Annotated in this window: 45 protein-coding genes and 3 pseudogenes; 34 read left to right on the top strand and 14 right to left on the bottom strand. The window is 64.2% G+C overall.

Annotated features, from left to right (window positions below):
• From C265_RS06220 to map, 3 genes and pseudogenes are all read right to left on the bottom strand, one after another.
• Positions 1–512: pseudogene (locus C265_RS06220) on the bottom strand (16S rRNA pseudouridylate synthase); the annotation flags it as partial.
• Between the two features lie 22 nt (positions 513–534).
• Positions 535–3117: a [protein-PII] uridylyltransferase gene (locus tag C265_RS06215; protein WP_011615472.1), complete on the bottom strand. Its 2583-nt coding sequence runs from the start codon at positions 3115–3117 to the stop codon at positions 535–537.
• An 87-nt stretch (positions 3118–3204) separates the two neighbouring features.
• Complete coding sequence (gene map, locus C265_RS06210; protein WP_010809602.1) at positions 3205–4023, bottom strand: type I methionyl aminopeptidase; 819 nt, start codon at positions 4021–4023, stop codon at positions 3205–3207.
• A 336-nt stretch (positions 4024–4359) separates the two neighbouring features.
• Between map and rpsB the strand changes: the two genes are divergently transcribed.
• The 16 genes from rpsB to C265_RS06130 all read left to right on the top strand — a co-directional run bounded on the left by rpsB (position 4360) and on the right by C265_RS06130 (position 20583).
• Positions 4360–5106 carry a 30S ribosomal protein S2 gene (gene rpsB, locus C265_RS06205; protein ID WP_010809601.1) on the top strand — a complete coding sequence of 249 codons (747 nt, stop codon included), beginning with the start codon at positions 4360–4362 and terminating at the stop codon, positions 5104–5106.
• Between the two features lie 296 nt (positions 5107–5402).
• The gene (gene tsf, locus C265_RS06200) at positions 5403–6281 is read left to right on the top strand and encodes a translation elongation factor Ts (protein WP_010809600.1); all 879 of its coding nucleotides are present in this window, start codon (positions 5403–5405) and stop codon (positions 6279–6281) included.
• A 271-nt stretch (positions 6282–6552) separates the two neighbouring features.
• Positions 6553–7263 (top strand): UMP kinase, encoded by a 711-nt coding sequence (pyrH, locus tag C265_RS06195; RefSeq protein ID WP_010809599.1) that lies wholly within the window; start codon positions 6553–6555, stop codon positions 7261–7263.
• Between the two features lie 110 nt (positions 7264–7373).
• Complete coding sequence (gene frr, locus C265_RS06190; RefSeq protein ID WP_010809598.1) at positions 7374–7934, top strand: ribosome recycling factor; 561 nt, start codon at positions 7374–7376, stop codon at positions 7932–7934.
• Positions 7935–7978: 44 nt separating this feature from the next.
• The gene (uppS, locus tag C265_RS06185; RefSeq protein ID WP_011615471.1) at positions 7979–8749 is read left to right on the top strand and encodes a polyprenyl diphosphate synthase; all 771 of its coding nucleotides are present in this window, start codon (positions 7979–7981) and stop codon (positions 8747–8749) included.
• A gap of 36 nt (positions 8750–8785) precedes the next feature.
• Entirely contained in the window at positions 8786–9607 is an 822-nt protein-coding gene (locus tag C265_RS06180; protein WP_010809596.1) for a phosphatidate cytidylyltransferase, read from the top strand.
• Positions 9608–9618: 11 nt separating this feature from the next.
• Positions 9619–10800 (top strand): 1-deoxy-D-xylulose-5-phosphate reductoisomerase, encoded by a 1182-nt coding sequence (ispC, locus tag C265_RS06175; protein ID WP_010809595.1) that lies wholly within the window; start codon positions 9619–9621, stop codon positions 10798–10800.
• 106 nt (positions 10801–10906) lie between these two features.
• Entirely contained in the window at positions 10907–12310 is a 1404-nt protein-coding gene (rseP, locus tag C265_RS06170; RefSeq protein WP_010809594.1) for an RIP metalloprotease RseP, read from the top strand.
• Positions 12311–12408: 98 nt separating this feature from the next.
• Positions 12409–14742, top strand: coding sequence for an outer membrane protein assembly factor BamA (gene bamA, locus C265_RS06165; protein WP_210401217.1), 2334 nt, complete (start codon positions 12409–12411; stop codon positions 14740–14742).
• 23 nt (positions 14743–14765) lie between these two features.
• Positions 14766–15293, top strand: a complete 528-nt coding sequence (locus tag C265_RS06160; RefSeq protein WP_010809592.1) for an OmpH family outer membrane protein — start codon at positions 14766–14768, stop codon at positions 15291–15293.
• A gap of 53 nt (positions 15294–15346) precedes the next feature.
• Positions 15347–16438 (top strand): UDP-3-O-(3-hydroxymyristoyl)glucosamine N-acyltransferase, encoded by a 1092-nt coding sequence (gene lpxD / locus C265_RS06155; protein WP_010809591.1) that lies wholly within the window; start codon positions 15347–15349, stop codon positions 16436–16438.
• 12 nt (positions 16439–16450) lie between these two features.
• On the top strand, positions 16451–16900 hold the full coding sequence (gene fabZ / locus C265_RS06150) for a 3-hydroxyacyl-ACP dehydratase FabZ (protein WP_010809590.1): 450 nt from the start codon (positions 16451–16453) through the stop codon (positions 16898–16900).
• A gap of 134 nt (positions 16901–17034) precedes the next feature.
• Positions 17035–17838 carry an acyl-ACP--UDP-N-acetylglucosamine O-acyltransferase gene (gene lpxA / locus C265_RS06145; protein ID WP_010809589.1) on the top strand — a complete coding sequence of 268 codons (804 nt, stop codon included), beginning with the start codon at positions 17035–17037 and terminating at the stop codon, positions 17836–17838.
• Between the two features lie 87 nt (positions 17839–17925).
• Positions 17926–19059: a lipid-A-disaccharide synthase gene (lpxB, locus tag C265_RS06140; protein WP_371258342.1), complete on the top strand. Its 1134-nt coding sequence runs from the start codon at positions 17926–17928 to the stop codon at positions 19057–19059.
• A gap of 29 nt (positions 19060–19088) precedes the next feature.
• Positions 19089–19775 carry a ribonuclease HII gene (gene rnhB, locus C265_RS06135; protein ID WP_246840179.1) on the top strand — a complete coding sequence of 229 codons (687 nt, stop codon included), beginning with the start codon at positions 19089–19091 and terminating at the stop codon, positions 19773–19775.
• Between the two features lie 25 nt (positions 19776–19800).
• Positions 19801–20583, top strand: coding sequence for an RNA methyltransferase (locus C265_RS06130; RefSeq protein WP_010809586.1), 783 nt, complete (start codon positions 19801–19803; stop codon positions 20581–20583).
• A 52-nt stretch (positions 20584–20635) separates the two neighbouring features.
• Here the strand turns inward: C265_RS06130 and C265_RS06125 are convergent, their stop codons facing one another.
• Complete coding sequence (locus tag C265_RS06125; RefSeq protein WP_010809585.1) at positions 20636–21439, bottom strand: pyruvate, water dikinase regulatory protein; 804 nt, start codon at positions 21437–21439, stop codon at positions 20636–20638.
• A 383-nt stretch (positions 21440–21822) separates the two neighbouring features.
• Between C265_RS06125 and ppsA the strand changes: the two genes are divergently transcribed.
• The 3 genes from ppsA (at position 21823) to C265_RS06110 (ending at position 25815) form a co-directional block, all read left to right on the top strand.
• Complete coding sequence (gene ppsA / locus C265_RS06120; protein ID WP_010809584.1) at positions 21823–24207, top strand: phosphoenolpyruvate synthase; 2385 nt, start codon at positions 21823–21825, stop codon at positions 24205–24207.
• 152 nt (positions 24208–24359) lie between these two features.
• Positions 24360–24782, top strand: a complete 423-nt coding sequence (locus tag C265_RS06115; RefSeq protein WP_010809583.1) for an NfeD family protein — start codon at positions 24360–24362, stop codon at positions 24780–24782.
• A gap of 100 nt (positions 24783–24882) precedes the next feature.
• Entirely contained in the window at positions 24883–25815 is a 933-nt protein-coding gene (locus C265_RS06110; RefSeq protein WP_010809582.1) for an SPFH domain-containing protein, read from the top strand.
• A gap of 40 nt (positions 25816–25855) precedes the next feature.
• Here C265_RS06110 and smpB read toward each other — a convergent pair whose 3' ends face one another.
• Positions 25856–26308, bottom strand: coding sequence for an SsrA-binding protein SmpB (smpB, locus tag C265_RS06105; RefSeq protein WP_010809581.1), 453 nt, complete (start codon positions 26306–26308; stop codon positions 25856–25858).
• A gap of 178 nt (positions 26309–26486) precedes the next feature.
• Between smpB and C265_RS06100 the strand changes: the two genes are divergently transcribed.
• Together C265_RS06100 and C265_RS06095 are read left to right on the top strand one after the other, a co-directional pair.
• Complete coding sequence (locus C265_RS06100; protein ID WP_010809580.1) at positions 26487–26924, top strand: type II toxin-antitoxin system RatA family toxin; 438 nt, start codon at positions 26487–26489, stop codon at positions 26922–26924.
• On the top strand, positions 26911–27258 hold the full coding sequence (locus C265_RS06095; RefSeq protein WP_010809579.1) for an RnfH family protein: 348 nt from the start codon (positions 26911–26913) through the stop codon (positions 27256–27258). Before C265_RS06100 ends, C265_RS06095 begins: the two co-directional genes overlap by 14 nt.
• Positions 27259–27312: 54 nt before the next feature.
• On the opposite strand, the gene C265_RS06090 is transcribed toward C265_RS06095, so the two are convergent.
• Together C265_RS06090 and C265_RS06085 are read right to left on the bottom strand one after the other, a co-directional pair.
• A complete protein-coding gene (locus C265_RS06090) occupies positions 27313–27834 on the bottom strand; it encodes a DUF4124 domain-containing protein (protein ID WP_010809578.1) in 522 nt (173 codons plus the stop codon).
• A 203-nt stretch (positions 27835–28037) separates the two neighbouring features.
• Positions 28038–28997 (bottom strand): DMT family transporter, encoded by a 960-nt coding sequence (locus tag C265_RS06085; RefSeq protein WP_010809577.1) that lies wholly within the window; start codon positions 28995–28997, stop codon positions 28038–28040.
• Positions 28998–29121: 124 nt separating this feature from the next.
• Between C265_RS06085 and guaB the strand changes: the two genes are divergently transcribed.
• The 4 genes from guaB to C265_RS06065 all read left to right on the top strand — a co-directional run bounded on the left by guaB (position 29122) and on the right by C265_RS06065 (position 34556).
• Positions 29122–30585 carry an IMP dehydrogenase gene (guaB, locus tag C265_RS06080; RefSeq protein ID WP_010809576.1) on the top strand — a complete coding sequence of 488 codons (1464 nt, stop codon included), beginning with the start codon at positions 29122–29124 and terminating at the stop codon, positions 30583–30585.
• A 195-nt stretch (positions 30586–30780) separates the two neighbouring features.
• Positions 30781–31404 (top strand): membrane protein, encoded by a 624-nt coding sequence (locus tag C265_RS06075; protein ID WP_010809575.1) that lies wholly within the window; start codon positions 30781–30783, stop codon positions 31402–31404.
• Complete coding sequence (gene guaA / locus C265_RS06070; protein ID WP_010809574.1) at positions 31379–32998, top strand: glutamine-hydrolyzing GMP synthase; 1620 nt, start codon at positions 31379–31381, stop codon at positions 32996–32998. The genes C265_RS06075 and guaA overlap by 26 nt, the downstream gene beginning before the upstream one ends.
• 301 nt (positions 32999–33299) lie before the next feature.
• Entirely contained in the window at positions 33300–34556 is a 1257-nt protein-coding gene (locus C265_RS06065; protein WP_010809573.1) for a site-specific integrase, read from the top strand.
• A 308-nt stretch (positions 34557–34864) separates the two neighbouring features.
• Here C265_RS06065 and C265_RS06060 read toward each other — a convergent pair whose 3' ends face one another.
• The 4 genes and pseudogenes from C265_RS06060 to C265_RS31245 all read right to left on the bottom strand — a co-directional run.
• Positions 34865–35884 (bottom strand): tripartite tricarboxylate transporter substrate binding protein, encoded by a 1020-nt coding sequence (locus tag C265_RS06060; protein ID WP_010809572.1) that lies wholly within the window; start codon positions 35882–35884, stop codon positions 34865–34867.
• 48 nt (positions 35885–35932) lie between these two features.
• Entirely contained in the window at positions 35933–36973 is a 1041-nt protein-coding gene (gene uxuA / locus C265_RS06055) for a mannonate dehydratase (protein ID WP_010809571.1), read from the bottom strand.
• A gap of 135 nt (positions 36974–37108) precedes the next feature.
• Positions 37109–37615: a gluconokinase gene (locus C265_RS06050; RefSeq protein ID WP_010809570.1), complete on the bottom strand. Its 507-nt coding sequence runs from the start codon at positions 37613–37615 to the stop codon at positions 37109–37111.
• A 132-nt stretch (positions 37616–37747) separates the two neighbouring features.
• Positions 37748–38088 (bottom strand): annotated as a pseudogene (locus C265_RS31245) (dihydroxy-acid dehydratase); the annotation flags it as partial.
• A 315-nt stretch (positions 38089–38403) separates the two neighbouring features.
• Here C265_RS31245 and C265_RS06040 point away from each other — a divergent pair.
• The 8 genes and pseudogenes from C265_RS06040 to C265_RS06010 all read left to right on the top strand — a co-directional run.
• Positions 38404–38760 (top strand): annotated as a pseudogene (locus C265_RS06040) (MurR/RpiR family transcriptional regulator); the annotation flags it as partial.
• A 349-nt stretch (positions 38761–39109) separates the two neighbouring features.
• Complete coding sequence (locus C265_RS06035; RefSeq protein WP_037023734.1) at positions 39110–40558, top strand: glucose/sorbosone family PQQ-dependent dehydrogenase; 1449 nt, start codon at positions 39110–39112, stop codon at positions 40556–40558.
• Positions 40559–40630: 72 nt separating this feature from the next.
• Positions 40631–40711, top strand: coding sequence for a pyrroloquinoline quinone precursor peptide PqqA (pqqA, locus tag C265_RS33145; protein ID WP_081050279.1), 81 nt, complete (start codon positions 40631–40633; stop codon positions 40709–40711).
• A gap of 11 nt (positions 40712–40722) precedes the next feature.
• Positions 40723–41652, top strand: coding sequence for a pyrroloquinoline quinone biosynthesis protein PqqB (pqqB, locus tag C265_RS06030; protein WP_037023733.1), 930 nt, complete (start codon positions 40723–40725; stop codon positions 41650–41652).
• Positions 41645–42397 (top strand): pyrroloquinoline-quinone synthase PqqC, encoded by a 753-nt coding sequence (pqqC, locus tag C265_RS06025; RefSeq protein ID WP_010809565.1) that lies wholly within the window; start codon positions 41645–41647, stop codon positions 42395–42397. Before pqqB ends, pqqC begins: the two co-directional genes overlap by 8 nt.
• A complete protein-coding gene (gene pqqD / locus C265_RS06020; protein WP_010809564.1) occupies positions 42391–42666 on the top strand; it encodes a pyrroloquinoline quinone biosynthesis peptide chaperone PqqD in 276 nt (91 codons plus the stop codon). Before pqqC ends, pqqD begins: the two co-directional genes overlap by 7 nt.
• The gene (gene pqqE, locus C265_RS06015) at positions 42659–43765 is read left to right on the top strand and encodes a pyrroloquinoline quinone biosynthesis protein PqqE (RefSeq protein ID WP_037023732.1); all 1107 of its coding nucleotides are present in this window, start codon (positions 42659–42661) and stop codon (positions 43763–43765) included. The genes pqqD and pqqE overlap by 8 nt, the downstream gene beginning before the upstream one ends.
• A 7-nt stretch (positions 43766–43772) precedes the next feature.
• The gene (locus tag C265_RS06010; protein WP_010809562.1) at positions 43773–45101 is read left to right on the top strand and encodes a carbohydrate porin; all 1329 of its coding nucleotides are present in this window, start codon (positions 43773–43775) and stop codon (positions 45099–45101) included.
• Between the two features lie 14 nt (positions 45102–45115).
• Here C265_RS06010 and C265_RS06005 read toward each other — a convergent pair whose 3' ends face one another.
• On the bottom strand, positions 45116–45994 hold the full coding sequence (locus C265_RS06005; RefSeq protein ID WP_010809561.1) for an AraC family transcriptional regulator: 879 nt from the start codon (positions 45992–45994) through the stop codon (positions 45116–45118).
• Between the two features lie 230 nt (positions 45995–46224).
• Positions 46225–46848 carry an isochorismate family cysteine hydrolase YcaC gene (ycaC, locus tag C265_RS06000; RefSeq protein WP_010809560.1) on the bottom strand — a complete coding sequence of 208 codons (624 nt, stop codon included), beginning with the start codon at positions 46846–46848 and terminating at the stop codon, positions 46225–46227.
• Positions 46849–47236: 388 nt separating this feature from the next.
• On the opposite strand from ycaC, the gene C265_RS05995 reads away from it, so the two are divergent.
• Entirely contained in the window at positions 47237–48133 is an 897-nt protein-coding gene (locus C265_RS05995) for a LysR substrate-binding domain-containing protein (protein ID WP_037023741.1), read from the top strand.
• 184 nt (positions 48134–48317) lie between these two features.
• Here the strand turns inward: C265_RS05995 and C265_RS05990 are convergent.
• Positions 48318–48548, bottom strand: a 231-nt coding sequence (locus C265_RS05990; protein ID WP_010809558.1) for an IS256 family transposase, incomplete at its 5' end; no start/stop codon positions are given.

The raw sequence follows: 48548 nt of genomic DNA, 5'->3' as shown, positions 1-48548 counted from the left end.
GCCTCGCCGCGATCGTCGCCAGTGCGGCGCGGGCGGTTGTCGTCGTCGCCAAAGCGGCGCGGCGGACGCGAATCGCCGCCCTCGAAACGGCGCGGACGTGCCTCGCCCCGGTCATCGCCAGTGCGGCGCGGGCGGTTGTCGTCGTCGCCGAAGCGGCGCGGCGGGCGCGCCTCGCCGCCTTCGAAGCGGCGCGGACGTGCCTCGCCCCGGTCATCGCCGAAGCGGCGCGGACGCGCCTCGCCGCCTTCCGGGCGGCGCGGGCGTGCCTGGCGTTCGCCGTCAGCGGGACGCGGCGCGCGGGCCTGCGCTTCGCCCTGGGCCGGACGGCCGCCGGTCTTGCCGCCGGCGCGCTCCTGGGCGCGCTTGATGCCTTCGGAGACGGCTTGCACGCGCTTGCGGTTCAGGTCGGACACGCGCACGGGGCGGGTACCGGTCTTGCGCGCGGCCGTGCCGGTGTCGCTGGCGGCCTTGATACCTAGCGTCTTGCGCTTCGGCGAATTGCTGTCGGTCATATGTTGATGCTGCCCGCCCGCCTCAGATGGCGAGGGCGGCGAGCAAGTCCTGTTCAAGCTGAATCTGCAATCGGTTGTCGGCAGCCAGGCGGCTGCCGTCGACCAGGAACACGTCTTCGACGCGTTCGCCCAGGGTGTTGATGCGTGCCGTGTGGACGGATACGCGATGCCGTGCCAGTACGCGGGCGATGGCGTACAGCAGGCCGGTGCGGTCGTTGGCGGACAGCGACAGCAGGTAATACTGGCCGCGCTCGTCGGGGCGCAGGTCCACGCGCGGCTTGATCGGGAAGCTGCGCGACTGGCGCGACAGCCGCCCCTGCGTGGGTTCGGGCAGTGCGCCTTGCAGGCGCAGCCGCTCGCACAGTTCGTGCTCGACCAGCGCGATGATGTCGCGGTAGCTGCCGCCGTCGCCGGCCATGCCGGGGTCGGTGACCTGGAACGTGTCCAGCGCGTAGCCGTGGCGCGTGGTGTGGATCTTGGCGTCCTGGATCGAGAATGCCTTGCGCTCGAAGTAGCCGCAGATGCGCGCGAACAGGTCGGGCTGGTCCTTGACGTAGACCGCCACCTGCAGGCCTTCGCCGGCGGGGGAGACGCGTGCCTTGACCACCGGCGTGGGGCTGTCCACCTTGTTGTACAGGTGGCGCGTGAGCCAGGCGATATCGTGCGAATCGTGGCGCAGGAAGAAAGCCACGTCGAGCTGCGCCCACAGGGACTTGCCCAGCGCCGGGTCGAAGGCCTTCAGGCGCAGCTCGGAGATGGTGTCTTCCTTGCGCTGCGACCACAGCGAATGCGAATCCACGCGCGCGCCGCCGAGCACGCGCAGCGTGATGTGGTACAGGTCTTCCAGCAGCTTGCCCTTCCACGCGTTCCATACCTTGGGGCTGGTGCCGCGGATGTCGGCCACGGTCAGCAGGTAGAGCGCGGTCAGGTAGCGTTCGCTGCCGACCACGCGGGCAAAGGCGTGGATCACATCGGGATCGGTCAGGTCCTGCTTCTGCGCCACGTGGCTCATGGTCAGGTGGTGCTCGACCAGCCAGCAGACCAGGTCGGCGTCTTCGCGCGCAATGCCGTGCTGCTTGCAGAAGCGGCGCGCATCCACGGTGCCAAGCTTCGAGTGGTCGCCGCCGCGGCCCTTGGCGATGTCGTGGAACAGCGCTGCCACCCACAGCACCCACGGCTTGTCGAAGCTGGCCATCAGCTGGCTGCAGAACGGGAACTCGTGGGTGTGCTCGACGATGGCGAAGCGGCGCATGTTGCGCACCACCATCAGGATGTGCTGGTCCACGGTGTAGACGTGGAACAGGTCGTGCTGCATCTGGCCGACGATGCGCCGGAAGTTGATCAGGTAGCGGCCCAGCACGCTGGTCTGGTTCATCAGGCGCAGCGCGTGGGTGATGCCCTGCGGCTCCTGCATGATGGCCAGGAACAGGCGGCGGTTTTCCGGATCGTTGCGCCAGCCCGCATTCATCACGGTGCGCGCGTTGTACAGCCCGCGCAGCGTGCGCGGCGACAGGCCTTTCACGCCGGGCGTGCGCTGGTACAGCAGGAAGGTTTCCAGGATCGCGTGCGGGTCGCGTTCATAGATGTCGTCGCTGGTGATTTCCAGCATGCCCTGGCGCTCGACAAAGCGCTCGTTGAGCACGCGCGTCACCTGAGACTCGCTCGGGAACAGCATCGCCTCGATGTTCAGCAGCAGCACGCTGTTGAGCTGCGTGACTGCCTTGGCCGCCCAGTAGTAGCGGCGCATCAGTTGTTCGCTGGCGCGCTTGCTGGTGGTCTGGCGATAGCCGAAGGACTCCGCCAGCGCGGTCTGCAGGTCGAATACCAGCACGTCCTGGCGCCGGCCGGCCACCAGGTGCAGGCGCGCGCGGATGGTCTTGAGCAGGCGCTCGTTGCGCGCGAGCTCCTGCGCTTCGCGCTGCGTCAGCAGGCCGCGCTCGAAAAGTTCTTTCCAGCTGTCGCCCAGGCCCGCCGCCTTGGTCATCCACAGGATCACCTGCAGATCGCGCAGGCCGCCGGGGCTTTCCTTGCAGTTGGGCTCGAGCGAGTAGGGCGTGTCCTGGTACTTGGCGTGGCGCTGGCGCATTTCCAGCAGCTTGGCCTGGAAGAACGCGGCCGGGTCCAGGTCGGCGAGGTAGCGCGTACGCATCGACTCGAACAGCTTGCGGCTGCCGGTCAGCAGCCGCGCTTCCAGCAGCGAGGTCTGGATGGTGACGTCCTGGCGCGACTCGCGGATGCAATCGTCCACGGTGCGCACCGAAGAGCCGATCTCCAGCCCGAGGTCCCAGCACAGGCCGATAAAGCGCTCCAGGCGCCCGGTGGTGTCCTGGTCTGGCTCGGCGGGCAGCAACAGCAGCACGTCGACGTCGGAGTAAGGCAGCAGCTCGCCGCGGCCATAGCCGCCCACCGCCACCAGCGCCGCGCCCGCGGGCATCCCCAGGCCGCGCCAGGCTTCCACCAGCCCGGCGTCGACGGCGCGGCGCAGCCGCGTGATCAGCGTGCCGACATTGGCGCTGATGTTGAAGTCGGCAAACAGTGCCTGCTTGTCGGCTTTGAGCTGGTCGCGCACGCGCGCGGCAAGCAGCAGTTCCGGCGTGGTGTCCATGGTGGTGGCGGGCTCGGCGAGCGAATTGGTGGGCACGGCTGGAAAAAGAAAGGCGCCCGGTCAGGCGCCCCTGGCTTCAGTGCGACCTCAGGCCGCGACGGAATCGGTGATAAAGGCCGGCGGCGCCGGGCTCCCGGCCGATACCGTGAGGACCTCGTAGCCGGTCTCCGTGACCAGCACGGTGTGCTCCCACTGCGCCGACAGGCTGCGGTCGCGGGTCTTGACCGTCCACTGGTCGGGCATGGTGCGGATATCGCGCTTGCCGGCGTTGATCATCGGCTCAATGGTGAAGATCATGCCGGCCTTGATCTCGGCGCCGGTGCCCGGGCGGCCGTAGTGCAGGATCTGCGGGTCTTCGTGGAAGTTCTTGCCGATGCCGTGGCCGCAGTACTCGCGCACCACGCTGTAGCCGGCGGCTTCGGCGTGTATCTGGATGGCGTGGCCGATGTCGCCCAGACGGGCGCCGTGGCGAACCTGCGCGATACCCTTCCACATGCATTCATAGGTCACCTGCGACAGGCGCTTGGCCAGGATCGAGCCCTCGCCGACGATGAACATGCGGCTGTTGTCGCCGTAGTAGCCTTCCTTGGTGATGACCGTGATGTCCAGGTTGATCGCGTCACCGTTCTTCAGCACGCGGTCGCCCGGAATGCCATGGCAGATCACGTCGTTGACCGAGGTGCAGATCGCGCCGGGGAAGGGCGGATAGCCGGGGGGGGCATAGTTCAGGCACGCCGACACAGTGCCTTGCACTTCACGCATGTAGGCGTGGCACAGGCGGTCGATCTCGCCGGTGGTGATACCTGGCTGAACGAAGGGCGTGATGTAGTCGAGGACCTCGGACCCAAGGCGGCAAGCCACGCGCATCTGGGCGATGTCTTCGGCGGTGTTCAGGTGAATGCTCATGCTGCGTCGCCAAAAAAGTGATGGCGAGGCCACTGGCCGCGCCGAAATCGAAAGGTCAATGTAGGATTATCGCACCATCGGGGCCAGATCGCAGCCTGTGCGCGCCGGTGCTGGGCGGAGTCCGCAGGGCGCCAGGAAGCCGGGCGGCTTGAGTGGGCCGCACTTTTGTTGCTACAATAGCGGGCTGACTTGGTTGCGGCGCAGCATTGCGTGCGCCAGGCCGGTATTTTGCAGGATTATTCCTGCTGTCGTTTGAAATCGCTGGCCCGCCTATCCGGGGTGTTCCTTTTCAGGAATGTCGGGGCGGGCTTCAGACCTAACCCTCTGGAGTTTTACATGTCCGTTACCATGCGCGAAATGCTGGAAGCCGGTTGCCACTTCGGCCACCAGACCCGCTTCTGGAACCCGAAGATGGCCCCCTTCATCTTCGGTCATCGCAACAAGATCCACATCATCAACCTCGAAAAGACGTTGCCGATGTTCCAGGACGCAATGAAGTATGTGCGTCAGCTGGCAGCCAATCGCGGCACCATCCTTTTCGTGGGCACCAAGCGCCAGTCGCGCGAAATCCTGGCTGAAGAAGCTGGCCGTGCCGGCATGCCCTACGTCGACGCCCGCTGGCTCGGCGGCATGCTGACCAACTTCAAGACGGTCAAGACCTCGATCAAGCGCCTGAAGGACATGGAAGCCGCCAAGGAAGCCGGCGCGCTGGAAACCATGAGCAAGAAGGAAGCGCTGATGTTCGAGCGCGAGATGCTCAAGCTGGAAAAGTCGATCGGCGGCATCAAGGACATGGGCGGCGTTCCGGACGCGATCTTCGTGGTCGACGTCGGCTACCACAAGATTGCCGTGACCGAAGCCAACAAGCTGGGCGTGCCGGTGATCGGCGTGGTTGATACCAACCACTCGCCGGAAGGCATCGACTACGTGATCCCGGGCAACGACGACTCGAGCAAGGCCGTGGCCCTGTACGTGCGCGGCGTGGCCGACGCGATCCTGGAAGGCCGTGCCAACGCGGTGCAGGAAGTGGTTGAAGCCGCTCGCGGCGGCGACGACGAATTCGTCGAAGTGCAGGAAGGCTGATTGCCCGCCGCCTGATTGCCGGAAAGGAACCCGCTAGCGCGCATCGTCACCGCACGACAGACAAGCAACGCTTGCCGCCCGTCATCACGGGCTGCGCGCAAGGCGAAAGCCGGGGTACGCCGGCAGCCGGGCAAGAAGGGCAATTAAAAGGGGGCACATCTGGCGCCCCCTTTTTTTGAATTTGAATTGTTGTCATCCGCCGCAGGCAGTATCTGCCGCGGGTGTGCTGTAGACCCACCGACCGGGTGCCGCAGGCGACTGCCGGCAGCCGGCGTGAACCATTCAAGGAGTGACAAATGGCGGCAATTACCGCAAGCATGGTTGCAGAACTGCGCGCGAAGACCGACGCGCCGATGATGGAGTGCAAGAAGGCCCTGACCGAGGCCGACGGCGACCTGGACAAGGCCGAAGAGCTGCTGCGCGTCAAGCTGGGCAACAAGGCCAGCAAGGCCGCCTCGCGCGTGACTGCCGAAGGCGTGGTCGCATCGTTCATCGACGGCACCACCGGCGTGCTGGTCGAACTGAACTGCGAGACCGATTTCGTCTCCAAGAATGACGACTTCCTCGCGTTCTCGGCCAAGGTCGCCGAACTGATCGCCAAGCAGAACCCGGCCGACGTGGCCGCCCTGTCGGCGCTGGAAATCGACGGCGTGAGCGTTGAAGCCACCCGCACGGCCCTGATCGGCAAGATCGGCGAGAACCTGACGATCCGCCGCTTTGCCCGCTACGCCAACGGCGGCAAGCTGGTTTCGTACCTGCACGGCACCCGCATCGGCGTGATGGTCGAGTTCGATGGCGACGAAGCCGCCGCCAAGGACGTGGCCATGCACGTGGCCGCCATGAAGCCGGTGTCGCTGTCGGCCGAGCAGGTCCCCGCCGACCTGATCGCCAAGGAGCGCAGCATTGCCGAGCAAAAGGCTGCCGAGTCGGGCAAGCCCGCCGAGATCGTCGCCAAGATGGTCGAGGGTTCGGTGCAGAAGTACCTGAAGGAAGTCTCGCTGTTCAACCAGCCGTTCGTGAAGAACGACAAGCAGACGGTTGAGCAGATGCTGAAGGCCGCCAACACGACCGTGAAGGGCTTCACCCTGTTCGTGGTGGGCGAAGGCATCGAGAAGAAGCAGGACGACTTCGCCGCTGAAGTGGCCGCCCAGGTGGCCGCTGCCCAGAAGGGCTGATGTCCGGGGCGCCGCGGACTGCCCGTTCGGGCTGGTCCGGGCGCCTATAATGCCGCAGGGGCGCCGTAAGGTGCCCCTCTGCATAAGTAGTGCGGCGCGGCGCAGGCCGCGTTGCACCGCAGCAGCCAGTTTCCGTGGTGGTCCGGCAGTCCGGGGCACCCCGAAAACCGGCTTTCTTCCGCCGGCGCCACGAGGATCCGTGCCGCCTGTGCCAAAACATACGTCTCAAGATCGTCTCAACCGAGCGATTTGCTCCTGTCCGAGGGTGAACATGCCAGCCTACAAGCGCGTCCTTCTGAAACTGTCCGGTGAAGCCCTGATGGGCGACGATGCCTTCGGCATCAACCGCTCCACCATCGAGGCGATGGTGAACGACATTGCCGAGATCGTGAAGCTCGGTGTGCAGGTCGCGGTGGTCATCGGCGGCGGCAACATCTTCCGCGGCGTCGCCGGCGGCGCCGCCGGCATGGACCGCGCCACCGCGGACTACATGGGCATGCTGGCCACCATGATGAACGCACTGGCGCTGCAGGACGCGATGCGCCACGCCAATATCGAGGGCCGCGTGCAGTCCGCGCTGCGCATGGACCAGGTGGTCGAGCCCTATATCCGCCCGCGCGCGATCCGCCAGCTGGAAGAGGGCAAGGTGGTGATCTTCGCCGCCGGCACCGGCAACCCGTTCTTCACCACCGACACCGCCGCCGCGCTGCGCGGCTCGGAAATCGGTGCCGAGGTCGTGCTCAAGGCGACCAAGGTGGACGGCGTGTACACCGCCGATCCCAAGAAGGACCCGAGCGCGACGCGCTACACCACCATCAGCTTCGACGAGGCCATCTCGCGCAATCTGCAAGTGATGGACGCCACCGCCTTCGCCCTGTGCCGCGACCAGAAGCTGCCGATCAGGGTGTTCTCGATCGTCAAGCCGGGCGCGCTCAAGCGCATCATCCTGGGCGAGGACGAAGGTACGCTGGTGCACGTCTGAGGCAGGGCGCCAGACGCCGGGCTGCTGGCATCCGGCCGGGCAAAGGGTAGAATGATTCATTTTCGATCCCCGCCAGGGGGATCATGGTTGGCTGATTTCCGGAGGTAAAAATGAGCGTCGCCGACACAAAGAAGAGCGTCGAGCAGAAAATGCAGAAGTCGATCGAAGCCTTCAAGGCCGATCTGGCGAAGATCCGCACTGGCCGTGCCCACACCGGCCTGCTTGACCACGTTCAGGTGGACTACTACGGCTCGATGGTTCCCATCAGCCAGGTCGCGGCAGTCGGCCTGGCCGATGCGCGTACCATCACGGTGCAGCCCTGGGAAAAGAAGATGGTGGGCGCGGTCGAGAAGGCCATCCGCGACTGCGACCTGGGCCTGAACCCGGCCACCATGGGTGAAGTGATCCGCGTGCCGATGCCCGCACTGACCGAAGAGCGCCGCAAGGAGCTGACCAAGGTCGTCAAGGGCGAGGCCGAGGGCGCCAAGGTTGCCGTGCGCAACCTGCGCCGCGATGCCAACGAGCAGTTCAAGAAGCTGGTCAAGGACAAGACCATCTCCGAGGACGACGAGCGCCGTGGCCAGGACGAAGTGCAGAAGCTGACCGACAAGTACGTGGCCGAGATCGACAAGATGGTCGCCGAGAAAGAGAAGGAGATCATGACGGTCTGACCCCGTCCCGGCATGGCCGGGGCAGTCAACGACCGTCTGCCATCATGCAGCACATCAGTTCAACGCTCGACGTACCCGATACCTCCTACGTCCCCCGTCACGTTGCCATCATCATGGACGGCAACGGCCGCTGGGCGACCCAGCGGCACCTGCCGCGCGTTGCCGGGCACACCCGGGGGCTGGACGCGGTGCGCGCGGTGGTGGAAGCCAGCGCCGCCCGCGGCGTGCAGTTCCTGACGCTGTTCGCCTTCAGTTCCGAGAACTGGCGGCGCCCGGCGGACGAGGTCTCGTTCCTGATGCGGCTGTTCATGATGGCCCTGCGGCGCGAAGTGGTGAAGATGCACGCCAACAACATCCGGCTGCGGGTGGTGGGCGACCTGGCCCGCTTCAGCCCCCGCATCCAGCAGCTGATCCGCGATGCCGAGGCGCGCACGGCCGGCAACACCGGCCTGACCGTGACCATCGCCGCCAACTACGGCGGCCGCTGGGACCTGCTGCAGGCCATGCGCAAGATGCTGGCGCGCTCGCCCATGCTCGACCCGGCCTCGATCGACGAATCGGTGCTGGCGCCGCACCTGGCGATGGCCTATGCGCCGGAGCCGGATCTGTTCATCCGCACCGGCGGCGAACAGCGCATCAGCAACTTCCTGCTGTGGCAGCTGGCGTATTCCGAGTTGTATTTCACGGACGTTTTCTGGCCGGATTTCGACGCCGCGGAACTGGACAAGGCCTTCGCCTCGTACCGCCAGCGCGAACGCCGTTTCGGCCGCACCAGCGCACAGCTGGTTGCCCCGGGACTATCGGGTACGGCCTGAGCCTGGCTACTCCAACCTCTCACGGGACTGCAGCGCATGCTCCTCACCCGCGTCATCACCGCCCTGTGCCTGTTGCTGCTGATCCTGCCAATCCTGTTCCTGGCACCGCCCGCGGCTCTGGCCGGGCTGGTGGCCGTGATCGTGCTGCTGGCCGGCTGGGAATTCGGCCGCCTGATCGGGCTGCGCGGGCCGTGGCCCTATGTCTATGCGCTGGCATGCCTGATCGCGGCCATTGCCTGGCATGACCTGCCGCTGCGCCACGCCACCACCTGGCTGCTCGAAGCCGCGGTAGTGTGCTGGGGCATCGCAGTGGTGCTGCTGGCGCGCGGCGTGCGGTCCGCGACGCCGTCGTTCACCGCCCTGGGCGCGGTGCTGGGGCTGGTGATGCTGCCCGCCTTCGCCCATGCCACCATGATCCTGCGCGGCGCCGGCATCGGCGTGCTGCTGACCGCGGCCGTGCTGGTGTGGGCGGCCGATATCGGCGCGTATTTCACCGGCAAGGCCATCGGCCGGCGCAAGCTTGCGCCTGGCATCAGCCCGGGCAAGTCCTGGGAAGGCGCCATCGGCGGCTGGCTGCTGGCGCTGGTGATCGGCCTGGCGCTCGCCGCCAGCCATGCCTTTGCACCGACCTGGTTCTCCGCGATGGGCGACCGCGGCGGGCTGGCCTACGTGGCGGTGCTGACCACGCTGCTGGTCGCCGCGAGCGTGGTCGGCGACCTGTTCGAATCGCTGCTCAAGCGCCAGGTCGGCAAGAAGGACAGCAGCCGGCTGCTGCCCGGCCATGGCGGCGTGCTGGACCGCATCGACGCCTTGCTGCCAGTGTTCCCGCTGGCGGCCCTGATGCTGATTTTTCTCTGAAGCCGTCTGCTATGCATCGCATTACCATCCTGGGCGCCACCGGCTCCATTGGCGAAAGCACGCTCGACGTCGTCAGGCGCCATGCCGACCGCTATGTGGTGCATGCGCTGACCGCCCACCGGCAGGTGCGCAAGCTGGCTGACCAGTGCGTTGAATTCCGCCCGGCCCGCGCCGTGGTGGGGACCGCCGAGGCAGCGCTCGAACTGGAAACCCTGCTGCGCGATGCCGGCGTGAAGACCGAGGTCAGCCACGGCGAAGCCGCGCTGGAATCCGTGGCCGCCGATGCGCAGACCGATTCGGTGATGGCCGCCATCGTCGGCGCCGCCGGCCTGCGCCCGACGCTGGCGGCAGCACGTGCCGGCAAGCGCGTGCTGCTGGCCAACAAGGAAGCGCTGGTGATGTCCGGGCGCATCTTCATGGATGCGGTGCGCGAGCACGGCGCCACCTTGCTGCCGATCGACAGCGAGCACAACGCCATCTTCCAGTGCCTGCCGGCCGACGATCCGCGCTACGGCCGGGGCGTTGCCAGGGTGCTGCTGACCGCGTCGGGCGGGCCGTTCCGCACGCGCGACCCGGCCACGCTGCACGATATCTCCCCCGACCAGGCCTGCGCCCATCCCAACTGGGTCATGGGCCGCAAGATCTCGGTCGATTCCGCCACCATGATGAACAAGGGCCTCGAAGTCATCGAGGCGCACTGGCTGTTCGGCGCCCCCGCCGAGCGCATCGAGGTACTGATCCATCCGCAGAGCATCGTGCATTCGATGGTGGCCTACACCGACGGCTCGGTGCTGGCGCAACTGGGCAACCCGGACATGCGCACGCCGATCGCCTATGGCCTGGCGTATCCGGAGCGGATCGATGCGGGGGTCACGCCGCTGGACCTGACCGTGGCTGGGGGCTTGCATTTCGAGAAGCCGGACCTGGTGCGCTTCCCGTGCCTGGGCCTGGCCTTCGATGCACTGCGCGCCGGCGGTGTGGCGCCGGCGGCCCTCAATGCAGCCAACGAGGTGGCGGTCGAGGCATTCCTGGGCGGTACAGTGCGCTTCACGGACATTGCCGGTATCGTCCGGCAGGTGCTTGAGGCGACACCCCAGGGGCCTGCCGATACGCTCGAAGCGGTGCTGTCAGCCGACGCGCTGGCGCGCGAGGCGGCACGCGAGGGCGTGGCCGCCCTGGCTGCAAAGCGCTGATCCGGCGGGGCGGCTTGCCGCATCTGCGACAATAGCGGCTGCGGCGGCCCCGGATCCCCGGGGCCCGGCGCGCCAGTCCTGCCATCGTTACCGACGTCCCGACTCCATGCAAACCGTACTCGCTTTCATCGTTGCCCTGTGCGTGCTGATCTATGTGCACGAAATGGGGCACTACCTCGCCGCGCGCGCCTGCGGCGTGAAGGTGCTGCGTTTCTCGATCGGCTTCGGGCGGCCCTTGCTGCGCTGGATCTCGAAAAGCCGCGACCGGACCGAATGGACGGTGGCGGCGATCCCGCTGGGCGGTTATGTCAAGATGCTGGACGAGCGCGAGGTCGACCCCGAGCGCGACACGCCGATCGACCCGGCCGACCTGCCGCGGGCTTTCAACCGCCAGCCGGTCGGCAAGCGCTTCGTGATCGTGGCGGCCGGCCCGCTGGCCAATTTTGCACTGGCAATCGTGCTGTATTTCGCGCTCTTTGCCGGCGGCATGCGCGAACCCGTGCCGGTGGTGGCGGCGCCCGCGGCCGGCACCATGGCGGCGCAGGCCGGCGTGCGCGAAGGCGACCGGGTGCTGTCGCTGACCGCCAATGACCATACCGAAGCAGTGCGATCCTGGAATGACCTGCGCATGGCCGTATTCGCCGAGGGCTTTGGCGATGCGCGCGCCGTGCTGCGCGTGCGCGGCGCCGACGGGGCCGAGCGCGACGTAACGCTGCCGCGCCTGCCCAATACCGGCGGCAATCCCGAGCAGGATCCGCTGGCCACGCTGGGCCTGAACCTGAAGGGCGGGCCGGTGACGATTACCGAGGTGCTGCCGGACTCGGCCGCCGAGCGCGCCGGACTGAAAAAGGACGACCGCATCGTTGCCTGGCAGGGCAGCCCGCTCACGCAGGCCAGCGCGCTGATCAAGGCGGTGCGCAGCCAGCCCGGCCAGACCGTGACACTGGGCATCGAGCGCGACGGCAAGCGCCTGGACGTGCCGGTGACGCTAGACACCGCCGTGGCGCGCGATGGCGCCAAGGACGCGAGTGGCGCCACCGCGGCGCCGGCGGGCAAGCTCGGCGCGGCGCTCAGCCAGGCGGTGCAGATGGAAACCGTGCGCTACCGGCCGGACCAGGCGCTGGCGCGCGCGGCCGGCCAGGTCTGGGACACCAGCGCGCTCTCGCTCAAGCTGCTGGGCAAGATGCTGGTGGGGCAGGCTTCGCTGCAGAACCTGAGCGGTCCGCTGACCGTGGCGGACTACGCGGGGCGTGCCGCAAACCTTGGCCTGCAGGCCTTTGTCAGCTTCCTGGCACTGGTCAGCGTAAGCCTTGGCGTACTCAATTTGTTACCCATTCCGGTTCTGGATGGGGGGCATTTGCTGTATTATTGCGTGGAATTTTTGACTGGCCGGCCCGTCCCAGACCACTGGCAGGCAATGCTGCAGAAGGTTGGCATCGCCTGCATCTTGCTCCTGACTTCGCTCGCTTTGTTCAATGACGTCAGCCGAATGTTTCTGGCGAACGGCTAGAAACGTGTGTCGGCAAGGGGGCGGTGGTGTCGTCGGGCACCGTCGCCAGGGACGCCATTTGCCAGGCGCAGTCCGAAGGCATCGGAGCGCAATCCTGGATGGAATCAAAGAGGGGATCAACATTGATCAGACATAAGCGCATTTCGCTGGGCTTGCTGGCGAGTGCCGTTATTGCAGCCTGGAGCCCGGCGGGCTGGGCTGCCGATCCGTTCGTCGTCAGGGACATCCGCGTTGAGGGCCTGCAACGCGTCGAGCCGGGTACCGTGTTTGGCTACCTGCCAGTGCGCGTCGGTGAGACCTTCACCGATGACAAGGGCGCCGACGCCATCCGTGCCCTCTACAATACCGGCTTCTTCAAGGACGTGCAGATCCGCGCCGAGGAAGGCGTGCTGGTGGTCCAGGTCGAAGAGCGGCCGGCGATCTCGCAGCTCGAATTCGTCGGCATCAAGGAATTCGACAAGGACACGCTGCGCCGTTCGCTGCGTGCCGTTGGCGTGGCCGAAGCCCGTTACTACGACAAGGCACTGATCGACAAGGCCGAGCAGGAGCTCAAGCGCCAGTACGTCGCGCGCGGCTACTATGCCGCCGACGTGCAGACCACGATCACGCCGGTGGACCGCAACCGTGTCTCGGTCGTGTTCAACGTGGATGAAGGCCCGGTCGCCAAGATCCGCCAGATCAACATCGTCGGCAACAAGGCTTTCAAGGAAGGCACGCTGCGCGACGAGATGCAGCTGTCCACGCCGAACTGGCTGTCCTGGTACACCAAGAACGACCTGTATTCCAAGCAGAAGCTGACCGCCGACCTGGAAGCGCTGCGCTCGTTCTACCTGAACCGCGGCTACCTGGAGTTCGCGATCGAGTCGACCCAGGTGTCGATCACGCCGGACAAGAAGGACATCTTCCTGACGCTGAACATCAAGGAAGGCGACCAGTACAAGGTGTCCGACGTGCGCCTGGCGGGCGAGCTGCTCGGCAAGCAGGAGGAAATGGAAAAACTGCTGCAGCTGAAGAAGGGCGATATTTTCTCGTCCGAGAAGCTGACGCAGAGCACCAAGGCCATCACCGACCTGCTGGGCACCTACGGCTACGCGTTCACCACCATCAACCCGCAGCCGCAGATCGACAAGGAAAAGCGTGAAGTCGCGCTGACCCTGATGGTCGACCCGGGCCGCCGCGTCTACGTGCGCCGCGTCTACGTGGTGGGCAACAGCAAGACCCGCGACGAAGTGGTGCGCCGCGAGATGCGCCAGATGGAAAGCTCGTGGTTCGACAGCGAGAAGCTCACGCAGTCGCAAGCCCGTATCAACCGTACCGGCTACTTCACCGACACCAACATCACCACCGAGGACGTGCCGGGCGCGCCCGACCAGGTCGATGTGAACGTCAACGTGACTGAAAAGCCGACCGGCCAGATCAGCCTGGGCGTGGGCTTCTCGTCCACCGACAAGCTGGTGCTGCAGGCCGGCCTGCGCCAGGACAACGTGTTTGGCTCCGGCACCAGCCTGGGCCTGGACGTGAACACGGCCAAGTCGTTCCGTACCATCGCGCTGACGCAGTACGACCCGTATTTCACGGTGGACGGCATCAGCCGCTCGACCGACATTTACTACCGTACTTCGCGCCCGCTGTACTACACCGGCGACCAGGACTACAAGATCGTGTCCGCCGGTGGTGGCTTCAAGTTCGGCGTGCCGTTCTCGGAAGTCGATACGGTGTTCTTCGGCATCGGCTATGAACGGACCCAGGTGTATACCTCGGTCAACACGCCGAGCCAGTACACCGACTGGCTGAACAAGATCGGCAAGAGTTCCGGCGACGGCATCAACAACTTCCCGTTCACCATCGGCTGGGCACGTGACCGCCGCGACAGCGCGCTGGTGCCGACCAAGGGCCCGTACACCCAGGCCAACCTGGAAGTCGGGCTGCCGGGCGGCGATACGCAGTACTACCGCGCCAGCGTGCAGCAGCAGTACTTCTATCCGATCTCGAAGTCCTTCACGCTGGCACTGAACGGCGAAGTCGCGTACGGCCACGGCTATGGCAACACGCCGTTCCCGGTGTTCAAGTACTTCTACGCCGGTGGTATCGGCTCGGTGCGTGGCTACCAGACCAGCACGCTGGGCCCGAAGGACCAGAATGGCAACCCGGTGGGCGGTGCCTCGAAGATGATCGGCAACGTCGAGTTCATCTTCCCGCTGCCGGGCTCGGGCGTGGACCGCACGCTGCGCCTGTTCACGTTCTTTGACTTCGGTAATGTCTACCAGGAAGGTCAGCCGCTGAGCTTCAGCGAGCTGAAGTACTCGACTGGCTTTGGCATGTCGTGGTTGTCGCCGATTGGCCCGCTGAAGATCAGCATGGGCTTCCCGCTCAATCGCGACACCAATGACAAGGTCCAGCGCTTCCAGTTCCAGATCGGCACGGCATTCTGATTCTGATAAAGGATCTGTTTCAAATGATTACAACATCCAAACTGGTCAAATCCCTGGGCGCCGCCGCGCTCGCCACCGCTGCCATCTGCGCCGCGGTGCCGGCCTCGGCCCAGGAGGCGCGCATTGCCGCCGTGAACTCCGAACGCATCCTGCGCGACTCGCAGCCGGCCAAGGCTGCCCAGGTCAAGCTGGAGCAGGAATTCTCCAAGCGCGACCGCGAGCTGCAGGACATGGCCCAGAAGATCAAGGGCATGGCCGACAAGCTCGACAAGGACACGGCCGTGCTGGCCGACTCCGACCGCCAGCGCCGCCAGCGCGAAGTGGCCGACCTTGACCGCGAGTTCCAGCGCAAGCAGCGCGAGTTCCGCGAGGACCTGAACCAGCGCCGCAATGAAGAACTGGCACAGGTGCTGGAGCGCGCCAACCGCGTGATCCGCCAACTGGCCGAGCAGCGCAAGTACGACCTGATCGTGCAGGAAGCGGTATACGTGAACCCGCGCATCGACATCACCGACGACGTGATGAAGGCGCTGAACGCCGGCGCCCGCTAAGCCGCACCGGTCCTCACGTTCCTTCGTCTTTCGTTTTTTTAGGAAGTACCGCCATGCAGACACCCACACTGGGTCAGCTCGCCACCGAGAACGGCGCGCAGGTTGTGGGTGACCCCGACCTGGCGATCGTCGGCCTGGCTCCCCTGGACCAGGCCGGACCGGGCGAGCTCTCGTTCCTGTCCAATCCGCTCTACCTGCAGCAGGCGCTGGATTCGCAGGCCGGCGCCGTGATTGTCTCGGCAGCCGACCTCGAGCGCGTTCGCGCCGAGGGCAGGGCCGACGGCCGCAACTGGCTGGTGGCGCGCAATCCCTACGTATGCTTTGCGCGCGTGGCGCAGCGTTTTGACCGCGCGGCCAACACCGATACCCGCACCGGCATCGATCCGCGCGCGACCGTGGCGCCTGACGCGGTGGTGCCGGCTTCGTGCTACATCGGCCCCAACGTGGTGATCGAGCGCGGTGCGCGCCTGGGCGAGCGGGTGCGCATCCTGGCCAACGGCTATGTCGGCGCGCAGGCAGAGATCGGCGACGATTCGCTGCTCTATGCCAACGTTTCGGTCTACCACGATTGCGTGGTCGGCGCCCGCGCCATCCTGCACAGCGGCGTGGTGATCGGCGCGGACGGCTTTGGCTTTGCGCCGGACATCGGCGCAACCGGCGTGGAATACGTAAAGATCCCGCAAACGGGACGCGCGGTGCTGGGCAATGACGTGGAGGTCGGCGCCAATACGGCAATCGACCGCGGCGCCATGGCCGACACCGTGATCGAGGACGGCTGCAAGATCGACAACCAGGTCCAGATCGCGCATAACGTGCGTGTCGGCGCCCATACGGTGATCGCAGGCTGCGCCGCGGTATCAGGCAGCACGCGCATCGGGCGCTTCTGCGTGATCGGCGGAGCGGCCAATTTTTCCGGCCACCTGAATATTGCCGACCGCACCACGGTGTCGGGCGGCACCTCAATTACCAAATCCATTACCAAGCCCGGGGGGCATTTCACCAGCGTCTTCCCGTTCCTGCCGCACGGCGAGTGGGAGCGCAATGCAGCCATCGTGCGCGGCCTGACCAGGCTGCGCGAACGGGTGGTGGCGCTGGAACGCCGCCTGCGCGGCCAGGCCGCCGGGTCCCAACCCTCACAAGACTAAAGAGAAATCATCATGAGCGCGGCCGAAATCGATATCCGCAAGATCCTCAAACTGCTGCCGCACCGGTACCCGTTCCTGCTGGTGGACCGTGTGCTGGAGTTCGAGGCGCAGAAGCGGATCAAGACGCTGAAGAATGTCACCATCAACGAACCGTACTTCCAGGGCCATTTCCCGGAACAGCCGGTGATGCCGGGCGTGATGATCCTGGAAGCGCTGGCGCAGTCGGCCGGCCTGCTGACCTTCGGCGCCGACATGGAGCGCAAGGAAGGCGCGCTGTACTACTTTGTCGGCATCGACGGGGCCCGCTTCAAGCAGGTGGTGTACCCGGGCGACCAGCTGCACATGAACGTGACAGTCGAACGCTATATCCGCGGCATCTGGAAGTTCAAGGCGTTCGCCACGGTGGACGACAAGGTGGCCTGCGAGGCGGAGCTGATGTGCACCGTGAAGCAGGCCGAGTGAGGCCGCGCGCGGCCGGCGGCAGCGCCGCCGGCTGACTGCCGTGCCCCCGTGCAGCGGGGGCAAGCGGCCCGGACGGGAACCTTTGCCGCGCGCATTGGCCCATCCTTCACCAGACACACCACAGGACAGGACGTATGACGCAAATCCACCCCACCGCGCTGGTCGACCCGAAAGCAGAGCTGGCATCCGACGTGACCGTCGGCCCGTTCTCTATCGTCGGCCCCAACGTGCGGATCGGTAGCGGCACCCGGGTCGGCTCGCATACGACGGTCGAGGGTTACACCACGATCGGCGAGGGCAACACGATCGGTCCTTATGCATCGGTCGGCGGCGTGCCGCAGGACATGAAGTACCGCAACGAGCCGACCCGGCTCGAGATCGGCGACCGCAACACCATCCGCGAATTCACCACGATCCACACCGGCACGGTGCAGGACCGCGGCCTGACCAGCCTCGGCAACGACAACTGGATCATGGCCTACGTGCATATCGCGCATGACTGCACGGTCGGCAACCACACCGTGTTTTCCAGCAACGCGCAGATCGCCGGCCACGTTGAAGTGGGCGACTGGGCGATCCTGGGCGGCATGAGCGGCGTGCACCAGTTCGTGCGCATCGGCGCCCATGCGATGCTGGGCGGCGCCTCGGCGCTGGTGCAGGACGTGCCGCCGTTCGTGATCGCCGCGAGCGACAAGAGCGGCAACAAGGCTACGCCGCACGGCGTCAACGTCGAGGGGCTGCGCCGCCGCGGCTTCGACGCGGGCCAGATCGCCGCGCTGCGCCAGGCCTACAAGCTGCTTTACAAGTCCGACCTCAGCTTCGATGAGGCGCGCAATGAGATCACCGCCTTGCTGGGCCAATCCGATGCCGGCACTGCGGCGCCGCTGCGCGCGTTCGTCGACTTCCTTGCCGCCACCCAGCGCGGCATCGTACGCTGAGACCGGACCGCAATGGTCGACGCCGCAATTCGGGGTGGCTTGTCCACAGGCAACGGTAGCGCCGCGGGCAAGCGCGGCACCATCGCCATGGTGGCCGGCGAGGCCTCGGGCGACCTGCTGGCATCGTTGATGATGGGCGGGCTGCAGTCCCGCCTGGGCGATACGGTCGAGTACGCCGGCATCGGCGGCAAGCGCATGATGGCGCAGGGCTTCACCTCGCGCTGGCCGATGGAAACACTGTCGGTCAACGGCTATGTCGAGGTCCTGGGCTCGCTGCGCGAGATCCTGGCCACGCGGCGCGCGGTGCGCGACTGGCTGCTGGCCAATCCGCCGCAATGCTTTATCGGGGTTGACGCCCCGGACTTCAATTTCGGCCTGGAAGTGCCGCTGCGCCGTGCCGGCATCCCGGTGGTGCATTTTGTCAGCCCGTCGATCTGGGCCTGGCGCGGCGGGCGCATCCGCACCATCGCGCGCGCGGTGGACCACATCCTGTGCCTGTTCCCGTTCGAGCCGGAGATCTACGCCAAGGCCGGAATCCCGGCCACCTACGTGGGCCATCCGCTGGCTGACGTGATCCCGATGGTGCCCGACGTCGCCGGCGCGCGCGCCGAACTCGGCCTGCCGGCCGGGCACCGCATCGTCGCCGTGCTGCCGGGCAGCCGCCAGTCCGAAGTGCGCAACCTCGGCGCCACCTTCTTTGCCGCCATGGCTCGCATGCAGCGCATGGACCCGAACCTGGCGTTCGTGCTGCCGGTGGCGAGCGCGCAGCTGCGCGGCATCGTCGAGGAACTGCACGCGCAGTATCCAGAACTGCGCCTGACCATCGTCGACGGCAAGTCGCACCAGGCGATGGAGGCGGCCGACGTGGTGCTGCTGGCCAGCGGCACCGCCACGCTGGAAGCGGCGCTGTACAAGAAGCCCATGGTGATCTCGTACAAGGTGCCCTGGCTGACCGCGCAGATCATGAAGCGGCAGGGTTACCTCCCGTACGTGGGATTGCCTAATATCCTTTCAGGGCGCTTCGTCGTGCCGGAACTGCTGCAGGACGATGCCACGCCCGAGGCGCTGGCCCGCGAAACGCTGCTGCAGCTCAACGACGAGGGCAACACCGCCTTCCTCTACGAGCATTTCACCCGCATGCACGAGACGCTGAAGTGCAATACCGCGCAACTGGCCGCCGATGTAGTGGTGGATCTGATGCACAGCCGGGGGACCGTCTGATGGCGCGCCGCAATGCCGCTTCTTCCCAGATGGGCCTCGATCTCGCCCCGGCCGCTGCCGCCGTGCAGCGCCTGTGCGGCGTTGACGAAGCGGGCCGCGGCCCGCTGGCCGGGCCGGTCTATGCCGCCGCGGTGATACTGGACCCGAAGCGTCCGATTCGCGGGTTGGCCGACTCCAAGATCCTGACTGCCGCCAAGCGCGAGCAGCTCTACGAAAAGATCTGCGAACGCGCGCTGGGCTGGCATATCGCCTTTGCCACGGTCGAGGAGATCGATACGCTCAACATCCTGCACGCGAGCATGCTGGCAATGCAGCGTGCCGTGCAGGGGCTGGCCGCCAGCGGCATCGTGCCGGATCTGGTGCAGGTCGATGGCAATCGTTGCCCGCAGGTGCCGTTCCCGGTGGAAGCCATTGTCCAGGGCGATGCGCTGGTCAAGGCGATCTCGGCCGCGTCGATCCTGGCCAAGGTGGCGCGCGACCGCGAGCTGAGAGTGCTGCACGAGCGCTATCCGCAGTACGGCTTCGATTCGCACGTCGGCTATGGCACGCCGCAGCATCTGGCTGCGCTGGCTGAGTTCGGCGCCACGCCGCACCACCGCCGTTCGTTTGCGCCGGTGCGCGAGGCGCTGGCCCGGCAGCCCATGTTCACCGCCATGCCCGCCACCGCGGAAGTCATCGAGCCTGTCGCGACGGTATCCGTCACGGCCGCGCAGTGAAGGGCACCCAGACCATCTCCGCATCGTGAAGCACGTCACCTCGCGCGACAACGCGCTGTTCAAGCATCTGAAGGCCCTGGCCACTTCCACGCACCAGCGCCGCAAGGCAGGGCAGTCGCTGCTCGACGGCGTCCACCTGGCGCAGGCCTATGTGGCCGCGCGCGGCCAGCCCGTCACCTGCGTGGTGTCGGAACGGCACTACGACCATGCCGAGGTGGCGCCGGTGCTGGCGCTGATCGAGGCCGAGCGCGTGGTGGTGCTGGCCGATGCACTGTTCACGCAGATCAGTGGCGTGGTCAATGGCATCGACCTGATGCTGGTGATCGAGACGCCGGTCGGCCACCTGCCGGCGCGAATCGAACAAGACTGCATCATCCTGGACGGGGTGCAGGATGCCGGCAATGTTGGCTCAATCCTGCGCAGCGCCGCCGCCGCCGGCATCCAGCATGCCTTCCTTGCCACCGGCTGTGCCTTTGCCTGGTCGGTCAAGACGCTGCGTGCCGGCATGGGTGCCAACTTTCACCTGAATATCGTCGAGCACTGCACGCTTGAGTCGCTGGCGCCGCGCCTCGCGGTGCCGCTGCTGGCGACTTCGTCGCACGCCGATGCCGCGGTATTCGATACCGATCTGCGCGGGCCGGTGGCCTGGGTGGTTGGCAACGAGGGGGCAGGGGTCAGCGACGGCTGGATGGCGCATGTCACGCGCAAGGTGGGCATCCCGCAACCGGGCGGGCTGGAATCACTGAATGTGGCGGCGGCGACCGCCATCTGCCTGTTCGAGGCAGTGCGCCAGCGGCGCGCCGCCTGAGGCTGCGCCGGCAGCGCAAGAAAAAAAGCGGCCTGAACGGCCGCTTTTTTTCTTAGTAGTTGTCGCGATCGACCTTGATCTCCTGCAGGATCGTGGTCGCGATCTCTTCAATCGATTTGTGCGTGGAAGAGAGCCATTTGATCCCTTCGCGCCGCATCATCGCCTCGGCCTCGTTGACCTCGTAGCGGCAGTTTTCCAGCGCCGCATACTTGCTGCCGGGGCGGCGCTCGTTGCGGATCTCGGTCAGGCGCTGCGGATCGATCGACAGGCCGAAGATCTTCGGCTTGAACGCATACAACGCCGACGGCAGCCGGCCGCGCTCGAAATCGTCGGGGATCAGCGGGTAATTGGCCGCCTTCAGCCCGTATTGCATGGCCAGGTAGAGGCTGGTCGGGGTCTTGCCGCTGCGCGATACGCCCACCAGGATCACATCGGCTTCTTCCAGGTTCTTGTGTGACTGGCCGTCATCATGCGCCAGCGAGAAGTTGATCGCCTCGATCCGGTTTTTGTAAGCCTCTGTGTCAGCGTTCTGGTGGAAGCGGCCGATGGCGTGAGTCGACTTCAGCCCCAGTTCTTTCTCAAGCGGCTCGATGAAGGTCTGGAACATGTCCAGGATCATCGCCTTGGCGCGGCGCAGTGCCTTGTTCGCTTCCTGGTTGACCAGGGTGGTGAAGACGATGGGCGGCACGCCTTCGTTGTGGAATGCCTCATTGATCTTGCCGACGGCGATATGTGCCTTTTCCGGGGTATCGACGAAGGGCATGCGCACCTTGCGGAAGCGCATCTCGAACTGGGCCAGGATGGAGTGGCTGAACGTCTCCGCCGTGATGCCGGTGCCATCCGAGACGATGAACACGGTGCGGACCGCAGGGCGCTCGCTGGCCTGGGGCGCGGGAGCGGAGGGGGATTCAGGCTGCGTTCCAGGCTGGGACCCGGGCGTCGCCGTTCCGGGCGCTTCTGGCAGGGACATGGGGATGGCGCAATAAATAAATAGATTCAATCTTCCGCAGAAAAGTGCGGCGCAGCACGGTAGAATAGCGGCGATCTTTTCGCTAAGCAATTCCGCAGGGTGCCTGTCCATGGAACAATCCGGGCCCGGAATTGTCGACAATCTGCGCTACGCGATGAGAGCCGTAGCGCCAGTTCGGGGTTGCTTAGCCAAGCGATCAGTCCGGGAACAGAACTCCAAGAACATACCGGACATGCGCGACAAGTTTTCTACTTTGTTTTGAGGCTCTCATGACTAACCAGGCAGATAACGGCGCCTACGTGTTGCCGTTCGAGCAGTTGCGCATGGCTGACGTGGAAATCGTCGGCGGTAAGAATTCGTCGCTGGGCGAGATGATCTCCCAGCTGGCGGAGGCCGGCGTCCGGGTTCCCGGCGGCTTTGCCACCACCGCGCTCGCCTTCCGCGACTTCCTTGCCCACAACAACCTGACCGAGCGCATTTCCCAGCGCCTGAAGACCCTGAACGTCGACGACGTCAAGGCGCTGGCCGAAGCCGGTGCCGAGATCCGCGAGTGGGTCGCCTCCGCGCCGTTCCAGCCGCGCCTGGAACAGGAAATCCGTGAATCCTACGCCCGCGTGGCCGAGCGCGAAGGCGCTGAGGCCTCGTTCGCCGTGCGTTCGTCGGCCACCGCCGAAGACCTGCCCGACGCCTCGTTCGCCGGCCAGCAGGAGTCCTACCTGAACGTCAGCGGCATCGACGACGTGCTCGACAAGATCAAGCACGTGTTTGCGTCGCTGTACAACGACCGCGCCATTTCCTACCGCGTGCACAAGGGCTTTGCCCATGACGTGGTGGCACTGTCCGCCGGTATCCAGCGCATGGTCCGTTCGGACCTGGCCGCTTCGGGCGTGATGTTCACCATCGACACCGAATCCGGCTTCCCCGACGTGGTCTTCATCACCTCCAGCTATGGCCTGGGCGAAACGGTGGTGCAGGGCGCGGTCAACCCGGACGAGTTCTACGTCTTCAAGCCGACGCTGCAGGCCGGCAAGTACCCGATCATCCGCCGCTCGATCGGCTCCAAGCTGATCAAGATGGAATTCACCAAGCCGGGCGAAGCCGGCCGCGTGAAGACCGTCGACGTGCCGGGCGAACTGCGCAACCGCTACTCGATCAGCGACGAGGACGTGACCGAGCTGTCCCGCTACGCGATGATCATCGAGAAGCACTATGGCCGCCCGATGGACATCGAGTGGGGCAAGGACGGCAAGGATGGCAAGATCTACATCCTGCAGGCCCGCCCGGAAACGGTGAAGAGCCAGTCCGCCGGCAAGGCCGAGCTGCGCTTCAAGCTCAAGGGCACCGCTCCCGTGCTGACCAGCGGCCGCGCCATCGGCCAGAAGATCGGCACCGGCCCGGTGCGCGTGATCAACGACCCGTCCGAGATGGAACGCGTGCAGCCCGGCGACGTGCTGGTGGCTGACATGACCGACCCGAACTGGGAGCCGGTGATGAAGCGCGCCTCGGCCATCGTCACCAACCGTGGCGGCCGTACCTGCCACGCGGCCATCATCGCGCGTGAACTGGGCGTGCCGGCCGTGGTCGGCTGCGGCGATGCCACCGACATCCTCAAGGACGGCACGCTGGTGACGGTATCGTGCGCCGAAGGCGACGAAGGCCGCATCTACGACGGCCTGCTGGAAACCGAAGTGACCGAAGTCCAGCGTGGCGACATGCCGGAAATCGATGTCAAGCTGATGATGAACGTGGGCAACCCGCAGCTGGCGTTCGACTTCGCGCAGATCCCGAACTGCGGCGTCGGCCTGGCCCGCCTGGAATTCATCATCAACAACAACATCGGCGTCCACCCGAAGGCCATCCTCGACTACCCGCAAGTCGATGCCGACCTGAAGAAGGCCGTGGAAAGCGTGGCCCGCGGCCATGCCAGCCCGCGCGCGTTCTACGTCGACAAGCTGGCCGAGGGCATCGCCACCATCGGCGCGGCCTTCTACCCGAAGCCCGTGATCGTGCGCCTGTCGGACTTCAAGTCCAACGAGTACAAGAAGCTGATCGGCGGTTCGCGCTACGAGCCGGACGAGGAAAACCCGATGCTGGGCTTCCGCGGCGCCTCGCGCTACATCGCCGACGACTTTGCCGAAGCGTTCGAGATGGAATGCAAGGCCATGAAGCGCGTGCGCGACGAAATGGGCCTGACCAACGTCGAGATCATGGTGCCGTTCGTGCGTACGCTGGGCCAGGCCGAGAAGGTCATCGAGCTGCTGGCCAAGCACGGCCTGAAGCGGGGTGAGAACGGCCTGCGCGTCATCATGATGTGCGAAGTGCCGTCGAATGCGATCCTGGCCGAAGAGTTCCTGCAGTACTTCGACGGCTTCTCGATCGGCTCGAACGACCTGACCCAGCTCACGCTGGGCCTGGACCGCGACTCCGGCATGGAGCTGCTGGCCAAGGACTTCGACGAACGCGATCCGGCAGTGCGGTTCATGCTGTCGCGCGCCATCGAGGCCTGCCTCCGCCTGGACAAGTACGTCGGCATCTGCGGCCAGGGCCCTTCGGACCATCCGGACTTTGCCGAATGGCTGGCCAAGGAAGGCATCAAGTCGATCTCGCTGAACCCGGACTCGGTGGTCGAGACCTGGCAAAAGCTGGCTTCCTGAAGCATTTGACGTCACAATAACGACATTGCCGGCGCCTTCTGGCAGCCGGCAGGCACCGGCCCTGCGTCAGGTGTTGCTACTGCCCCGCAGACGCTGAAAGGCGCTGCGGGGTTTTTACTTTTCGGGATGTATCTGGACGAACGGGAGCTTGGATGGCGTACTACATCTGGTTCGTGGCAGCGGTCGCGCTGGTGATCATCGAGATGAACACCGGCACCTTCTACCTGCTGATGGTGGCGGTGGGGCTGGCCGCCGGCGGCGTGGGGGCCTTGCTGGGATTGTCGCCGGCCGCGCAGACGCTGGTCGCGGCGCTGGTCGCTGCGGTGCTGATCGCCGGCCTGCGCCGCACCCGCTTTGGCAAGCTGCGGCGCGGCAACGCCGCCGCCGATCCCAACGTCAATATCGATATCGGCCAGGAGCTGGACGTGCCCGGCTGGGACGCCAACGGGCGCGCCCGCGTGCCGTACCGCGGCGCCGACTGGACCGTGGAGCTGGCGCCCAACTGTGCCGCCGCACCAGGACGCCACCGCATCGTCGCGGTGCGCGGCAGCACCCTGGTCGTGTCTCCCCGCTGAAACCCTGTCTTATTGCGCAGCGCGGCAATTGTCGCGCTGCGATCCGTCTGCCGCCGCCTGGCGGCTCCGTACTGCTGTCTTCTGTCTGGAGGGTCGTTACATGCTCGCATTTCAGCTTGGTTTGTTGCCGCTGATCATCCTCATTGCCGTTATCGTGCTGATTGCCAAGGGCATCAAGATCGTGCCGCAGCAGCATGCCTGGGTGCTCGAGCGCCTGGGCCGCTATCACGCGACGCTGACGCCGGGGCTGTCGATCGTGGTGCCGTTCGTCGACCGCGTCGCCTACAAGCACGTGCTCAAGGAAATCCCGCTGGACGTGCCCAGCCAGGTCTGCATCACCAAGGACAACACCCAGCTGCAGGTCGATGGCGTGCTGTACTTCCAGGTCACGGACCCGATGAAGGCATCGTATGGATCGAGCAATTTCGTGGTGGCGATCACGCAGCTGTCGCAGACCACGCTGCGCTCGGTGATCGGCAAGCTGGAGCTCGACAAGACCTTCGAGGAGCGCGAGTTCATCAACCACAGCGTGGTCAACGCGCTGGACGAGGCCGCATCCAACTGGGGCGTCAAGGTGCTGCGCTACGAGATCAAGGACCTGACCCCACCCAAGGAGATCCTGCACGCGATGCAGGCGCAGATTACCGCCGAACGTGAAAAGCGCGCGCTGATCGCGGCGTCGGAGGGCAAGCGCCAGGAGCAGATCAACCTGGCCACGGGCGCGCGCGAGGCGGCGATCCAGAAGTCAGAGGGCGAGCGGCAGGCCGCCATCAACACGGCCCAGGGCGAGGCGAGCGCGATCCTGGCGGTGGCCGAGGCCAACGCGCAGGCGATCCAGAAGATCGGCAATGCGATCCGCACCGAAGGTGGCATGGATGCGGTCAACCTGAAGGTGGCCGAGGAATACGTGGCCGCGTTCGGCAACCTGGCCAAGCAGGGCAATACGCTGATCGTGCCGGGCAATATGGGCGACATGAGCAGCATGATCGCGGCCGCCCTGCAGATCGTGAAGGGGCAGCAGAAGGCTGCCTGAAGGGGCTGACGGACACGCCGCGGCAGCGCGGCGCCGGGGCTCAGTCCTTGGCGTCGCCCTTCATGATGCGGGCCTTCTCGCGCTGCCAGTCGCGCTGTTTCTCGGTCTCGCGCTTGTCGAACTGCTTCTTGCCCTTGGCCAGGCCGATCTCGCATTTGACGCGGCCGCGCGTGTAGTGCAGGTTCAGCGGGACCAGCGTGTAGCCGCGCTGCTCGACCTTGCCGATCAGCTTCTTGATCTCGTCGGCCTTGAGCAGCAGCTTGCGGGTGCGCACCGGGTCGGGATTGACGTGGGTGGAGGCGCTTTGCAGCGGACTGATATGGGCGCCGATCAGGAACATCTCGGCGTCGCGCACCACCACGTAGCCCTCCTTGATCTGCACCCGCCCGGCGCGGATTGCCTTGACCTCCCAGCCTTCCAGCACGATCCCGGCCTCATAGCGCTCCTCGATGAAGTAATCGAAGAAGGCCTTTTTGTTATCTGCAATGGTCATGCGTGCGGGTGGGGTGCGGTAGGGTGGAATTCAGCCGTTTCGCTGCGGCGCCACATGGCAGGATGCCGCGGGGCGCGCGTGTCGGCTAAAATCCGAATTCTAGCAAACCAGCCCCGGCACAGGCGCATGCCTGCCGCGCACAGCGTGCGGCATGGCCGCAAGCCAGATTTTCCCATACATGGCAGACGTCCATAAATCCGTACTGCTCGGCTACTCGGCCGCGCAGATGTACGACCTGGTCACGCGCGTGGAGGACTATCCCAAGTTCCTTCCATGGTGCGGTGGCGTGGAGGTGTTCGAGCAGACCGATACCATGCTCGACGCCAAGATCCATATCCACTTCAAGGGGATCCAGCAGTTCTTCCACACCCGCAATACGCAGGAGCGCCCCACCCGTATCGACATGACCTTTGCCGACGGGCCGTTCAAGACCTTCAACGGCGCATGGCGCTTTACGCCCCTGCGCGAAGACGCCTGCAAGATCGAATTCCACCTGCACTATGAGTTTTCCAGCCTGCTGCTGGAAAAAATCATCGGCCCGGTCTTCAGCATGATTGCCAATACCTTTGTCGACGCCTTCGTCAAGCGGGCCGAGGTGGTCTATGTCGCCAACTGACGCCGGCGCGGGGACGGTGCATATCGCGGTCTGCTATGCGCGGCCCGATAGCGTCTTCCTGAAGGAGATCGACGTGCCAGCCGGCACCACGATTGCCGCGGCCATAGTCGGCTCCGGGCTGCAGCAGGCCTGTCCGGAGGTGGACCCGTCGACCATGCGGGTGGGCATCTTCGGCAAGCTCAAGACGCCGGAGACGGTGGTGCGCGAAGGCGACCGCGTGGAGGTTTACCGGCCCTTGACCGCCGATCCCAAGCAGGCGCGCCGCAAGCGGGTGCAGAAGCAGCGCGCGGGCGGCACGCGCGAAGGCCAGAAGTGGTTGCGCGGCAGCGGCTGAGCCGAGCCTGCCAGGCATGCAAACGGGGCCGATGCGCCCCGTTTTTCTTCGGTTTCAGCTGCAGTTCTTCTCGAGGCTGGCGTTGGTCTTGAGCACCTCGGCCTGGCGTTGGTCGCTGTTCAGATGTTGCAGCGAACCGTCCGGACCCGCCACCGCGGCGCGCATGCCTTGCTGCAGGCCGTTGGCGTAGTTGCGCAGCTGCGCGCAGCGGGCCTCGCGCTCGGCCGCCTCGCTTTCCTTGCGGGCCTCTTCGGTAGCGGCTTTCAGGCTGGCCTCGCGGCGCTTCTGGAAGGCTTCTTCGGGGGTCGGCGCCGGGGCCGCGGCGGGCTTGGCCGAGGCCTTGGCCGGAGCCGGGGCAGCAGGGGCGGGCGCCCCGGCATTGGCGGCCTCCACCGGCTGGAGCTCGCCGGCAAAGCGGCCCGGGGCACGCAGCACCCTGGCTGCCGCCGCTGACGGCGGCACGTCGCTGTAGACCATGCGGCCGTTGGCGTCGCGCCATTGCCAGTAGGCAAGGGCCTGGACGGGAACGGCGAGAGTGGCGGCGGCAAGCAGGCACAGCGCGGACGATCGTTTCATGGCGAGGCGTCTTAAAGTGACTCGGAAGTAACTGGTGCGGCTGGAATCGTGCTGGGCCGCCGGCTGCGCGCATGGCGATGCCGCGGCAGGACAGCCGCGGCGATGGCTTGGCGCCCGCCCGGTATCAGGTGCGTAGCGCCGGTATGACCCTGGTAAAGCTGTTGTTCGTGGCGCGTGTGACCCCCGCGCCATCGTTCGCTAGTCTACGCAGACTTGTCGGTGGCGTGCAAGCGCACCGACCAGGCCACGCCGACCATCAGCAACACAATGGCGGCGATTTCCAGCGGCCGCGGCCAGCGGTGGTCGAAGACAAAGCCGTAGGCCAGCGCGAACAGCGTCTCGAACACGATCATCTGGCCCGACAGCGTCAGCGGCAGGCGCCGGCTGGCGATGTTCCACAGGTTGTTGCCAATCAGCGACGCACCCAGCGCCACTGCGGCATTGACCATCCAGAACCACTGCCAGTCACGGCCGCTGTCGCCCGCGGTCAGCGTGTCGCCAGCCAGCACCCAGCCGATCACGGCCAGCACCGCCGACACCGCGCCGGTCGACAACCCGTACAGCGCCGACCATTCATTGCCGCTGTAGTGCGGGTTGCGCTGCAGGTAGCGTGCGTTATCGACCGCGTAGAGCGTCCAGCAGACCAGCGCGCCGGCCGCGCAGCAGACCCCGGCCAGTTTCTGCCAGACCGGCCGGATTGCCGCGCCGGCTGCCGCCGCGTGGGCTCTCTGGCCGCCGCCGAACAGGTCGATATTGATGCAGGCGATGCCGGCGGCCACCACCAGCAGCGGCCACATCAGCCGCGACAGCGGCACGGCGCCGTGGTCGCGCCGGCCCATGATGGTGACCGAGATCGGCAGGATGCCGATGATCAGGGAGGTGGGGCCCACCCCGGCGAGCTGCACGCCGAAGGCCAACAGCACGTAGTAGAGCAGGTTGCCGGTGAAGGCCTGGCGCAGCAGCGCCACGCAGTCCGCCCGGGTCAGCTTGCGCGCGATGCGCTTCATCAGCGGCAGCGCGGCCACGAAGGCGACCAGGCCGTAGGCCAGGTAGCGGCCGATGGCCAGCTCCCACGGCGAGAACACGGGCAGCAGCTTGGGGGCGATAAAGACCATGCCCCAGAAGGCGCCTGCCAGCAGCCCGCACAATACGCCGATTCCCATGCTTCGCGTTCGCCCGAATAAAAGGACGACGAGCATAGCAGACCGCTTCCAGGAAAGCCCATTGCAGTGCATCAGCAAAGCGCGCATTCCTGTATAATTCGGTTTTGCGCCTAGAGGATTTGCTATGCGTCTTGTCCAGAAAGCACTCACATTCGATGACGTGCTGCTCGTCCCGGCCTATTCGGCCGTCCTTCCCCGGGATGTCTCCCTCCGCACCAGCCTGACCCGCTCCATTGAACTGAACATCCCGCTGGTATCCGCGGCGATGGACACAGTGACGGAAGCCCGCCTGGCGATTTCCATGGCGCAGGCCGGCGGTATCGGCATCGTCCACAAGAACCTGAAGCCCGCCGACCAGGCCCGCGAAGTCGCGCGCGTGAAGCGCTATGAGTCGGGCGTGCTGCGTGATCCGATCACCATTTCGCCGGACATGAAGGTCCGCGATGTGATCGCGCTGTCGCAGCAACATGGCATTTCCGGCTTCCCGGTGCTGGAAGGCAAGGCCGTGGTCGGCATCATCACCAACCGCGACCTGCGCTTCGAGGAAGAGCTCGACGCCCCGGTGCGCGCCAAGATGACGCCCCGCGAAAAGCTGGTGACCGTGGCCGAAGGCGCGACACTGGAAGAAGCCAAGCGCCTGATGAACCGCCACCGCCTTGAGCGCGTGCTGGTGGTCAACCAGGCTTTCGAGCTGCGCGGCCTGATCACGGTGAAGGATATCCAGAAGGCAGTGGACAATCCGCTCGCCAGCAAGGACGAGCGCGGCCAGCTGCGCGTAGGCGCCGCGGTCGGCGTGGGCCCCGACAACGACGAGCGCGTCGAACTGCTGGTCAAGGCCGGCGTCGATGTGATTGTGGTGGATACGGCGCACGGCCATAGCCAGGGCGTGCTGGACCGCGTGCGCTGGGTCAAGCAGAACTTCCCGCAGGTGCAGGTGGTTGGCGGCAATATCGCCACCGGCGATGCCGCGCGTGCGCTGGTCGAGCATGGCGCCGACGGCGTCAAGGTCGGCATCGGCCCGGGCTCGATCTGCACCACGCGTATTGTTGCCGGCGTGGGCGTGCCCCAGATCACGGCGGTTTCCAACGTGGCCGAGGCCCTCAAGGGCACCGGCGTGCCGCTGATCGCTGACGGCGGCGTGCGCTACTCCGGCGATGTGGCCAAGGCCCTGGCGGCCGGCGCCCACACCGTGATGATGGGCGGCATGTTCTCGGGTACCGAGGAAGCGCCGGGCGAAACCTTCCTGTTCCAGGGCCGTTCGTTCAAGAGCTACCGCGGCATGGGTTCGGTGGGTGCGATGAAGGATGGCGCGGCAGACCGCTACTTCCAGGAAGACAACACCGCCAACGTCGACAAGCTGGTGCCGGAAGGCATCGAAGGCCGCGTGCCGTACAAGGGCTCGGTGATGGCGATCATCCACCAGCTGACCGGCGGCGTGCGTGCCTCGATGGGCTATTGCGGCAGCAAGTCGATTGCCGACTGGCACGAGAGCGCCCAGTTCGTCCAGATCACGGCAGCCGGCATGCGTGAATCGCACGTGCACGACGTGCAGATCACCAAGGAAGCGCCGAACTACCATATCGACTGACGCGCAGCGGCTGCGCCCGCCGCCTCGCGGCGGTGCGCGGCCGCAAGATCGTCGGGGCGAGGGCGCATTGCCGCGGGCGGCGCCTTCGCCTGACCGGAATGCCATCCGGCCGGCCGCTCGCCAAGCCGGTGTTGCCTGAACGTGGGCCGCACCCGCCGGCCGCACCATCGGCCGGGCCCATGACGAGGAGCGCCAATGAAGGTATTGCTGCGAGCCGTGCTGTTTTTTGATGCCCTGGTGGATTTGATGCTGGGCATCCTGCTGTTGATGTCCCCGTTCACCACGCTGTATGCGGCGCTGCAGTTGCCGCAGCCGCAACCGGCCCTGTTCGGGCAGCTGCTGGGCGTGGCACTGGTCGGCCTGGCCGCGCTGTTGTGGCAGGCAACGTTCAACGGCCAGCTGACGGTGCCAGTGGCGCGCACGGCCGGCTATGTGAACCTGGCCAGCGCAGTGCTGATCATTGCCTGGATGGTGTTCATGGAACTGCCGCTGGTCGGCGCGGGCAAGATCTGGCTGCCGGTGATGGCAGTGGTGCTGGCGTTTTTTGCGCTGGTGCAGATTCCCGCTTCCAGGCGCGTGCGCAACCGCGAAAGGCAGCTGAAGGCCGAGCGTGCGCTGCAGGAACAGGAACACAAGAAGGAAGTCCGCAAGGAACCCGGCGTCGCCCCCGCGGCGCGCCCAACGAATACCCCAGAATACCGGCGCGAGCCGGTCATCACGCCGCCGCCGGGCTATGGCCCCGGCACGGAAGTCGTGACCGAGCCCATCCCGGAAGACACGCCATCGGCCCATCATGCACGACAAAATCCTCATTCTTGATTTCGGCTCGCAGGTCACGCAGCTGATCGCCCGCCGCGTCCGCGAGGCGCACGTCTATTGCGAGATCCACCCGAACGACGTCTCTGACGACTTCGTCCGCGAGTTCGCCCCCAAGGCCATCATCCTGTCCGGCAGCCACGCCAGCACCTATGAAGACCACCAGCTGCGCGCGCCGCAGGCCGTGTGGGACCTGGGCGTGCCGGTGCTGGGCATCTGCTACGGCATGCAGACCATGGCCGTGCAGCTGGGCGGCAAGGTCGAGTGGAGCGACCACCGCGAATTCGGCTACGCCGAGGTGCGCGCCCATGGCCACACCAACCTGCTCAAGGACATCGAGGATTTCCGCACGCCGGAAGGCCATGGCATGCTCAAGGTCTGGATGAGCCACGGCGACAAGGTTGCCGGCCTGCCGCCGGGCTTCAAGCTGATGGCCTCCACCCCCAGCTGCCCGATCGCCGGCATGGCCGACGAGGCGCGCGGCTACTACGCGGTGCAGTTCCACCCCGAGGTCACGCATACCGCCAAGGGCCGCCAGATGCTGGAGCGCTTCGTGCTCGGCATCGCCGGCTGCAAGCCTGACTGGGTCATGCGCGACCATATCGAGGAAGCCGTCGCCAAGATTCGCGAGCAGGTCGGCGATGAAGAGGTCATCCTGGGCCTGTCCGGCGGCGTCGACTCGTCGGTGGCCGCGGCGCTGATCCACCGCGCCATTGGCGATCAGCTCACCTGCGTGTTCGTCGACCACGGCCTGCTGCGCCAGGACGAAGGCAAGCTGGTGATGGAAATGTTTGTCGGCCGCCTGCACGCCAAGGTCGTGCATATCGACGCCTCCGATCAGTTCCTCGGCCATCTGGCCGGCGTGACCGATCCCGAGCAGAAGCGCAAGATCATCGGCCGCGAGTTCGTGGAAGTGTTCCAGGCCGAGGCCAGGAAGCTGTCCAATGCAAAGTGGCTGGCGCAGGGCACGATCTATCCGGACGTGGTGGAGTCGGGTGGCACCAAGACCAAGAAGGCCACCACCATCAAGAGCCACCACAACGTCGGCGGCCTGCCGGAAACGCTGGGCCTGAAGCTGCTCGAGCCGCTGCGCGACCTGTTCAAGGACGAAGTGCGCGAGCTCGGCGTGGCCCTGGGCCTGCCGCCGGAAATGGTCTACCGCCACCCGTTCCCGGGCCCGGGCCTGGGCGTGCGCATCCTTGGCGAAGTCAAGCGCGACTACGCCGACCTGCTGCGCCGCGCCGATGCCATCTTCATCGAAGAACTGCGCAAGACCCTCGCCACCGAACAGGACGCCGCCGCGGGCCTGTGCGAGCCGGACCAGGTCGGCAAGAGCTGGTACGACCTGACCAGCCAGGCCTTCGCCGTGTTCCTGCCGGTCAAGTCCGTGGGCGTGATGGGCGACGGCCGCACCTACGACTACGTCGTGGCGCTGCGCGCGGTGCAGACCACCGATTTCATGACCGCGCACTGGGCGCACCTGCCGTATGCGCTGCTGGGCCGTTGCTCTAACCGGATCATTAACGAAGTACGTGGCCTGAACCGGGTTGTGTATGACGTGTCGGGGAAACCGCCGGCGACGATTGAGTGGGAGTGAAACGGGGTTCTTCGGGGACTATTGCTAACTATCGAAAAGTCGCAGTAACGTGTTGATTTTAAAAGAAATACGTTGCGGTACCTATCGGTGGCTATCGCCGGCCAGCGGAACAAGTTGGCGGTAGAAGTGGCGGCAGAACTCGGAGGCCGGATTTAGATCCTCCCGTTTACTATCTGGACCAAATCGGTCTTTGACGGTAAAAGTCTCCTGAGGAAAGCTTGTTTTATGCGGCTTTCCGGGCATCAGCAGGTCTCCTGACCCCTGACGGTAAAAGCCGTCATGAACAGGAGGAAAAACCTCGATGCTTACCGACACCGCACTGCGGAATCTCAAGCCTAAGTCCAAGACTTATAAGGCTTTTGACCGCGACGGCATGTACGTGACGGTATCACCCACCGGTACCGTCACCTTCCGCTACGATTACCGTCTCAACGGGCGGCGGGAAACGCTGACCATCGGCCGCTATGGGCCGGCCGGTATCTCGCTGGCCCTTGCCCGCGAAAAGCTGCTTGACGCCAAGAAGGCCGTCACCCAGGGCAAATCCCCGGCGCAGGAGAAGCAGCGCGAGAAACGCCGGCTGACCGCCGCCAAGAGCTTCGGCGACATTACTGCCCGGTGGCTCGCCGATGCGCGGATGGCCGACAGCACACGGGCGATGCGCAAGAGCATCGTCGATCGGGACATCCTCGCGGCCTTTCAGAACAGGCTGCTCAATGAAATCACCGCTGATGACCTGCGTGCCTTGTGTAACAAGGTGAAGGCACGCGGTGCGCCCGCCACAGCGGTCCACATCCGCGACATCGTGAAGCAGGTCTATGCCTTCGCCATTTTGCCTGGAGGGAAGGTGAACAACCCGGCTGACGACGTGGGCGCGGCGTCGATTGCGACTTTCGTGCCGAAGGATCGCGCCTTGTCGCCGTTAGAGATCCGGCTAATGACGCGGCAGGTGGAGTCCGTGGCGACCTATCCGACCATCCGGCTGGCACTGCGCCTGATCCTCTTGACGCTGGTGCGCAAGAGTGAGCTGATCGAGGCGACCTGGAGCGAGGTCGATTTCGAGAACGCGACCTGGACGATCCCGAAGCAACGGATGAAGGGGCGCAATCCGCATGTCGTCTTTCTATCGCGCCAAGCGCTCGACATCTTCGTGGCGTTGCACACCTGCGCGGCAGGCTCCAAATTTGTACTGCCGTCACGCTATGACGCCGACCGCTGCATGTCGAAGGCAACCTTGAACCGGGTGACACAGATCGTGGCCGAGCGGGCCAAGGCCGCGGGATTGCCGCTGGAGCCGTTCACCGTCCACGACCTGCGCCGCACCGGCTCGACGCTGCTCAACGAGGTGGGCTTCAAGCGCGACTGGATAGAGAAGTGTCTGGCGCACGAGGAGGGACGTTCCTCGCGCTCGGTCTACAACAAGGCCGAGTACGCAGATCAGCGGCGCCACATGCTGCAGGAGTGGGCCGACATGGTCGACGCCTGGATCGATGGCCGGACGCATGTGCCGACGTTGCTGCCCGAAAACGTGTCGGTGCCGGTGCTGAGTGCGGCGCTGTGAGGAGATCCCCGTGGCAGCGGAGGGGCGTACCACGAGGAGGCGGGCGAGCTTACGGTCGGGCGGGCGACGGAATCCGTCGCGGAATTCGGGGTGGGACATCCTGGTGAGGCTTAGCCCGAAAGTACAAGAATCGAGCAGTATCGATAATGACACCTTTCCTTTGTTCCACGAGAGCGAAGCGATTGTGTCACCGGATTAACCTCGACATGCCTCGCTTCCCAGATCTGAATGGAACTGCCGCCCGCTTCGTGGGGGCGGGGGCGCGTTCATTCAATCCTTTGCACGCTCTCGTCTACGCCTGTGCTGTCTTAATCGGCCGAGATGTTGTTTGTCCTCACCACATCACCCCACATCTTGTAGTGGGTGCGGGTCAGGGTTGCGAGCTGCTCGGGCGTGCCGCCGCCGGGCTCGTCGCCGCGGTCGACGATGCTCTTGACGACTGCCGGGTCCTTCAGCGCCGTATTCAGGGCGCCGTTGGCCTTCTTGACGATGTCAGGGCTCAGGCCCGGTGGCCCGTACAGTCCGATGAACGAGATGATGGTGAAGTCCTTGATGCCGCTCTCGGTGGCCGTCGGCACATCCGGGATCATTGCCACGCGCTTGGGTCCGGTTACCATCAGCGGCCGCAGCTGGCCCGACTTGATGAAGGGCGCGACGACCGAGGTCGCGTCGAACATCGCATCCAGGCGTCCGGCCATCAGGTCGACCATCGCCGGGCTGCTGCCCTTGTAAGGCACATGGTTCATCTTCGGGCCGCCCATGCGCTCGCGCAGCAGTTCCATCGTGACATGCGGCAGTGCGCCGGTGCCACCCGAGCCATAGTCGATGGTCTTGCCCGACTTGTCCCGCGCCTTCACCTCCTCGACGAACTGCGCGTAGGTCTTGATGGGCGAGCTGGCGGGCACGACGAGGACCAGCGGAGATTGCAGCATCACGCCGATCGGCGTGAGCTTCTGCGGGTCGACGATGCCGAGCTTGGTGTAGACGTGCGGCATGATCGTCATCGAGCCGTTGCCTACCAGCAGCTTGTTCCCGTCCGGCGCCGCGCGCATTACCTCCACGGAGGCGATATTGCCGTTCACGCCGGCCTTGTTGTCGATGACGAACGACTGGCCGAGCGAACTCTGCAGGCCGTTGAGCAGCGCACGTCCCGCGAAGTCGGTTTGCCCCCCGGGCGGGAAGCCGACCAGCAGGGTAACCGGCTTGGTCGGCCAGGTGGTCTGAGCCCAGGCTGCCGTCGCGGTCAACGTGCCGAGGCCGAGCGCCGCGATGCCCAGGATCAACGCTGAACGGCGCGACGCCGCGAAAGAGTGCTTGGTAATTGTCATGACATGTCTCCAGTTAAGTCTTTTACAGGGTTGCAGTGGCACGGCGCTTCAGCCCGCTTTCTCCATCGCTTCCCACATCCCGTTGATATAGACCGCGCCGAGTGCCCGGTCATAGAGGCCGTATCCCGGCTTGCCCGTCTCGCCCCAGATCATGCGGCCGTGGTCGGGGCGGAAGTAGCCCTGGAAGCTGACGTCGTGGTATGCCTTGACGATCGCGGCGATATCCAGCGATCCGCAGCTCGACAGGTGGGCGGTTTCCTCGAAGTCGCCTTCCGGGGTGATCTTGACGTTGCGGATATGGGCGAAATGGATGCGTCCCATGCCGCCAAACTCGCGCACCAGCGCCTCGACGTTGTTCTGCGGGCCGGCGCCAAGCGAGCCCGAGCACAGCGTCAGGCCGTTTGCCTGCGTGTCGACGATGCTGAGGATGCGTGCCAGGTCGTCGCGGTTCTTGACGATGCGCGGCAGTCCGAAGATGGGGCGCGGCGGATCGTCCGGATGGATGGCCATCTTGATGCCGCACTCCTGGGCCACGGGAATGATCGCGCGCAGGAAATGCTCCAGATGCTGCCAGAGCCTGGCTTCGTCGATGCCGTGGTATTCGGCCAGCAGCGCCTGCAGTTCCCCTGGCCGGTAGCTGGAATCCCAGCCGGGCAGGGCGATGCCCTGGCTGACGTCGATCTGTTCGACCTCCCGGGTGCTGAAGGCAAGGCAGGTCGAGCCGTCATCGAGCTTTTTCGCCAGTTCTGTACGGGTCCAGTCGAACACCGGCATGAAGTTGTAGCAGATGACTTCGATGCCAGCGGCGGCCAGGTTCCTGATGTTCTGCTGGTAATTGGCGATCAGCAGTTCGCGCGTCGGCTTTCCGAGCTTGATGTTCTCGTGGACCGGGACCGACTCGACCACCTTGAACTGCAAGCCCGCCGCCTCGATGGTGGACTTGAGCGCCAGGATCTTGTCCAGCGGCCATACCTCGCCAACGGGTTCGTCGTAGATGGCCGAGACGATATGTGTCATGCCCGGGATCTGCCGGATGTATTCGAGAGGGATCGGGTCGGACGTGCCAAACCAGCGGAACGACATCTTCATGGGTGGGGCTTCCTTGGGGCGAGTCTGTTGAGGAACGGCGATCCAGGCTGGGATCGATGCGGACCGCCCGCGCTTCCCCTGCAATCGGCTCGGCCCCTGCCGTAATTGAGATGCGAGCGGAGAAAGCGTTGCGACTTAGCGAGCGAAGCTGCCGCCCTGGGGTGCGGCGGCTTGCAGGATCGTGTCGACCAGCGCTTCGGGCGACTGCCGGATATCCAGCACCAGCGCGCCACTCGGCTCTTCCAGGGTATCGAACTGGCTCTCCAGCAGCGCGGGGTTGAAGAAGTGGTCGGTGCGAGCGGACAGGCGCGCGCCGATCAGCGCGGCGTCGCCCTTCATGTAGACGAAGGTCACGCCGCCATCGGGCGGGGTCAGCCGGTCGCGGTAGCCCTGGCGCAGCGCCGAGCAGGTGAACACGTGCGCGCGCCCTTCGGTCCGGGCGGCATCGATGGCGGCGCGCATGCCAGCCAGCCAGGGCGAGCGGTCTTCGTCGGTGAGCGGGATACCCGTGTTCATCTTGGCCTTGTTGGCCTCGCTGTGGAATGCATCGGCGTCATGGAAGCCGCAGCCCAGGCGCTGCGCCAGCAACTGGCCGACCGTGGTCTTGCCGCTGCCGGAAACGCCCATCAGGATGTAGATCACGTCTGCTCCGTCGGTCTTGGTATCGGATGGTGTCACCCACCCTTGTTCAGTTCTTGTCATACCGGGGCGACGCCCCGGCGCAGGCACAAGGGCGTCCGGGGGTGTTGCCGCCCCGCGGTAACTTCGCGCCGGCTATTGCGCGACGGTTTGCGCCGCGGAGGCAGGAGTGGATGCGCCCTGGCCGGTGGCTGCCTCGGCCTCGGACAAGTCGAGTGCGCTGCCACCCTCTTCGGCGATGCGCGCATGGCGCCGGAACAGGCCGAACAAGCCGCGCCCCAGGCTGAATTGCGCGAAATCATCGTCCGGCGCCGCGGCCAGCTCGCGCGCAGCGAATTCGCCTTCGTCGCCGTGCCGGCAACGGCGTCGACACGGATGCGGTCGCCATCGCGCACGCGCGCCAGCGCGCCGCCGGCCAGCGCCTCGGGGCCGACGTGGATCACCGCCGGCACCTTGCCCGACGCGCCGGACATGCGCGCGGCTGGCGCGGCTGCGCGCAACGAGGCGTTCGGTGACGGCCAACAGCTCGGCATGGACGGCGATGGGCATGGCGAAGACGTTCCTCGTGGACTCGGCGACGGCGCAGCACGGGTGCGCAATGGCATGTAGAGTTTCTACATTATATCGACAGTGAGCATTCCGTCGATAGGGGTCAGGCGTCAAAATTGCTCGAAAATACGCGGAATACTGGAAAACCCTGAAAGCCAGCCGTGCACGACTCGGCACGATGTCTCGCCAATATTTGTAGAATCTCTACATTTCTAAGAGTTTGAATTCACTGCCATGTCGCCATGCGCGAACGAATCCTCGCCGTCTACGACACGCTCCGCCCCTCAGAACGCCGCCTGGCGGACTACATCGCCCGGCATGGCGCCGCCGTGATCCGGCTGTCGATGCCCGAGCTGGCCGAACGCGCCGGCGTCTCGCAGCCCACTATCGCGCGCTTCTGCGCGGCGCTGGGCTACGACGGCTTCCGCGAATTCAAGCTGCAGTTCGCACAGAACGTCGGGGGTGGCACGCCCTTCGTGCACCAGGACGTCGAGGCCCATGACCGCCCCGCCGATATCGCCGGCAAGGTTTTCGACCGCACCATTGCCACGTTGATGAGCGTGCGCAACGCGCTCTCGGTCGACCAGATCGAGCACGGCAGAACGTGGCGCCAAACGCCAGGCCGGCGATCCACGGCGCGCAGCCGCGAAGTGTAGTAAGTGAGGATAATCAGCGAGGGGCGACTGTTGCCAGCAACTGGAGGGCGAACCTTGGCGGAAATGGCATGCGTAGCTAAACTGGTTCTCGGTGCGGTTCTGGTTTGGGGATTTTGTATTTAAGTGCTGCGGTTTTGCATAAAAATGCGCATCATGGGAAGCGCCATTAATGTGCGTGCTCCGTTGCCTTGACTTGCCAATCTCTGTGGGCTATAAATTCCTCGCGAGCAATTCCAGGTTCTAATAAAAATTTCTCTGGCAATTTTGATGTATTTCAAAAGGGAGGTTGAGTATGAAATCCAGGGTTGCTTTCGCTTTAGCAGCGCCACTTTTACTGGCTGCGGCTTCGGTCAGGGCGGATCTGCCTCCGGCGACGGGCGAATCGGTCCCCGCGCTGCCAAAGAATTTCCAGAAATCGGTTATAGCTACCGGTTTGGCGAATCCTCACAATATGGTGTTCGGCCCAGATGGCAATCTCTGGTTAACTGAACAGATCGCCAAGCGAATTACTCGGGTCGATCCAAAGAACGGAAAGACAACGGTAGCGGTTGAGATCAATGACGCGGTGTACTCGGATGATCAGCAGGATGGCGTATTAGGACTCGCGCTTCATCCTGATTTGCTCAAGGGGAAAGGTCGAGATTATGTGTATGTTTCACTTTCATATTCGACCGGGCAAGGTGGTGAATTTCCAAATCGTACTGCCATCCGTCGCTATACCTATGACGCCAAGGCGCAGAAACTGGTATCGCCGGTAGACATCATCAAAGGCTTGCCGTCTGCGCATGATCACCAGTCGGCAAGGTTAATCTTCGGTCCGGATCAGAAGCTCTACTATTCAATCGGCGATCAGGGAAGAAATCAGCTTAAATACCTTTGCAAGCTGAACCAGGCACAAGTGCTGCCCACCGAAGCCGAAGTCAAGGCCGGAAACTGGGAGCATTACATGGGGAAGATCCTGCGATTGAACTTAGATGGCTCAATTCCACAGGATAACCCTACGATTCATGGCGTGAAAAGTCACGTCTATGCCTGGGGAATTCGCAATACGCAGGGCATGGTCTTCAGCCCCACGGGTAGACTGTTCGCGGTGGACCAGGGACCGAACACCGATGACGAGTTGAACCTGATCCTTCCTGGCCGGAACTACGGCTGGCCGAATGTTGCGGGCCGCAAGGATGATGCGGGATACGCCTATGCGAACTACTCGGCAGCAAAAGGCGGTTGCGAGAACGCCAAGGATACTTTCCAGAACGGCTTGAAAGCACCGGATGGGGTTCCTGTGACACGGGAATCTCAGTGGTCGGATCCTGATTTTGTGGAACCGCTAAAAACTTTCTTCAGTGTTGACAATAATTTCAACTTCAATAACAAGGTCTGCTCGGAAAAGGATCTCTACTATATCTGCTGGCCAACCATAGCACCGTCCGCGGTCTCCTACTACCGTGGCGGAAAGCAGAGTATTCCAGGGTGGGACAATTCTCTGCTTATCACGAGCCTCAAGCGCGGGATCATCTATCGCGTCCAGTTGGATCCGACTGGCACCTTGCCGCTTGGTGATGCGCAACCGGTGTTCCGGTCGGTCAATCGCTATCGTGACCTGGTTGTAAGCCCGGATGGCAGCACACTCTATGTGGCAACGGATGTAAGCCACCTCGGGACGACGGAGGCAGGAAACGCAGCGTTCAAGCTCGAGAACCCCGGTTCGATCATTGCTTTCAAATACTCTCCGGCGAAGTAAGCGACGCTGGACCTTCGTTCGGTTTGAATCTGGCGATGCTATTCGGCATCGCCGTAACCTGGAGAAAAGACCATGCGTACCTGGACCAAGCCTGAAGTTGTCGAAGTCTGCCTCGGCTGCGAAATCAACTGTTACATGAGTGCTGAACGCTGAGCCGTTTTCACATGCTGCGTGTCATTGTGCTTGGCGCCGCGGCTGGTGGCGGTCTACCGCAATGGAACTGTGCCTGCACGGCATGCCGGGCTGCCCGTGAAGGGGCGCAGATCACGCCGCAGACGCAATCGTCTATTGCAGTATCCGCTGACGGTGTGCGTTGGGTGGTAGTTAATGCCTCGCCCGACATCCGCCAACAGTTTTCCGCAACGCATGTGTTGCACCCGATCAAAGGACCACGATCCAGTCCATTGAGTTCAGTGTTGCTGACCAATGCCGACGTCGACCATGTAGCCGGTCTGCTGTCGCTGCGCGAGGGGCACCCCTTCACCTTGTATGCGACTGACCGGGTGTTGCGGGTGCTGCAAGGCAACGCGATATTCAATGTGCTTGACCGGGGCAGCGTTGAGCGCCTTGCCCTCCGGTTGGATCAAGTCCAGTCTGTTTTCGATGCGCAGGGCTGCGACACTGGTGTACGAATCGAGCCGTTCGCCATTCCGGGAAAGGTTGCGCTGTGGCTCGAGGATCCGGAGGCAGCCGGTTTTGGGGGCGGACCTGAAGACACGATTGGGCTCGCACTTGGCACGACCGGATCTCGGTGCCGCTTGTTCTACATGCCTGGCTGCTCCGCGTTGCCGGATGCCATCAAGTCCCGCCTGGCGCGTGGTGACAGCCTTCTGTTTGACGGCACCACCTTCACGGAAGACGAGATGATTTCCAGCGGCGCGGGCAGCAAGACCGCCTCACGCATGGGTCATCTGCCGATCAGCGGGGCAAGGGGAGCCGTTGCACAGTGGGAGGGCGTTTCGCTCCAGCGCAAGCTGTTCATTCACATGAACAACACGAATCCGGTCTTGCTTCCGGACAGCAAGGAGCGGGCTTTCATCCGTGCGGCGGGCTGGGATACTACATACGATGGCATGGAGTTCTGCGTTGAGTAAATCTCTAACGGACGTGCTCTCCCCGGTGGCGCTTGAAGAAGCGTTGCGGGAAATCGGTCGGGAACGCTATCACAACCGGCACCCCTTCCATCGCCTGCTGCATGCCGGGGCGCTGACGCTGGGCCAAGTTCAGGCTTGGGCGCTGAACCGCTATTGCTATCAGGCAGCAATCCCGCGCAAGGATGCGGCGCTTATCAGCCGTGTGAAGGACCGTGGCTTGCGACGTGAATGGGTGCACCGGATCCTGGACCACGATGGCTGGGGCGAGGAGGAGGGCGGTATAGACCGGTGGCTATTCCTGACAGAGAGCCTGGGCCTGGACTATGACTATGTTGTTTCGCAGCGGGGTGCACTCCCGGCAACGGTATTTGCCGTTGAGGCTTACGTTGATTTCGTTGCGAGACACCCCCCTGTCATTGCGGTGGCCTCGTGCCTGACCGAGCTTTTTGCGCCGGACATCCATCGGGAGCGCATTGCCGGCATGCTGAAGAATTACTCGTTCATTAATGAATCGGTTCTCAGCTATTTCCAATGCCGGCTTGAGCAGGCGCCGCTGGATGCGGAGTTTGCGCTGGACTATGTCAAGCGTCACGCACGCACGCTTGATGAGCAACAGGGCGTGCTCGATGCGCTAGTGTTCAAGTGCAACGTACTGTGGGCTCAACTCGATGCGCTCTACGCGGCGTACGTGTCGCCAGGCTTGATTCCGCCAGGCGCATTCGATCCTGGCGTGCCGCGATGCTGACGCTCGAGGCTAGCGTGCGGCTTGCACGCGGCACCCGGCTGCAGTACGACGCGGTTCGACAGCGTTGGGTACTGCTCGGCCCGGAAAGGATGCTTGTGCTTGACGATATGGCGCGACTGATTGTGGAGCGCAGTAGTGAGCACCCGAGCATCGGCACACTTTGCGACGCGCTGGCTGCTGAGTTTGACGCGCCGCTGGCGACGATCCAGGCCGACGTGCTGGCGTTGTTCACCTGCATGACGCAGAGGGGGTTCCTACATCATGCATGATGATGCTGCCGTTGGGCCCCCGCTCGCCGTTCTGCTGGAACTGACCCATCGGTGCCCGCTGCGCTGCGCCTATTGCTCCAACCCGCTTGGCTTGACGCCGGGATCGCAAGAGCTTTCGACTGCCGACTGGTGTGCAGTATTAGACCAGGCCGCGGCACTGGGTGTGCTGCAGGTCCATTTCTCGGGCGGCGAGCCCATGGCCCGCGAAGACCTGCCGCAACTGGTCTCGCATGCAAGCAGGGCGGGACTGTACAGCAACCTCATCACATCCGGCGTGCTGCTGGATGATGCCAGGCTGGGCGCTTTGGTTGATGCCGGCCTATGCCACGTACAGCTGAGTTTCCAGGGATTGGATGAACGGCAGGCTGAGGCGATCTCGGGTTTCAGAGGCGGCGTGGCGAGGAAGCGCGAGGCAATGGCGCGTGTCCAGGACGCAGGCTTGGCGCTGACGCTGAATTTCGTCGTCACCCGCCAGAATGCTGATCAACTGGATGCCATGCTGCACTATGCCGATGCGCACCGGATCGCGCGCGTGGAAGTGGCTAACGCTCAATACTACGGCTGGGCTCTGCATAATCGCGCCGCCCTGATGCCTACCGAGTCCCAGCTCGAGCAGATGGACCGGCTGGTCCAGGCATGGCGTGAGCGGGTGAAAGAGCGCATGGTCATTGACTATGTCATGCCCGACTACTACGGGCGTCGTCCGAAAGCCTGCATGGGTGGTTGGGCGCAGCGCTTTCTCAATGTCATGCCGGAAGGGACTTTGGTTCCGTGCCACGCGGCGCAGACGATTGCGCATCTTGTATTTCCGCGTTTTCCCGCAAGCACGCTGGCGTCCGCGTGGTTCGAGTCGGCGGCGTTTGCTGCCTATCGCGGCACGGCCTGGATGTCTGAGCCATGCCGCAGTTGTCATGCAAGAGAGCGCGACTGGGGCGGATGCCGTTGCCAGGCCCTGGCGTTGGCAGGCGACGCAGGCGCAGCCGACCCGGTCTGTGAATTTTCCTCCGAACATCAGCATGTCGTCATGTTGGCGCATCGCGATTCCCAAGCCGGCGATGCGCCGCTGCAGTTGCGCGGCTTTTCTAAGAGCGGGAGTTAACATATCAATGCGTAACAAGCGCTTCCCTGTACTATGCCAACGCGCCGCTGCCATCGCCGTCGCGGCTGCGGCATTCACCCTGTGCCCCACCCCTGCTGGGGCCTACGACATCGCAACCAGTCCCTATCTGCTGGGGGACTGGGGAGGGATGCGTACGCGCCTGGAAGAGCAGGGGGTGATGTTCAGTATTGGCTACCTTAGTGAAGTGGCGCACAACTTTAGCGGCGGCACCGATCACCTGACGCGCTATACCGATCAGTGGGCGTTTGGGACCACGCTGGACCTGAACAAGCTCTGGGGCTGGGCGGGCGGCACGTTCCAGTTCACCATGACCGACCGTAACGGACGGAATCTCGGGGCTGACGCGAATATCGGCAACAACATGCTGATCCAGGAAGTCTTCGGCCGTGGCCAGACCTGGCACCTCACGCAGTTGTGGCTGAACCAGAAACTCCTTGACGAACGCCTGGAGATCAAGCTCGGACGGTTGACAGTCGGCGAGGACTTTTTCAGTTTCTCCTGCGACTTCCAGAACCTTACGTTTTGCGGATCACAACCGGGTAACCTGGTGGGTGACTACTGGGTCAACTGGCCAACCAGCCAGTGGGCCACACGCATTAAATTTCACGCTTCCCGGGAAACCTATGTGCAGACGGGCGTGTATCAGGTCAATCCAAATTACGTTGACGACAGTTACGCACGCCACAACGGCTGGAAGCCGAACAACCCAAGCGGAACCACAGGCGCGCTGATCCCGCTGGAAGCGGGGTGGCAACCGACCTGGCAGGGTCTTCCTGGCTCCTACAAGGTCGGCGGCTGGTACAACACGTCGGACGCTGACGACCTGTATTTTGATATAAACCATAACCCCCGCGGCGCTACCGGATTGGATCCGCTCAAGCGCTCCGGCCGGTTCGGCGTCTATCTGAGCCTGCAGCAGCAAGTCACCGGAACGGCCGGTGGCCGCGGCGCTACGGTGTTTCTGAACTTCTCCCATGCTGACCGCAATACCGCGCAACTGGATCACCAGATCACGATGGGAGTTCAGTACAAGGGGCCGTTTGAGAGCCGTGCGCAAGACTCGATCGGCTTTGCAGTAGGTGCCACCCACAACAATGAGCGTTTTGCCGATTTCGTGCAACAGAACAACGCACGTACCGGTCAGAATGTGGTTGCAGGCAGCGGATACGAGTATGTTAGCGAACTGTATTACTCGTGGTCTCCGGTGCCCTCGGTATTCCTGCGTCCCAACTTGCAATACATTCTTCACCCCGGCGGCACATCCCGTAACAGTAACGCGTTTGTGATCGGCTTGAAATCCGGTGTTACGTTCTAGGGAAGCTGGATGGACTAGCCTTCTTTCTCGGCTGCCGGCATGCGGGCTGCCTGCGGTGGAAGGTGATCCGCACCTTCTGCCATGCGCGACGGAATGGCCTGCGATGATGGACGCACTGTTGGCATGATCGGCTCCAGCTTCCTCACGTTAGTGCGACGCCAGTCCGCCGGGGTAACGCCGGTTGCCTGCTTGAATGCGCGTGTCAGGTGGCTTTGATCCACGAATCCACATGCTGTCGCGATTTCCGATATCGGCGCGCGTCCCAGGAGATGCGTCTTTGCGACGTCGATCCTACGCTCGATGAGCCATTGATGCGGCGTCTTGCCGGTGCTCTCGCAGAAGGCACGGATGAAATGGCTGCGAGAGAGCTTGCATTCCGACGCCACCGCGTCGATAGAAATATTGCCTCTCAGGTGAGCGGCAAGCATGTCCTTGGCGAGCGCCTCCTGTGTTGGCGTTAGCCGCGCCCGCCGGCGCTGCGTTGGGTTGCCGTTGCCACCCCCGTACGTCTGGAGGGTATGAATCAGGCATGCACTGACAACATGGTCGACGAAGAGCAAATCGCTCTGCTCGGGGCGATCAAGACTCGGCAGCAATGTCCACGCGAGGTTAAGCAGGAGTGGATCCACGACACCAATACGATTGGACAGGCCCGGGCATTCACGAATGCCCAGTTCTCTTCCCATTTCCTGCAGCAAGAGGGTGTCAATCCGCAAGCGCAGTTCGTCAAAGGCGGACTTGTGATGGCAGCGCCAGGTGTCGCGGAGATCGATGATAGCTACCCACCCTTGGTCGCAACTGCCGGTGAAGAAAATTCTGCCATCCCGCCAAACCGAGATAGCCTCGGTATGGCGAAGCTGGATGATGATACAAGCCCCGTCTCTGAGCCGCATTCGCTGGTCAGAGCACGGTGGAAGCGCAACTTCAGAGGTTATGCGATGGATGGTCGCGGCCGATGCGATCATAGAACGGACGCTGGGACGCGGCTCCAGTTGCGACATACAAGTAATGACGTAATGGCAGGGCGGTGTCTTGATGAGATGGTGCACCGGAAACCGGGGCACCAGGGGGGGGGAAGGGCCGGCGTTGAGACCGGCGATGCTATCCAGCCCCCCGCGAGGCATTATTTCTGGGTCATTGCCTTGTAGCTTGTGATGAGATTGCGATAGTCAGGGATGTGGTTCGAGAACAATTCGGCGAGGCCATCGATGTCATTGCGCCAGTCGCGATGCAACTCACATGCGACACCGAACCACGTCATCAGTTGGGCGCCAGCATCGGCCATGCGCTGCCAGGCGGCATTGCGTGTGAACTCGTCAAACGTGCCGGAAGCGTCGGTGACAACGAACACGTCGTAACCTGCGGCAATTGCCGACAGCGCGGGAAACGCGACACACACCTCGGTGACTACGCCCGCGATGATGAGTTGCTTCTTTCCCGTTGCCTTGACCGCTGCGACGAACTCTTCATTGTCCCAGGCGTTGATTTGGCCAGGACGAGGAATGTATGGCGCGTCAGGAAACTGCGCTTTGAGCTCAGGCACCATCGGGCCATTGGGGCCAGTCTCGAAGCTCGTCGTGAGGATGGTCGGCAAATTGAAGTATTTGGCGAGATCGCTCAAGGCGAGGACGTTGTTCTTGAACTTGTCAGGATCGATATCGCGTACAAGCGACAGCAATCCGGCTTGATGGTCTACCAGCAGAACAGCTGCGTCATTTTTGTCCAGACGCGTATAGGGCGTTGTCACGGCGATCTCCTTGCAGAGTTGAATGCGCTTCCGAATGGGGGCGCGTTTGGAAAAGTCGACAGGTCGGTACAAGCGTTAAGACGCGGGCAAGATTGTCCCGATCCATCCAATGGCGAATTTGCTGAATGCTTGAAGGGCTTTATCGTCGGTAACCCTGGCAGCGGGCGGCCTGGACAAACGTTCTTCGTTTCGCCAAGCGGTTGGGAGTTCGGGGCAGTGGCTTTGCCGGTGGAGTGCGGTGCGCGGCTCGCCAGGATGTCTGCTTAAGACCGCGTCTTGCGGGGTGGAACATCATGGCTGCCTCCGAAGATTGCAAGCATCATAGGCAGGCATGAAAGACCGGGGAAGTCCCGTATCATGCCGACTGTGTTCTACAGAAGGAACAATGGTGGACGACCTGAATGATCTTTTTTATTTCGTCAAGGTGGTCGAATACGGCGGCTTTACGCAAGCGGGGGTCGCGCTCGGCATTGCCAAGTCAAAGCTGAGCCGGCGCATCGCGGCACTGGAAGAGCGATATGGAGTTCGTTTACTCCAGCGCTCGACCAGGCGCTTTTCAGTTACGGAAACCGGTCGTGAGTTCTATGATCGCTGTGTTGGCGTGCTAGTGGAGGTGGAAGCGGCGCGCGAAGTGATGGAGCGCAAGCGATCCGAGCCGCAAGGCATCTTGCGCATGAGCTGTCCAACGACGCTGCTTGCGTATCGCGTTGCCGACCTGGTGGCGCAGTTCATGATCAAGTACCCAAAGGTCCGCGTCCATCTCGAAGCGACAAACCGGCGTGTCGACGTGCTGGGAGAAAATTTTGACGTAGCGCTTCGTGTGCGCTTCCCGCCGCTGGAAGACAGCGGTCTGGTGATGCGGGTGCTGTCTGGAAGCCCTCAACGGTTGGTTGCCAGCCCAGCCCTCCTCGAGCACCACGCGTTGGCAATACAAGATCCGGATGATGTTGCCGCCATGCCCAGCATGGATTGGGGCCCCCCTCGCAATCACGTCTGGCAGCTGGCTGGCCCTGAGGGAAGGGAAGCACAGGTGCGGCATCACCCCCGATACATCACCGACGATATGACGGCGTTGTGTCGGGCGGCAAGGCATGGCGTAGGTATCGTTCAGTTACCGAGCATGGTTGTCGAAGAGGATTTGCGTAATGGAGCGCTTGTCGACGTCTTGCCCGGCTGGGCCCCGAAAGGGGGCATCGTTCATGCTGTCTTCCCTTCCCGCAGAGGTCTGTTGCCGAACGTTCGCCTGCTGATCGATTATCTCGCTGCCAATATTCAACAGGAGTAGAAGCGGCGAGCATCGGTGGCAACGCGCATAGCGGCGCCAGCAAGCGCAACACGCGCGCTGGTGGGCCGTGCTCAGGGGGGGGCGGGAGGAGGGCGTCGCATGGGGACAGGAGGGCCTGTCAGTTTTTTTGTGTGCAGGGCAGGTAAAGGCTCACCGTCAATTCGACCGGTGAGCCAGCATTATCTCAACGATGCGGATGGGTGAAGCGGTCCTCGTAGAGGATCGCAAACTGGTTCATGGCAGCCTTCCAGTCATGCGTTGAACTGCCCCACTTCCCGGTGATGTTGCGCAGGGCCAGCCACAGGAGCTTGGTCGCCGCCTCATCGCTGGGGAAGTGGCCCCGCGTCTTGATGATCTTGCGCAGTTGCGCATTGATGCTCTCGATCGCGTTGGTCGTGTAGATGATCTTGCGGAT

It is taken from the genome of Cupriavidus sp. GA3-3 (genome assembly GCF_000389805.1).
Taxonomy (GTDB): Bacteria; Pseudomonadota; Gammaproteobacteria; order Burkholderiales; family Burkholderiaceae; genus Cupriavidus; species Cupriavidus necator_D.
The sequence above is the reverse complement of the archived record's forward strand: the minus strand, read 5'-3'. Positions and strand labels throughout refer to the sequence as shown.

Bases quoted from the DNA above. Each gene is read 5' to 3' on its own strand.
- C265_RS06085 (WP_010809577.1), bottom strand. From the start codon at position 28,997: ATGGGAATCGGCGTATTGTGCGGGCTGCTGGCAGGCGCCTTCTGGGGC.
- frr (WP_010809598.1), top strand. From the start codon at position 7,374: ATGAGCGTCGCCGACACAAAGAAGAGCGTCGAGCAGAAAATGCAGAAG.
- C265_RS06180 (WP_010809596.1), top strand. From the start codon at position 8,786: ATGCTCCTCACCCGCGTCATCACCGCCCTGTGCCTGTTGCTGCTGATC.
- C265_RS06075 (WP_010809575.1), top strand. From the start codon at position 30,781: ATGAAGGTATTGCTGCGAGCCGTGCTGTTTTTTGATGCCCTGGTGGAT.
- uppS (WP_011615471.1), top strand. From the start codon at position 7,979: ATGCAGCACATCAGTTCAACGCTCGACGTACCCGATACCTCCTACGTC.
- C265_RS06095 (WP_010809579.1), top strand. From the start codon at position 26,911: ATGTCGCCAACTGACGCCGGCGCGGGGACGGTGCATATCGCGGTCTGC.
- C265_RS06110 (WP_010809582.1), top strand. From the start codon at position 24,883: ATGCTCGCATTTCAGCTTGGTTTGTTGCCGCTGATCATCCTCATTGCC.
- C265_RS06035 (WP_037023734.1), top strand. From the start codon at position 39,110: ATGAAATCCAGGGTTGCTTTCGCTTTAGCAGCGCCACTTTTACTGGCT.
- rseP (WP_010809594.1), top strand. From the start codon at position 10,907: ATGCAAACCGTACTCGCTTTCATCGTTGCCCTGTGCGTGCTGATCTAT.
- uxuA (WP_010809571.1), bottom strand. From the start codon at position 36,973: ATGAAGATGTCGTTCCGCTGGTTTGGCACGTCCGACCCGATCCCTCTC.
- guaA (WP_010809574.1), top strand. From the start codon at position 31,379: ATGCACGACAAAATCCTCATTCTTGATTTCGGCTCGCAGGTCACGCAG.
- lpxD (WP_010809591.1), top strand. From the start codon at position 15,347: ATGCAGACACCCACACTGGGTCAGCTCGCCACCGAGAACGGCGCGCAG.
- smpB (WP_010809581.1), bottom strand. From the start codon at position 26,308: ATGACCATTGCAGATAACAAAAAGGCCTTCTTCGATTACTTCATCGAG.
- C265_RS06005 (WP_010809561.1), bottom strand. From the start codon at position 45,994: ATGCGGCTCAGAGACGGGGCTTGTATCATCATCCAGCTTCGCCATACC.
- rpsB (WP_010809601.1), top strand. From the start codon at position 4,360: ATGTCCGTTACCATGCGCGAAATGCTGGAAGCCGGTTGCCACTTCGGC.
- bamA (WP_210401217.1), top strand. From the start codon at position 12,409: ATGGAATCAAAGAGGGGATCAACATTGATCAGACATAAGCGCATTTCG.
- fabZ (WP_010809590.1), top strand. From the start codon at position 16,451: ATGAGCGCGGCCGAAATCGATATCCGCAAGATCCTCAAACTGCTGCCG.
- C265_RS06160 (WP_010809592.1), top strand. From the start codon at position 14,766: ATGATTACAACATCCAAACTGGTCAAATCCCTGGGCGCCGCCGCGCTC.
- C265_RS06100 (WP_010809580.1), top strand. From the start codon at position 26,487: ATGGCAGACGTCCATAAATCCGTACTGCTCGGCTACTCGGCCGCGCAG.
- pqqD (WP_010809564.1), top strand. From the start codon at position 42,391: ATGCTGACGCTCGAGGCTAGCGTGCGGCTTGCACGCGGCACCCGGCTG.
- lpxA (WP_010809589.1), top strand. From the start codon at position 17,035: ATGACGCAAATCCACCCCACCGCGCTGGTCGACCCGAAAGCAGAGCTG.
- pyrH (WP_010809599.1), top strand. From the start codon at position 6,553: ATGCCAGCCTACAAGCGCGTCCTTCTGAAACTGTCCGGTGAAGCCCTG.
- C265_RS06010 (WP_010809562.1), top strand. From the start codon at position 43,773: ATGCGTAACAAGCGCTTCCCTGTACTATGCCAACGCGCCGCTGCCATC.
- guaB (WP_010809576.1), top strand. From the start codon at position 29,122: ATGCGTCTTGTCCAGAAAGCACTCACATTCGATGACGTGCTGCTCGTC.
- C265_RS06115 (WP_010809583.1), top strand. From the start codon at position 24,360: ATGGCGTACTACATCTGGTTCGTGGCAGCGGTCGCGCTGGTGATCATC.
- C265_RS06090 (WP_010809578.1), bottom strand. From the start codon at position 27,834: ATGAAACGATCGTCCGCGCTGTGCCTGCTTGCCGCCGCCACTCTCGCC.
- C265_RS06065 (WP_010809573.1), top strand. From the start codon at position 33,300: ATGCTTACCGACACCGCACTGCGGAATCTCAAGCCTAAGTCCAAGACT.
- pqqE (WP_037023732.1), top strand. From the start codon at position 42,659: ATGCATGATGATGCTGCCGTTGGGCCCCCGCTCGCCGTTCTGCTGGAA.
- map (WP_010809602.1), bottom strand. From the start codon at position 4,023: ATGAGCATTCACCTGAACACCGCCGAAGACATCGCCCAGATGCGCGTG.
- C265_RS06215 (WP_011615472.1), bottom strand. From the start codon at position 3,117: ATGGACACCACGCCGGAACTGCTGCTTGCCGCGCGCGTGCGCGACCAG.
- rnhB (WP_246840179.1), top strand. From the start codon at position 19,089: ATGGGCCTCGATCTCGCCCCGGCCGCTGCCGCCGTGCAGCGCCTGTGC.
- pqqB (WP_037023733.1), top strand. From the start codon at position 40,723: ATGCTGCGTGTCATTGTGCTTGGCGCCGCGGCTGGTGGCGGTCTACCG.
- pqqA (WP_081050279.1), top strand. From the start codon at position 40,631: ATGCGTACCTGGACCAAGCCTGAAGTTGTCGAAGTCTGCCTCGGCTGC.
- C265_RS06060 (WP_010809572.1), bottom strand. From the start codon at position 35,884: ATGACAATTACCAAGCACTCTTTCGCGGCGTCGCGCCGTTCAGCGTTG.
- tsf (WP_010809600.1), top strand. From the start codon at position 5,403: ATGGCGGCAATTACCGCAAGCATGGTTGCAGAACTGCGCGCGAAGACC.
- ispC (WP_010809595.1), top strand. From the start codon at position 9,619: ATGCATCGCATTACCATCCTGGGCGCCACCGGCTCCATTGGCGAAAGC.
- lpxB (WP_371258342.1), top strand. From the start codon at position 17,926: ATGGTGGCCGGCGAGGCCTCGGGCGACCTGCTGGCATCGTTGATGATG.
- ppsA (WP_010809584.1), top strand. From the start codon at position 21,823: ATGACTAACCAGGCAGATAACGGCGCCTACGTGTTGCCGTTCGAGCAG.